The 57,671-nt window shown below is 33.0% G+C and carries 62 protein-coding genes (2 of these 62 cut by a window edge); 36 read left to right on the forward strand and 26 right to left on the reverse strand.

From position 1 onward, the window contains the following. Nucleotides 1–748, reverse strand: partial view of a 2,3,4,5-tetrahydropyridine-2,6-dicarboxylate N-succinyltransferase gene (locus RM519_RS11285; protein ID WP_311593918.1) — the 5' portion only. 68 nt of this gene lie to the left of the window's left edge; the window shows 748 of its 816 coding nt (coding positions 1–748); the start codon lies at nt 746–748; its stop codon lies off the left edge, out of view. Between the two features lie 105 nt (nt 749–853). Here RM519_RS11285 and ruvX point away from each other — a divergent pair, with 105 nt between their 5' ends. From ruvX to RM519_RS11320, 7 genes are all read left to right on the forward strand, one after another. Continuing rightward, nucleotides 854–1,264 carry a Holliday junction resolvase RuvX gene (gene ruvX, locus RM519_RS11290; RefSeq protein WP_311593919.1) on the forward strand — a complete coding sequence of 137 codons (411 nt, stop codon included), beginning with the start codon at nt 854–856 and terminating at the stop codon, nt 1,262–1,264. A 2-nt stretch (nt 1,265–1,266) separates the two neighbouring features. Further along, entirely contained in the window at nt 1,267–1,956 is a 690-nt protein-coding gene (locus tag RM519_RS11295) for a DUF1919 domain-containing protein (protein ID WP_311593920.1), read from the forward strand. A 73-nt stretch (nt 1,957–2,029) separates the two neighbouring features. Next, a complete protein-coding gene (gene def, locus RM519_RS11300) occupies nt 2,030–2,617 on the forward strand; it encodes a peptide deformylase (RefSeq protein WP_311593921.1) in 588 nt (195 codons plus the stop codon). Between the two features lie 5 nt (nt 2,618–2,622). Continuing rightward, nucleotides 2,623–3,042: a DUF5606 family protein gene (locus RM519_RS11305; RefSeq protein ID WP_311593922.1), complete on the forward strand. Its 420-nt coding sequence runs from the start codon at nt 2,623–2,625 to the stop codon at nt 3,040–3,042. Beyond that, a complete protein-coding gene (gene mazG / locus RM519_RS11310; protein ID WP_311593923.1) occupies nt 3,043–3,822 on the forward strand; it encodes a nucleoside triphosphate pyrophosphohydrolase in 780 nt (259 codons plus the stop codon). It abuts the gene before it with no gap. A 2-nt stretch (nt 3,823–3,824) separates the two neighbouring features. Continuing rightward, the gene (locus RM519_RS11315) at nt 3,825–4,352 is read left to right on the forward strand and encodes a GNAT family N-acetyltransferase (RefSeq protein ID WP_311593924.1); all 528 of its coding nucleotides are present in this window, start codon (nt 3,825–3,827) and stop codon (nt 4,350–4,352) included. A gap of 56 nt (nt 4,353–4,408) precedes the next feature. Beyond that, nucleotides 4,409–4,804 carry a Dabb family protein gene (locus RM519_RS11320; protein WP_311593925.1) on the forward strand — a complete coding sequence of 132 codons (396 nt, stop codon included), beginning with the start codon at nt 4,409–4,411 and terminating at the stop codon, nt 4,802–4,804. 50 nt (nt 4,805–4,854) lie between these two features. On the opposite strand, the gene lon is transcribed toward RM519_RS11320, so the two are convergent. Further along, nucleotides 4,855–7,308 carry an endopeptidase La gene (lon, locus tag RM519_RS11325; protein ID WP_311593926.1) on the reverse strand — a complete coding sequence of 818 codons (2,454 nt, stop codon included), beginning with the start codon at nt 7,306–7,308 and terminating at the stop codon, nt 4,855–4,857. A 227-nt stretch (nt 7,309–7,535) separates the two neighbouring features. Here lon and RM519_RS11330 point away from each other — a divergent pair, with 227 nt between their 5' ends. The 4 genes from RM519_RS11330 to RM519_RS11345 are packed head-to-tail and all read left to right on the forward strand — an operon-like array spanning nt 7,536 to nt 10,396. Further along, nucleotides 7,536–8,078 carry an RNA polymerase sigma factor gene (locus RM519_RS11330; RefSeq protein ID WP_311593927.1) on the forward strand — a complete coding sequence of 181 codons (543 nt, stop codon included), beginning with the start codon at nt 7,536–7,538 and terminating at the stop codon, nt 8,076–8,078. Beyond that, entirely contained in the window at nt 8,071–8,610 is a 540-nt protein-coding gene (locus tag RM519_RS11335) for a hypothetical protein (RefSeq protein ID WP_311593928.1), read from the forward strand. The genes RM519_RS11330 and RM519_RS11335 overlap by 8 nt, the downstream gene beginning before the upstream one ends. Beyond that, the gene (locus RM519_RS11340; protein ID WP_311593929.1) at nt 8,594–9,661 is read left to right on the forward strand and encodes a DUF4097 family beta strand repeat-containing protein; all 1,068 of its coding nucleotides are present in this window, start codon (nt 8,594–8,596) and stop codon (nt 9,659–9,661) included. Before RM519_RS11335 ends, RM519_RS11340 begins: the two co-directional genes overlap by 17 nt. A 15-nt stretch (nt 9,662–9,676) precedes the next feature. After that, nucleotides 9,677–10,396, forward strand: a complete 720-nt coding sequence (locus RM519_RS11345) for a head GIN domain-containing protein (protein WP_311593930.1) — start codon at nt 9,677–9,679, stop codon at nt 10,394–10,396. A gap of 58 nt (nt 10,397–10,454) precedes the next feature. On the opposite strand, the gene RM519_RS11350 is transcribed toward RM519_RS11345, so the two are convergent. Next, nucleotides 10,455–11,630, reverse strand: a complete 1,176-nt coding sequence (locus tag RM519_RS11350; RefSeq protein WP_311593931.1) for a GlmU family protein — start codon at nt 11,628–11,630, stop codon at nt 10,455–10,457. A gap of 167 nt (nt 11,631–11,797) precedes the next feature. On the opposite strand from RM519_RS11350, the gene RM519_RS11355 reads away from it, so the two are divergent. Beyond that, entirely contained in the window at nt 11,798–12,139 is a 342-nt protein-coding gene (locus RM519_RS11355) for a hypothetical protein (protein WP_311593932.1), read from the forward strand. An 11-nt stretch (nt 12,140–12,150) separates the two neighbouring features. Here RM519_RS11355 and RM519_RS11360 read toward each other — a convergent pair whose 3' ends face one another. Both RM519_RS11360 and RM519_RS11365 read right to left on the reverse strand, forming a co-directional pair. Further along, nucleotides 12,151–13,005, reverse strand: coding sequence for a DUF5777 family beta-barrel protein (locus RM519_RS11360; RefSeq protein WP_311593933.1), 855 nt, complete (start codon nt 13,003–13,005; stop codon nt 12,151–12,153). Nucleotides 13,006–13,016: 11 nt separating this feature from the next. Beyond that, nucleotides 13,017–13,394: an OB-fold protein gene (locus tag RM519_RS11365; protein WP_311593934.1), complete on the reverse strand. Its 378-nt coding sequence runs from the start codon at nt 13,392–13,394 to the stop codon at nt 13,017–13,019. Nucleotides 13,395–13,552: 158 nt separating this feature from the next. Between RM519_RS11365 and RM519_RS11370 the strand changes: the two genes are divergently transcribed. Together RM519_RS11370 and RM519_RS11375 are read left to right on the forward strand one after the other, a co-directional pair. Then, complete coding sequence (locus RM519_RS11370) at nt 13,553–13,912, forward strand: c-type cytochrome (protein WP_311593935.1); 360 nt, start codon at nt 13,553–13,555, stop codon at nt 13,910–13,912. 4 nt (nt 13,913–13,916) lie between these two features. After that, nucleotides 13,917–14,465 (forward strand): YceI family protein, encoded by a 549-nt coding sequence (locus tag RM519_RS11375; RefSeq protein WP_311593936.1) that lies wholly within the window; start codon nt 13,917–13,919, stop codon nt 14,463–14,465. 39 nt (nt 14,466–14,504) lie between these two features. Here RM519_RS11375 and carB read toward each other — a convergent pair whose 3' ends face one another. Further along, a complete protein-coding gene (carB, locus tag RM519_RS11380) occupies nt 14,505–17,354 on the reverse strand; it encodes a carbamoyl-phosphate synthase large subunit (RefSeq protein ID WP_311593937.1) in 2,850 nt (949 codons plus the stop codon). Nucleotides 17,355–17,497: 143 nt separating this feature from the next. Continuing rightward, nucleotides 17,498–17,659, reverse strand: coding sequence for a 50S ribosomal protein L34 (gene rpmH, locus RM519_RS11385; protein WP_070235330.1), 162 nt, complete (start codon nt 17,657–17,659; stop codon nt 17,498–17,500). 193 nt (nt 17,660–17,852) lie between these two features. On the opposite strand from rpmH, the gene RM519_RS11390 reads away from it, so the two are divergent. From RM519_RS11390 to yidC, 11 genes are all read left to right on the forward strand, one after another. After that, a complete protein-coding gene (locus RM519_RS11390; RefSeq protein ID WP_311593938.1) occupies nt 17,853–18,731 on the forward strand; it encodes an SDR family oxidoreductase in 879 nt (292 codons plus the stop codon). A gap of 15 nt (nt 18,732–18,746) precedes the next feature. Next, on the forward strand, nt 18,747–20,042 hold the full coding sequence (locus RM519_RS11395) for an APC family permease (RefSeq protein ID WP_311593939.1): 1,296 nt from the start codon (nt 18,747–18,749) through the stop codon (nt 20,040–20,042). Between the two features lie 85 nt (nt 20,043–20,127). Further along, nucleotides 20,128–23,373, forward strand: a complete 3,246-nt coding sequence (locus RM519_RS11400; RefSeq protein WP_311593940.1) for a S41 family peptidase — start codon at nt 20,128–20,130, stop codon at nt 23,371–23,373. 97 nt (nt 23,374–23,470) lie between these two features. Then, complete coding sequence (locus RM519_RS11405) at nt 23,471–23,950, forward strand: hypothetical protein (RefSeq protein ID WP_311593941.1); 480 nt, start codon at nt 23,471–23,473, stop codon at nt 23,948–23,950. A 95-nt stretch (nt 23,951–24,045) separates the two neighbouring features. After that, on the forward strand, nt 24,046–25,302 hold the full coding sequence (locus RM519_RS11410) for a DEAD/DEAH box helicase (protein ID WP_311593942.1): 1,257 nt from the start codon (nt 24,046–24,048) through the stop codon (nt 25,300–25,302). A gap of 49 nt (nt 25,303–25,351) precedes the next feature. Beyond that, nucleotides 25,352–27,103 carry an amidohydrolase gene (locus tag RM519_RS11415; RefSeq protein ID WP_311593943.1) on the forward strand — a complete coding sequence of 584 codons (1,752 nt, stop codon included), beginning with the start codon at nt 25,352–25,354 and terminating at the stop codon, nt 27,101–27,103. Nucleotides 27,104–27,109: 6 nt separating this feature from the next. Continuing rightward, entirely contained in the window at nt 27,110–27,889 is a 780-nt protein-coding gene (locus tag RM519_RS11420; protein ID WP_311593944.1) for a neuromedin U, read from the forward strand. 6 nt (nt 27,890–27,895) lie between these two features. Beyond that, nucleotides 27,896–28,570: a DUF4377 domain-containing protein gene (locus RM519_RS11425; protein WP_311593945.1), complete on the forward strand. Its 675-nt coding sequence runs from the start codon at nt 27,896–27,898 to the stop codon at nt 28,568–28,570. Between the two features lie 35 nt (nt 28,571–28,605). Continuing rightward, nucleotides 28,606–29,025: a DoxX family protein gene (locus tag RM519_RS11430; protein ID WP_311593946.1), complete on the forward strand. Its 420-nt coding sequence runs from the start codon at nt 28,606–28,608 to the stop codon at nt 29,023–29,025. A gap of 108 nt (nt 29,026–29,133) precedes the next feature. Continuing rightward, nucleotides 29,134–30,747, forward strand: coding sequence for a CTP synthase (pyrG, locus tag RM519_RS11435; protein WP_311593947.1), 1,614 nt, complete (start codon nt 29,134–29,136; stop codon nt 30,745–30,747). A gap of 176 nt (nt 30,748–30,923) precedes the next feature. Further along, the gene (yidC, locus tag RM519_RS11440) at nt 30,924–32,822 is read left to right on the forward strand and encodes a membrane protein insertase YidC (protein WP_311593948.1); all 1,899 of its coding nucleotides are present in this window, start codon (nt 30,924–30,926) and stop codon (nt 32,820–32,822) included. 73 nt (nt 32,823–32,895) lie between these two features. Here the strand turns inward: yidC and RM519_RS11445 are convergent, their stop codons facing one another. The 6 genes from RM519_RS11445 to hisS all read right to left on the reverse strand — a co-directional run bounded on the left by RM519_RS11445 (nt 32,896) and on the right by hisS (nt 37,997). After that, a complete protein-coding gene (locus RM519_RS11445) occupies nt 32,896–33,399 on the reverse strand; it encodes a cupin domain-containing protein (protein ID WP_311593949.1) in 504 nt (167 codons plus the stop codon). 76 nt (nt 33,400–33,475) lie between these two features. Further along, the gene (locus RM519_RS11450) at nt 33,476–34,084 is read right to left on the reverse strand and encodes a hypothetical protein (protein WP_311593950.1); all 609 of its coding nucleotides are present in this window, start codon (nt 34,082–34,084) and stop codon (nt 33,476–33,478) included. Nucleotides 34,085–34,096: 12 nt separating this feature from the next. Beyond that, nucleotides 34,097–34,768 carry a DUF4136 domain-containing protein gene (locus RM519_RS11455; RefSeq protein WP_311593951.1) on the reverse strand — a complete coding sequence of 224 codons (672 nt, stop codon included), beginning with the start codon at nt 34,766–34,768 and terminating at the stop codon, nt 34,097–34,099. A gap of 78 nt (nt 34,769–34,846) precedes the next feature. Then, nucleotides 34,847–35,800: a glycosyltransferase family 2 protein gene (locus RM519_RS11460; protein WP_311593952.1), complete on the reverse strand. Its 954-nt coding sequence runs from the start codon at nt 35,798–35,800 to the stop codon at nt 34,847–34,849. A 111-nt stretch (nt 35,801–35,911) separates the two neighbouring features. Next, nucleotides 35,912–36,601 (reverse strand): GTP cyclohydrolase I FolE, encoded by a 690-nt coding sequence (folE, locus tag RM519_RS11465; protein WP_311593953.1) that lies wholly within the window; start codon nt 36,599–36,601, stop codon nt 35,912–35,914. A 31-nt stretch (nt 36,602–36,632) separates the two neighbouring features. After that, a complete protein-coding gene (gene hisS, locus RM519_RS11470) occupies nt 36,633–37,997 on the reverse strand; it encodes a histidine--tRNA ligase (protein ID WP_311593954.1) in 1,365 nt (454 codons plus the stop codon). A gap of 122 nt (nt 37,998–38,119) precedes the next feature. Between hisS and RM519_RS11475 the strand changes: the two genes are divergently transcribed. Next, complete coding sequence (locus RM519_RS11475) at nt 38,120–39,514, forward strand: M20/M25/M40 family metallo-hydrolase (protein WP_311593955.1); 1,395 nt, start codon at nt 38,120–38,122, stop codon at nt 39,512–39,514. Here the strand turns inward: RM519_RS11475 and kdsB are convergent. The 3 genes from kdsB to nadC are packed head-to-tail and all read right to left on the reverse strand — an operon-like array spanning nt 39,511 to nt 42,045. Beyond that, the gene (gene kdsB, locus RM519_RS11480; protein ID WP_311593956.1) at nt 39,511–40,239 is read right to left on the reverse strand and encodes a 3-deoxy-manno-octulosonate cytidylyltransferase; all 729 of its coding nucleotides are present in this window, start codon (nt 40,237–40,239) and stop codon (nt 39,511–39,513) included. The genes RM519_RS11475 and kdsB overlap by 4 nt on opposite strands. Then, nucleotides 40,236–41,186: a YihY/virulence factor BrkB family protein gene (locus RM519_RS11485; RefSeq protein WP_311593957.1), complete on the reverse strand. Its 951-nt coding sequence runs from the start codon at nt 41,184–41,186 to the stop codon at nt 40,236–40,238. Before RM519_RS11485 ends, kdsB begins: the two co-directional genes overlap by 4 nt. A gap of 1 nt (nt 41,187) precedes the next feature. Beyond that, complete coding sequence (nadC, locus tag RM519_RS11490) at nt 41,188–42,045, reverse strand: carboxylating nicotinate-nucleotide diphosphorylase (protein ID WP_311593958.1); 858 nt, start codon at nt 42,043–42,045, stop codon at nt 41,188–41,190. A gap of 87 nt (nt 42,046–42,132) precedes the next feature. On the opposite strand from nadC, the gene RM519_RS11495 reads away from it, so the two are divergent. Further along, on the forward strand, nt 42,133–43,107 hold the full coding sequence (locus tag RM519_RS11495; protein WP_311593959.1) for a hypothetical protein: 975 nt from the start codon (nt 42,133–42,135) through the stop codon (nt 43,105–43,107). Next, nucleotides 43,107–43,580, forward strand: coding sequence for a 23S rRNA (pseudouridine(1915)-N(3))-methyltransferase RlmH (gene rlmH / locus RM519_RS11500; protein WP_311593960.1), 474 nt, complete (start codon nt 43,107–43,109; stop codon nt 43,578–43,580). Before RM519_RS11495 ends, rlmH begins: the two co-directional genes overlap by 1 nt. On the opposite strand, the gene RM519_RS11505 is transcribed toward rlmH, so the two are convergent. Then, nucleotides 43,571–44,851, reverse strand: coding sequence for a cystathionine gamma-synthase family protein (locus RM519_RS11505; protein ID WP_311593961.1), 1,281 nt, complete (start codon nt 44,849–44,851; stop codon nt 43,571–43,573). The genes rlmH and RM519_RS11505 overlap by 10 nt on opposite strands. A gap of 153 nt (nt 44,852–45,004) precedes the next feature. Between RM519_RS11505 and RM519_RS11510 the strand changes: the two genes are divergently transcribed. The 5 genes from RM519_RS11510 (at nt 45,005) to RM519_RS11530 (ending at nt 49,059) form a co-directional block, all read left to right on the forward strand. After that, complete coding sequence (locus RM519_RS11510; protein WP_311593962.1) at nt 45,005–45,463, forward strand: Lrp/AsnC family transcriptional regulator; 459 nt, start codon at nt 45,005–45,007, stop codon at nt 45,461–45,463. Between the two features lie 40 nt (nt 45,464–45,503). Then, nucleotides 45,504–46,082 (forward strand): non-canonical purine NTP diphosphatase, encoded by a 579-nt coding sequence (locus RM519_RS11515; RefSeq protein ID WP_311593963.1) that lies wholly within the window; start codon nt 45,504–45,506, stop codon nt 46,080–46,082. Next, complete coding sequence (locus RM519_RS11520) at nt 46,079–47,107, forward strand: FecCD family ABC transporter permease (protein ID WP_311593964.1); 1,029 nt, start codon at nt 46,079–46,081, stop codon at nt 47,105–47,107. The genes RM519_RS11515 and RM519_RS11520 overlap by 4 nt, the downstream gene beginning before the upstream one ends. Before the next feature lies 1 nt (nt 47,108). After that, nucleotides 47,109–47,903, forward strand: a complete 795-nt coding sequence (locus RM519_RS11525; RefSeq protein WP_311593965.1) for an ABC transporter ATP-binding protein — start codon at nt 47,109–47,111, stop codon at nt 47,901–47,903. A gap of 100 nt (nt 47,904–48,003) precedes the next feature. Then, nucleotides 48,004–49,059: a M28 family metallopeptidase gene (locus RM519_RS11530; RefSeq protein WP_311593966.1), complete on the forward strand. Its 1,056-nt coding sequence runs from the start codon at nt 48,004–48,006 to the stop codon at nt 49,057–49,059. Here the strand turns inward: RM519_RS11530 and holA are convergent. Beyond that, on the reverse strand, nt 49,036–50,040 hold the full coding sequence (gene holA, locus RM519_RS11535; RefSeq protein ID WP_311593967.1) for a DNA polymerase III subunit delta: 1,005 nt from the start codon (nt 50,038–50,040) through the stop codon (nt 49,036–49,038). The genes RM519_RS11530 and holA overlap by 24 nt on opposite strands. Before the next feature lie 29 nt (nt 50,041–50,069). Here holA and RM519_RS11540 point away from each other — a divergent pair, with 29 nt between their 5' ends. The 3 genes from RM519_RS11540 to RM519_RS11550 all read left to right on the forward strand — a co-directional run bounded on the left by RM519_RS11540 (nt 50,070) and on the right by RM519_RS11550 (nt 51,979). Further along, entirely contained in the window at nt 50,070–50,519 is a 450-nt protein-coding gene (locus RM519_RS11540; protein WP_311593968.1) for a type I restriction enzyme HsdR N-terminal domain-containing protein, read from the forward strand. Between the two features lie 142 nt (nt 50,520–50,661). Further along, nucleotides 50,662–50,853 carry a cold-shock protein gene (locus RM519_RS11545; protein ID WP_311593969.1) on the forward strand — a complete coding sequence of 64 codons (192 nt, stop codon included), beginning with the start codon at nt 50,662–50,664 and terminating at the stop codon, nt 50,851–50,853. A gap of 121 nt (nt 50,854–50,974) precedes the next feature. Then, complete coding sequence (locus tag RM519_RS11550; RefSeq protein WP_311593970.1) at nt 50,975–51,979, forward strand: glycosyltransferase family 2 protein; 1,005 nt, start codon at nt 50,975–50,977, stop codon at nt 51,977–51,979. On the opposite strand, the gene RM519_RS11555 is transcribed toward RM519_RS11550, so the two are convergent. The 8 genes from RM519_RS11555 to nusB all read right to left on the reverse strand — a co-directional run. Then, entirely contained in the window at nt 51,972–52,592 is a 621-nt protein-coding gene (locus RM519_RS11555; protein ID WP_311593971.1) for an L-threonylcarbamoyladenylate synthase, read from the reverse strand. The two genes, RM519_RS11550 and RM519_RS11555, sit on opposite strands and share 8 nt — an antisense overlap. Nucleotides 52,593–52,779: 187 nt before the next feature. Beyond that, nucleotides 52,780–53,475, reverse strand: coding sequence for a response regulator transcription factor (locus RM519_RS11560; RefSeq protein WP_311593972.1), 696 nt, complete (start codon nt 53,473–53,475; stop codon nt 52,780–52,782). Nucleotides 53,476–53,486: 11 nt separating this feature from the next. Continuing rightward, nucleotides 53,487–55,055 (reverse strand): sensor histidine kinase, encoded by a 1,569-nt coding sequence (locus RM519_RS11565; protein ID WP_311593973.1) that lies wholly within the window; start codon nt 55,053–55,055, stop codon nt 53,487–53,489. A gap of 112 nt (nt 55,056–55,167) precedes the next feature. Further along, nucleotides 55,168–55,749 carry a dephospho-CoA kinase gene (gene coaE, locus RM519_RS11570; protein ID WP_311593974.1) on the reverse strand — a complete coding sequence of 194 codons (582 nt, stop codon included), beginning with the start codon at nt 55,747–55,749 and terminating at the stop codon, nt 55,168–55,170. Then, nucleotides 55,749–56,705 (reverse strand): YbbR-like domain-containing protein, encoded by a 957-nt coding sequence (locus RM519_RS11575; RefSeq protein ID WP_311593975.1) that lies wholly within the window; start codon nt 56,703–56,705, stop codon nt 55,749–55,751. Before RM519_RS11575 ends, coaE begins: the two co-directional genes overlap by 1 nt. A 77-nt stretch (nt 56,706–56,782) precedes the next feature. After that, nucleotides 56,783–57,094: a preprotein translocase subunit YajC gene (gene yajC, locus RM519_RS11580; RefSeq protein WP_311593976.1), complete on the reverse strand. Its 312-nt coding sequence runs from the start codon at nt 57,092–57,094 to the stop codon at nt 56,783–56,785. Nucleotide 57,095: 1 nt separating this feature from the next. Continuing rightward, complete coding sequence (locus RM519_RS11585) at nt 57,096–57,560, reverse strand: DUF1573 domain-containing protein (protein WP_311593977.1); 465 nt, start codon at nt 57,558–57,560, stop codon at nt 57,096–57,098. A 47-nt stretch (nt 57,561–57,607) separates the two neighbouring features. Next, a protein-coding gene (nusB, locus tag RM519_RS11590) for a transcription antitermination factor NusB (protein ID WP_311593978.1) crosses the window boundary here: on the reverse strand, nt 57,608–57,671 show its 3' end. Its footprint extends 875 nt past the window's final position; 64 of the gene's 939 nt are visible here — the last part of the coding sequence; its start codon lies off the right edge, out of view; the stop codon is at nt 57,608–57,610.

Below are 57,671 nucleotides of genomic sequence, written 5' to 3' on the forward strand. Positions count from 1 at the left end.
TTTTTCCAATAATTAAGGCACAAGGTACATTAAATGTTCCAGATTTAAACTTCTTTGGATATGATCCCGGAATAACAACAGATCTCGCTGGGACCCTTCCTTTCATTTCTATAGGCTCATCACCTGTTACATCAATAATTTTCGTGCTCATTGTCAAAACAACATTTGCTCCAAGGACTGCTTCCTTTTCTACTCGCACTCCTTCAACAACAATACAACGAGATCCTACAAAAACATCATCTTCTATAATTACTGGTGCTGCTTGTAATGGCTCTAATACACCTCCAATACCAACACCACCACTTAAATGTACATTTTTCCCAATTTGAGCGCAACTACCTACAGTTGCCCAAGTATCTACCATAGTTCCTTCGTCTACATAAGCACCTATATTTACATAACTTGGCATTAATATAGTACCTGAAGAAATATAGGATCCATGTCTCGCTACTGCATGTGGTACTACTCTAATTCCTCGTTCAGCATAATTCTTTTTTAATGGAATTTTATCATGATATTCGAAGATACCAACTTCTAAAGTTTCCATTTTCTGAATAGGAAAATACATTACAACAGCTTTTTTTACCCATTCATTAACTTGCCATCCTCCTTCAATTGGTTCAGCAACTCTTAAACTTCCTTTATCTAATAAATCAACTACCTCTCTTATCGTATTTTGAGTTGACACTTCTTTTAATAATTCACGGTTTTCCCATGCATTTTCAATAATCTGTTGAATTCCTTTCATTCCATTAAAAAATTAGAAATACAAAGATAATTATCCCTAATAAATTATTCTTCATAAAAGCACTTTTATTTATTAGTAGTATTTTTGTATCAAAATAATGGTAAAATGGGAAGATTACTCGCAATAGATTACGGAAAAATAAGAACGGGTATTGCCATTACGGACGAATTAAAACTGATTGCCTCTGGGCTTACTACGGTAAATACCAAAGAGTTATTTTCGTTTTTAAATTCCTATTTATCAAAAGAAAAAGTTGACGCAATTATTGTTGGAGAACCCAAGCAAATGAACAATACTCCGAGTGAAAGTGAAGCGTTGATTATTCCATTTTTAAAAAAGCTAAATTTAACGTTTCCAAAAACTCCTGTAAAAAGGGTCGATGAAAGATTTACATCAAAAATAGCTTTTCAAAGTATGATTGATAGCGGGCTTGGAAAAAAACAGCGAAAAAATAAGGCGTTAATTGATGAAATTAGTGCTACAATTATTTTACAAACATATTTAGATCAAAAGTAATTATGAACTTATTTAGAAGCATATATGTTTATATAAAACGTAAAAACAGGGTTTATTCAAAAAATAAGATTGTTGTAGTTGAAAAGGAACAATTGAAAAACACTGAATTTGTAATAGTTGCCGACGATTGTTGGGGTGCTGCCGTATATCAATGGTATGGACGTTCTTACAACAGTCCCTTTGCTGGCGTTGGAATTTATGGCGATTGCTTCATTAAATTGCTATCGGATTTTGACGAATACATGAAGAAGGAGTTGAAATTTGTTACCGAAACTAAATACCCTCAAAGACCCCTTAACTACCCTATGGCGCTTTTAGGTGATGTAGAGTTACATTTTACGCATTACAAAACCAAAGAAGATGCTGGCACCAAATGGGAAAGACGCACACAAAGAATGTTAGAGGTAACTGATAAGGACAACTACTTTTTTAAAATGAGCGATGTTTGGGGAGCCTCTGAAGAGAACTATGAAGCCTTTCACAAACTCCCATTTAAAAACAAGGTTTCATATATTCCTAAAAACAAAAAAGACCATAAACTAGAAAATCAAGTAGGTATTGTAGAGCCTCATAAGGTTTATAAAACTACCGTGCCAAATGGTGTAAAACTTTTCAAAATTTCCTTCTTGTATTTCGATTTAACAGAATGGTTGTTAAACAAAAAAGTAGTTAGAACCCGATTTAAATCTTAATCTAAATCTAGATATAAAACTTCTTATTGTTTCTATCTAAAATCGTACTTTTGCAACCGATAAAAATTAAAAAATGATATTACCTATAATTGCATACGGAGATCCTGTTTTAAGAAAAGTTGGAGCAGATATTGATGCATCTTATCCAAATTTGTCAGAGTTAATTGAAAATATGTGGCAAACAATGGAGAACGCTCATGGAGTTGGATTAGCAGCGCCTCAAATTGGAAAAGCAATTCGTATCTTTTTAGTTGATACTACTCCGTTTGCAGATGATGAAGATTTAAGTGAAGAAGAACGAACATTTTTAGGTGAATTTAAAAAAGTATTTATCAATGCCAAAATTACCAGCGAAACCGGTGATGAATGGGTTTTTAATGAAGGATGTCTTAGTATTCCTGATGTTAGAGAAGATGTTTTTAGACATGAAAATTTAACAATTGAGTATTTGAATGAGAACTTTGAACCTCAAAAAGATGAATTGAAAGGGTTGGCAGCAAGAGTTGTTCAGCACGAATATGATCATATTGAAGGTATCTTATTCACCGACAAACTATCGTCTTTAAAAAAGCGACTGATAAAGAAGAAATTAGAGAATATATCAAAAGGAAAAATAAAATCGGATTATAGAATGCGTTTCTACAATCCTAAGAAAAGATAACACATATGAGTTTAGAAAAAGTAATTTCAGTTACAGGAAAACCAGGGTTGTATGAAATCATTGCACAATCTAAAGGAGGTATTATTGTAGAATCAATGTTGGACAAGAAACGTTTTCCAATAAATGCAATGCACAATGTAAGCGTATTAGATAATATTGCAATCTATACTTACGAAGAAGAAATTCCTTTAAAATTTGTTTTAAAATCAATTTTTGACAAAGAGGAAGGAAAGGAAAGTATCAGCCCTAAAGACAGTAGTGCAAAATTAACGGCATACTTTTCAGAAGTCTTACCAAATTATGATGATGAGCGAGTATATCCATCAAACATCAAGAAAGTATTACAATGGTATAACTTATTGGTAAAAAACAATTTCGATTTCAGCACAATAACTGAAGACGAAGAGACTGAAACCGAAGCATAGATGAATTCAAGATCGCAACAACTAAAGGCCATAGATAGATTATTAACTATAATGGACGAGTTGCGTGAAAAATGTCCATGGGACAAAAAACAGACACTGCAATCATTGCGTCATTTAACCATAGAAGAAACCTATGAGTTGGGTGACGCAATTTTAGATAATGACCTTAACGAGGTAAAAAAAGAGTTAGGCGATTTATTACTTCATATTATTTTTTATGCCAAGATAGGTTCTGAAACCGATGATTTTGACATTGCAGATGTAGCTCACGAAATTTCAGAAAAATTGATCCACCGTCATCCTCATATATATGGAGATGTAGATGTAAAAGACGAAGAAGAAGTTAAGCGAAATTGGGAAAAATTAAAACTTAAAGAGGGTAAAACTTCAGTTTTAGAAGGCGTTCCTCGTTCTTTACCTGCGATGGTAAAAGCAAATAGAATTCAAGATAAAGTTGCCGGTGTAGGATTTGATTGGGAACATCCAGAACAAGTATGGGAAAAAGTTCAAGAAGAACTTTCTGAATTGAATGAAGAAGTTAAAAATGACCATCAAAATAATATTGAAGCAGAATTTGGTGATGTGTTATTTTCCATGATTAATTATGCTCGATTTATAAACGTAAATCCTGAAAATGCTCTAGAACGCACCAATAAAAAGTTTATTAAACGTTTTCAATTTTTAGAAGAAGCCGCTAAAAAAGAAGGAAAAGAACTTTCAGATATGACATTGGCCGAAATGGATGTTTACTGGAATGCTTCTAAAAAAATCCATAAATAATTATGGACTTCTTTATTAGACAAGAAGTACAACAAGATTACCCATTCGTTTTTGATCTTATTAAAAAAGCATTCGAAAACGACCCTCATTCGGATAACAAAGAACAACATATTGTAGATAGATTAAGAAGATCTTCATCTTTTATCCCTGAATTATCTTTAGTTGCAGTCTCTAGCAATAAAATAGTTGGTAATATTTTAATGACTCCAATAAAGATAAAAAATAAAACTTCAGATTTTAAATCTTTGGCACTTGCACCAGTTTCGGTAACTCCCGATTTTCAAAACCAAGGTATTGGTAGCAAACTAATATTAGTCGCACATGAAATTGCCTTAAATTTAGGATTTGAATCAGTTGTGGTTATAGGTCATGAGAACTATTATCCAAAATTTGGATATAAAAAAGCAAGAGATTTCAATATTTCAGTTCCCTTTGAAGTTCCAGATGAAAACTGTATGGCCATTGAATTACATAAAGATTCCTTAAAAAACGTCTATGGAATGGTGGTTTACCCTTCTGAGTTTATATAGTAAAAAACCATTACAAAGAAATAAATTCTTATTTTTCAAGTCTAATTGAAAAATAAATGAAAAAATCAACAATAATTGGGACGCTTCTTTTAGTTTGCCTCTTAATAGTTCCAGGATGTACTTCTGGTGCGGGAAAAAACATAAATGATACTAAATTAAGACACGTCGTCCTTTTCAAGTTTAAAGATTCCGCAACAAAAGAAGAGGTTAAGGTGGCGAATGATGCGTTTTTGGCGTTACCTGATAGAATTGCTGAAATCAAAGAATTTGAATGGGGATTGAATAATAGCCCTGAAAATCATCATCAAGGCCTGACTCACTGCTATATCCTAACTTTTGAATCTGAGGAAGACCTTGCCGTTTATTTGCCACATCCAGACCACAAAGCATTTGGCGAAATTTTAGGACCTATTCTAGACAAAGTAGTAGTTGTAGATTATTGGACTAAATAAAAAAGATTAAATAAAAGAACCAATTAGTAAACTAATTGGTTCTTTTATTATTATAACTTTTTTGCTCCTTTAACTTTTTGCTTTGTTAAGGCTATTTCTATTACTTCACTCATTTCTTTAACATAATGAAAAGTAACACCTTTTAAATAACGCTGATTAATTTCATCGACATCTTTCTTATTATCGGCACATAAAATTATCTCTTTAATATTTGCGCGTTTTGCAGCCAAAATTTTCTCTTTTATACCTCCTACTGGTAATACCTTTCCTCTTAAAGTAATCTCTCCAGACATAGCAATTCTAGATTTTACTTTTCGCTGTGTAAATACTGACACCAAAGACGTTAACATAGTAATTCCAGCACTTGGACCATCTTTAGGCGTTGCACCTTCAGGAACATGTATATGGACTTTATTTTCGTCAATAATTTTTGAATCGATACCAAAACTATCCGCTTTAGCACGAATATACTCCATTGCAATAGTGGCAGACTCTTTCATAACTGTTCCAAGGTTTCCAGTAATCGTCAATCCTTTTCCTTTAGAGATTATGGACTCTATAAATAAAATATCTCCACCTACCCTTGTCCATGCCAGACCAGTTACAACACCAGCAACATTATTATTTTCATATTTATCACGTTCTAAATGAGAAACGCCTAATATTTTTTCAACATCTTCAGAAGAAATAGCAGTCTTATACTCCTCCTCCATTGCAATGGATTTTGCGGCATACCTTACAACTTTCGCTATTTGTTTATCTAATCCTCTAACACCAGACTCACGCGTATAGCCCTCAACAATCTTCTCTAATTCTGCTTTTTTAATTTGAATATCTTTAGCTTCTAATCCATGCTCTTTGATCTGCTTAGGTAGCAAATGTCTTTTCGCTATTTCAACTTTTTCTTCAATTGTATAGCCACTTACATTTATAATTTCCATCCTATCCTTTAGCGCCCATGGAATTGTAGATAAACTATTAGCAGTTGCCACAAATAAAATCTTTGACAAATCATATCCAACTTCTAAATAATTGTCATAGAATTCAGAATTTTGTTCTGGATCTAACACCTCTAACATCGCGGCCGATGGGTCTCCATTATGAGAACTTGCTGTTAACTTGTCAATTTCATCTAAAACAAATACAGGATTTGACGTACCCGCCTTCTTCAAACTTTGTAACAATCTACCAGGCATTGCTCCGATGTACGTTTTTCTGTGCCCGCGAATCTCTGCTTCATCTCTCAATCCACCTAAAGACATACGCACATATTCTCTACCTAAAGACTCTGCAATAGACTTACCAAGTGAAGTTTTCCCAACTCCTGGAGGTCCGTATAAACAAATGATTGGTGATTTCATATCACCTTTCAACTTTAACACAGCCAAGTGTTCGATAATTCTATCTTTTACTTTTTCCAGACCAAAATGATCTCGATCCAAAATCTTTTGAGCACGCTTTAAATCGAATAAATCCGTTGAATATTCAGACCACGGTAATTCTAACATTAAATCCAAATAGTTACGTTGAACAGAATACTCTGCTACTTGAGGATTCATACGTTGCAATCTTCCAATTTCTTTATCAAACTTCTCTCCTATTTCTTGAGGCCATTTTTTCTTAAGTGCCTTTTCCTTCATCTCGGCAATTTCCTCTTCATAAGAAACTCCTCCTAATTCTTCCTGAATTGTTTTTAATTGCTGATTTAAATAATACTCGCGTTGCTGCTGATCCATATCAGAGCGCGTTTTAGATTGAATATCTTGACGCAACTCTAACTTCTGCATTTCCTTAGACATCAACTTTAATGTGCGTAGTGCTCGCTCTTGTAAATTGTTGATGTTTACTAATTCCTGTTTCTCCGCCACCGACAAGTTCATATTAGATGAAACGAAATTCACTAAAAATGGACTGCTTTCAATGTTTTTAATGGCAAATGACGCTTCCGACGGTAAACTTGGATTTATTTTAATAATCTTCAAGGCCATCGATTTAATCGATTCTATGATCGCATCAAATTCTGGATCTTTAATTTGAGACCTATCCTCTTCTATTTTTTTAGTGGTTGCCTTTAAATAAGGTTCCTCTTGAGTAACAGCAGCTACCTCAAATCGTTTTGTACCTTGTATAATAACAGTTGTATTTCCATCAGGCATTTTTAACATTTTCAGAATACGCGCTACCGTTCCCACCTTATGAATATCATCAATAGATGGGTTTTCAACGGTTTCATTCTTTTGTGCTACAACGCCAATAATTTTATTTCCTTTATTGGCATCTTTTATTAATTGAATAGATTTATCTCTACCTGCGGTAATAGGGATTACAACACCTGGAAAAAGCACTGTATTTCTCAAAGGCAAAATTGGTAATTCATCTGGAATATCCTCTTTATTTATCTTCTCTTCATCCTCAGGGGTCATTAAAGGAATTAATTCTGCTTCATCATCAAACATTCTCTGAAATGACAGATTGTCTATTTTTAAAAATTTAGAATCGCTCATATGTATATTATAGTCATTTTGTCATTTCTTAAATTAATAAAATTAAATAACAAAATTGATTTACTTATTATTAAATTGTAACTCAACAAGTTAACTGTCCTCAATCAACCTGTTTAGTATAGTAAGGACAATAGTTATGCCATTAAATAAATTAATAACGTAAATTTATTTTCACGAAAGTGTAACAGTTTAACTTCTAATTTGTCTTTTTAACAGAAACGATTCAATTGCAACATACTAACCAACATACGAGTGAACTTTTACTTCGTTGTAAAAATGGAGAACAAAGTGCCCAATTCGAGATTTATAAGCTGTATTATAAAGCAATGTATAATACTGCCCTTAGAATTTTGAACAACAGTTTTGAAGCTGAAGATATGATGCAAGAATCGTTTTTAATTGCATTCACAAAATTGGGCACTTTTAAAGGAGAAGTTGCCTTTGGGGCTTGGTTAAAGCGAATTGTAATAAACAAATGTTTAACGCAATTGAAAAAGAACAATCGTTTTGAAGAAGTAAAATTAGAAGTAAAAAGAAATGAATCTGTTGAAGAAGTTATTGAAACAGAATCTTTAGAACCAAAATTAATTTTGAATGCTATTAATGGATTAAAAGATAATTATAGAATTGCATTGAATTTACACCTCATTGAAGGTTATGATTATGAAGAAATTTCAGAAATAATGGATATCTCTTATGAAAATAGTAGAACCACAATTTCTAGAGCAAAAAGCAAATTACGAACAACATTAACAACACAATATGCATAGTCCAGAATCTAAATTTGACAAGTTATTCGAGCAAGATTTTGATTTTTCAGAACCAACAATTGGTCATTTCAATAGGTTTGAAAAACGATTACAAGAACAGAACAATTCTAAATCGAACACAAACTCTAGTTGGAAATGGATTTCGATTGCTGCATCTATTGCATTAATTTTCGGAATTTGGTTTGGACAGTCGACAACTAGTAATGGTTTAGAATTGGCTGATGTCTCACCTAAAATGGAAGAAACACAAACTTACTTTACTTCATTAATTAGATCGGAAATTGAAAAGGTAAACTCAGAAAAAAATGCAGACAATCAAACAATGATTAATGATGCATTTGTTCAACTAGACAAACTAGAAAGACACTATGAAGATTTAACCATAGAATTGAAAAATAGCAATGCTGATAAACGAATCATTTTTGCAATGATCTCAAATTTTCAGCAACGTGCAGAAGTATTACAAAATTTATTAGAACAAATAGAAAACAACAAACAATTAAAAACAACAACATATGAAAACTTTAGTTAAAATTACTTTACTATTATTATTTGTCCCAAGTGTTGTATTGGCAAACAATTTAAAAGGAAAATACACCAAAACTAAAACCATTAATAAAGAGTTTACAGTAAATGCTGATGCGTTAGTTTCATTAAGCAATAAGTATGGGAGTATCGATATTAAACCATCTAACCAAAACAAGGTTACTTTAGAAATTATCATTACAACTAGCAGTAATAGTGAATCTAAGGCCTTAGATAGGTTAAATTCTATCTCCGTAAACATTTCTGGAAGCAATAGTTCTGTATCTGCTCAAACTAAATTTGAAAAGAAGAGCAACTGGAATTTATTTGGAAACAACAATTCTTCGAGCATGGACATTAAATACATTGTAAAAATGCCTATTAGCAACAAACTCGATGTTAGTATGGATTACGGAAATGTTATGATTGAAAAACTTGAAGGCAGAGCAAATATTAATATTGATTATGGCAAACTAATAGCTGGTGAATTGTTAAGTAATAATACAGACATTAACTTAGACTATTCAAGAGGCTCTTCAGTTGAAACAATGGGTGATGGAACCATAAATATTGATTATTCATCTATTGACATACAAAATGCTGGTAATATTGATTTAAATACTGATTACAGTGATACATCATTCGAAAACGTAGGAGATTTGGTTTACAATACAGATTACGGAAGTATTAAAGCTGAAAATGCCAATTCAATAAGTGGTGATAGTGACTATGCAAGCTTAAAATTTGGAAAAATTGCAAACTCATTAGAGGTTTCTGCAGATTATGGAAGTCTAAAAGTAGAAGAAATGGGACAAAATTTTTCTAAAATAGTAATTGACACGGACTATATCGGTGTTAAAATAGGCGTACATGCTAATGCTTCATTTAGTTACAATATAAGCAGTAAATATGGAGGGATTTCTTTACCAGATAATGTTACAAATACTAGGGAAATCATTAAAAATACGAGTAAGCATTATGAAGGTTCGTATAACGGTACAAAAGGAAATGTGTCCATTACAACATCTTATGGAAGTGTAAAAATTTATAAAAACTAATAAATAAAACTAGATATGAAAACCATTAAAATTATTGCAATCTGTTTAACAACATTACTAACTATTAACGCTAACGCCAAGGAAAAAATTAGAGGTAATGGAAAAGTTATTACCGAAAACAGAACGACTGGAGAATATGACAAGATTTCTATTGGAGGATCTTTTGAAGTCGAATTAGTTTCTGGAAAAGAAGGAAACATTACCATAAAAGTTGAAGAAAATTTAGCACCTTACTTAATTACCAAAGTTGAAAAAGGAGAATTAAAGATAAAATGGAAAAAAGGGAAAAATATTTCTCATAAAAAAACCATTTATATAACAATTCCATTTAAAGACATTAATGCGGTTGCATTTGGCGGATCTGGAAATGTGGTAGGCAAAGATCCTATTAAGTCCGACAATCTTGCTCTAAGTCTTGCTGGATCAGGAGACATGGACTTAATGGTAGATGCAAATACAATGGGAGCAAGTTTAGCAGGTTCGGGTTCAATTGATCTTCAAGGAACTACAGACTCCATTAAATATGCTATTGCAGGGTCTGGAAATATAAGAGGGTATGAATTAGAGGTAGGTGATGCGAACGTAGCTATCTCGGGGTCAGGTAATGTTTCAGCAACCATTAATGGTAAATTAAATGCTAAAATTTCTGGTTCTGGAAACGTACGTTACAAAGGAAACCCTTCTACAGAAAGTGTTAAAGTTTCAGGTTCGGGAAGTGTTTCAAAAAAGAATTAAATTGCTTTTGAACTAACCAAAACTAAAAAAGCCAAGTTTAAACTTGGCTTTTTTTTATTTAAAAATTTCTATACTTCGTAGTGTCATCAAAGACTTGCTGCAAAATAGTTTCTTCTTTTTCGTCAAAATCGAGTTGCTTACGCTCCATTACCGCGGTTGCAACCTCCTTTACCTTATTCATTTGATATACCGAAAAACCTTTTGTTCCACCCCAAGCAAATGAAGGAATAAAATTTCGTTGAAAGCCTGCTCCGAAAATATTAGTACTTACTCCAACAACAGTTCCCGTATTAAACATCGTGTTAATTCCACATTTAGAATGATCCCCCATCATTAAACCGCAAAACTGTAAACCAGTTTTAGCAAAACGTTCAGTTTCATAACTCCAAAGTTTCACCTCTGCATAATTGTTCTTTAAATTAGAATTGTTTGTATCTGCACCTAAATTACACCATTCACCAATTACTGAGTTTCCTAAATACCCTTCATGTCCTTTGTTTGAATACCCAAAAATCACAGAATTCTTAACTTCTCCTCCAACGGTACAATTGGGTCCAATTGTAGTCGCCTGATAAATTTTAGCACCCATTTTTAAGGCTGAATTCTCTCCAAGTGAAAACGGACCTCTCACATTACACCCTTCCATAACTACAGCATTTTTACCAATATAAATTGGGCCATCTATTGCGTTTAAAGACCCTACGGTTAATTCTACACCCTCCTCTATGAAGATATTCTCTTTATTAAAACAGTGTATAGAATCTGGGATAGTTTCAGAGTCACGGCCTTCCGTTATTAAATCAAAATCTAATTGAATAGCCTCTGCATTCTTAGAAAAAATATCCCAAGTGTTTTTTATCTGCAATACTTCTTGTTCAAATTCAATCTGGTTATAGGTGTCAAAATTCTCAACCTCTTGTGAGTCTGTAGCAAAGAAAGCGATAATCGCATTGTTTTGAACAACAGCTTCATTCTCTTTTAAACCTTTAACAACCTCAACCAACGCATCTGTAGGCAAATACGAAGCGTTAATCATAATGTTCTGCTCCATTTCCACCATAGGAAATTTCAATTCTAAATACTCCTCTGTCAAAGTACTAGTAGAATACCCTAGGTAACGCTCCCATTTTTCTCGAATTGTAAGGATTCCAATTCTAATATCTGCAACCGGTCTTGTATATGTAAACGGTAGTAAAGTTTCACGAACTTCACCATCAAAAAGAATATAATTCATTTTCAATTTTAATTTTGAGCAAATATAAAACAATGAATTATATCAAATGAGTTTTTTTGAGTATTCAATAAAGACTTAAAGGTCATCTTTTATACAAATAAAAATCCAGTATATGTAATTTATGAACCATAGTTACGTCTTATTAAAAAACTTAAACAAACTTTACTATGAAATCTAATCTATTTATTTCTGTTCTTTTTATTTTAAGTTTAACAATTTCATGCTCATCAGATGATGATGATGTCATGAACCCTTCAAATCCAAACACTTCTGTAACATATGCCAATAGTATAAAATCTATAATGGATAGTAATTGTAATAGTTGTCATGGAAATCCCCCAACAAATAACGCCCCTATGTCGTTAACCTCATCGGCATTAGTGCAAAGTGCAATCAATTCGCGCGATTTGATAGGAAGAGTTGAAGATGGTTCTATGCCTCCTTCCGGAAACCTCAGTTCAAGTCAAATTAGTGCCATTAAAAATTGGCAAGCCGGTGGTTTTAAATAAAATTCACGTTTCTAAAACACCCTTGATAAATTAAACCCGAAATAAATATCCCCTTCAGACCAATCACCTGCAGCATTTGTTAAAAAACCTGCGTCGTACATAGGCTGAGCATTAGTAAGATGTAATTGAAATACATGCCCACCTGTCTCAATATCGACTCCAATAGATAATGGGTTTCTAAAAATACTATTCGATGCTCTATTGAAGTGATATGCGTAATCAATATTAAATGTAACAAATTTCGAAAGTTTATATCTTCCTCCTCCACCTAGTGCATATTGCGTGTTATCTTGCATATCATTCTCCACAAAATTTTCATGAAATAAAATTGGCACAATCTGTAACGATAATTTCTCAGTAATTTTTCTTGATATCATTAATTGAGTTAAGTATGTTAATCTATGCTTAAACTCAAAATTCATATAGTCGTCCTCATCAATACCTGTGTTAATTGCAATACTGCTAAATCCTACAACATTAAGTGGAAAACCATGCTCTTGTTGTTGTATAAACCGATATTTAGATGTAATATCATAAACTTTATTGTATGAACTTCTGGATACTCCGAAATTTAACCAATCCGTAAATCCATAAATTAGACTAAATCTTATCGATGAAGTATCTAACCCAAAAAACTCATCTATACCACCTTTAATTGATCCAAACCTGTGGGCAATAACAAAGTAAAAATCTTTTTGAGCCGCCAATTTGGTAGACTCTATATCAACAATTTTCAATCCTTTAAATGCTGATGTAACGGTACTATCTAAAACTACTTCTTCTTCTAATTCACTCAGCAATTCCTCTTGAGAAAATACAACACCTGAAATAAGAATACTTAATAACATTAAACTAAAATTTCTCATAACTAAAATTTCTATTGTTTTATAATTATACACTGATCTAACTTCAGTTCTTCCAAAAGTTCATCATATCCAATAAAACGTCCCTTTATCTTAACAGTTGTATTTAGATTTAAACTCTTTGAATCCAAATTATAACAAACAATTCTATCATCTAACATGACAAAATCTCTTTCCAAATTTGTAACTTCACCTTCAATAATAATTATTTTATTAAGATACTTATTTGTGCTTTCATCCAAATTCAATTGAAACTCATCTAGAATATCATTTGAAAATAATGTATAGTCAGGTCGCTCTAGTTGAATATTTCTGTGAGATTTATAGATGTAATTATACCCGACAATTCCTAAAACAATTAAAATTAAAAATCCAATCTTCATTTTATTCATTTCAAAAAGTATTAATTCATTTCTTAAATATAGTGGTAATTTTTAATGTTTTTAATCATTAAGCAATTGAATTTCAATTCTCCAAGCCCGAAATAAAAAAATAAATCCTATTTATTTTTCTATATTTGTTTAAATTCATCATTGAAATAATGTAGCTCATGAAGAAAATTAACCTAGCTTTAGTAGTATTTATTTCAATTGTTTATTTTTCTTGTTCTAATGACAGTACAGAAGATTTAAATCCTCCAATACCTGTCGATATTAATTACACAAACGATATTAAACCAATTATGGAAAGCCATTGTAATAATTGTCATGGAGCCCCTCCTACTAATGGAGCTCCAGTTTCTTTAACAACCTATGATGAAGTTAAAAATGAAACACAGAATGGTGAACTAATTGATCGCATTGAGAGACCGCAAGGAACTGCTGGAGTAATGCCTCCCGGAGGAAGCACCTTGACAAGTGCGCAAATTCAAACAATTAAAGATTGGATGACAGAAGGATTTAAAGAATAAAATCATGAGAGTCATATTTATTTTAACTTGCTTAATTCTAATTTCTAAAACTGCTAACTCGCAAAAATATTTTACAAAAAGTGGGGCTATAGAATTTGAAGCCTCAGTTCCTTCATTTGAAGAAGTAAATGCGAAAAATAAAACGGTGACGGCAATAATGAATGTTGAAACTGGTGAATTAGCGGCATTGGCATTGGTCAAAGCTTTCAGATTTAAAATTGCACTAATGGAAGAACACTTTAATGAAAATTATGCTGAATCTTCTAAATTTCCAAAAACAACTTTAAAAGGTGTTATTCAAAATTTTAAATTGAACGAATTAACAAAAAATAGAAAACAATTTTACATTGAAGGAGAAATTAGTTTTCATGGTAAAACTAAAAAAGTTCTTATCGAATCTTATATTTCGCTAGACAATAGTCAAATTATTATTTCCTCAGAATTTATATTGAATCCTGAAGACTTTGATATAGAATTAGCAAAGGTGGTTAGAAATAAAGTTGCCGATGAAGTAATTGTATCTACCAATTTTATTATGGCACTTAAAAAATAAGTTATTAATAATTAAAAGCCCTTTTTCAAGGGCTTTTAATTATTTACTCAAATACATTTTTCTTCGAGAATATAGTTCGTAGAATTGATCGTCTTTTAAACTATCTATAAACAAAATACTTTCTCCAGTCGATTTCATTTCAGGACCCAAATTCTTATTTACATTCGGAAATTTATTAAACGAGAATACAGGCTGCTTAATTGCATATCCATCCAATCTTGGGTTGAAATTGAAATCTGTAACCTTCTTGTCTCCTAACATCACCTTAGTTGCATAATTAACATATGGTTCTTGGTATGCTTTCGCAATAAATGGCACAGTTCTAGAGGCTCTAGGGTTCGCTTCAATAATATAAACCATATCATCTTTTACTGCAAATTGAATATTAATCAATCCGACAGTTTTAAGTGCTCTTGCAATTTTCTTAGTATGGTCTTTAATTTGTTGCATTACAAACTCACCTAAGTTAAATGGAGGCAACGTTGCATTTGAATCTCCAGAGTGCACTCCACAAGGCTCAATATGCTCCATAATTCCGATGATATACACATTACCATCTGCATCACAAATCGCATCTGCTTCTGCCTCGATGGCTCCATCTAAATAGTGGTCCAATAACAATACGTTACCAGGCATTTTTCGATGCAAATCAACTACATGTTTTTCAAGATCATCTTTATTAATTACAATCTTCATTCCTTGTCCTCCTAATACATAAGATGGTCTTACCAAAATTGGAAAATCTAACTCATCTGCAATGGTGAGCGCTTCATCGGCGTTAGTTGCGGTACCAAATTGTGGAAAAGGAATATTTAACTCTGTTAACAATTCAGAGAAACGACCTCTATCTTCAGCTAAATCTAAAGCCTCAAAGCTAGTTCCAATAATTTTGATTCCGTATTTTTCTAGTTTTTCTGCTAGTTTTAATGCAGTTTGTCCTCCCAACTGAACAATTACACCTTCAGGTTTTTCATGCTGAATAATGTCATAAATATGCTCCCAGAAAATTGGTTCGAAGTATAATTTATCAGAAATATCAAAATCTGTAGAAACTGTTTCTGGGTTACAGTTAATCATAATAGTTTCATATCCCGCTTCACGTGCAGCTAGTACACCATGCACACAACAATAGTCAAATTCAATTCCCTGCCCAATCCTATTAGGGCCAGAACCTAGAACAACCACTTTCTTTTTATCAGAAACTACACTTTCATTGTCAGCAAATGATTTTCCATTAATAATACTGTTGTTTTCAAAGGTTGAATAATAATATGGCGTTTCCGCATTAAACTCTGCGGCACACGTATCTACTAATTTGTATACCCTGTTTATATCTAACTCCTGACGTTTTTTATAAACTTGACTTTCTAGACACTCCATCATATGTGCAATTTGTCTATCGCCATATCCCTTTTGCTTTGCCTCTAATAACAAACCTTTTGGTAATGTCTCAATCGTATATTTAGAGATTTCCTTTTCTAATAAATACAATTCTTCATATTGCTTCAAGAACCACATATCTATCTTTGTGATTTCATGAATTTTACTTAGAGATATCCCCATTTGAATAGCATCGTAAATTACGAATACTCGATCCCAACTCGCATGTGTTAGTTTGCTAATAATTTTATCGTATTCTTTGTATCCTTTTCCATCCGCACCAATTCCGTTTCTCTTAATCTCTAAGGATTGTGTTGCCTTGTGCAATGCTTCTTGGAACGAACGTCCAATTCCCATCACCTCCCCAACAGCTTTCATCTGAAGTCCTAAAGTTCTATCTGACCCTTCAAACTTATCAAAGTTCCAACGCGGAATTTTTACAATAACATAATCCAAAGTAGGCTCAAATAAAGCTGAAGTTGTTTTAGTAATTTGATTATCTAATTCATCTAAGTGATATCCTATGGCCAGTTTTGATGCAATTTTTGCAATTGGATATCCTGTCGCTTTTGATGCCAATGCAGACGACCTAGATACACGTGGGTTAATTTCAATAGCAATGATATCTTCTTTCTCATCTGGAGAAACGGCGAATTGTACATTACATCCTCCCGCAAAATCACCGATAGAACGCATCATTTTAATGGCCATATCACGCATTCTTTGGAAAGTTGTATCACTCAAGGTCATTGCAGGTGCGACTGTAATTGAATCACCCGTATGGATCCCCATAGGGTCAAAATTCTCAATAGAACAAATAATTACAACGTTGTCATTTTTGTCTCTTAAAAGTTCTAACTCAAACTCTTTCCATCCCATCATGGCCTTATCAATCATCACCTCATGAATCGGTGAAATTTCTAAACCTCTTCTCAGTAACTCATCATAATCCTCTTCTTTGTGTACTATTGCTGCACCAGCTCCACCTAAAGTAAATGAAGAACGAATACATAAAGGAAAACCAAATTCTTGCGCAATTTCTTTACCTTTTAAGAAAGATGTTGCTGTTGCTTGAGGTGCCATTGGCACATCAATTTCGCTCATCAAATTTCTAAATTGCTCTCTATCTTCTGTAATATTAATAGCGTCAATATTTACACCAATTAATTCAACATTATAATCTTTCCATATTCCTTTATCATCCGCCTCAATACATAAATTCAACGCTGTTTGCCCTCCCATTGTAGGTAAAACTGCATCTACATTATGAATTTCTAAAATCTCAATAATCGACTTTGTTGTCAATGGTTTTAAATAAACATGATCCGCTGTTTCTGGATCTGTCATAATCGTTGCTGGATTCGAATTAATAAGAACAACTTCTATACCTTCTTCTCTTAACGAGCGAATGGCCTGTGTTCCAGAATAATCAAACTCACATGCTTGCCCAATTACAATTGGACCTGAACCTATAATTAAAACCGATTTTAACTTATTATTTTTTGGCATTTTAAAACTTTTATCTTGAGATGTTAAATATTATGGATTTGTTTCTTTTTTAAAAAAATAGTTATTAAAACTTATAAAAAGACTAAAAAAAAGGTGTTACTGAAAAACAGTAACACCTTGTATATAATTTTTTAATACAATCATTATTTCTTTGGTCTAGGATCTGAAGAAACACTTAATCTCTTTCTTCCTTTAGCTCTTCTTCTAGCTAAAACCTTTCTACCGTTAGCAGACGCCATTCTTTCTCTGAAACCGTGTTTGTTTCTTTTCTTTCTTTTCGATGGCTGATACGTTCTTTTTGGCATTACTTTATGTTTTAAATATCGTCTTTATTTTTATACTTAGCTTAAATTGCGAAATCCTCTGCTAAAAGTGGGGCAAATATACAATCATTTTTATATCTGACAAGTGCAAAATTACAAAAATTTAAAAAAATTTTATTCAGTCTTTTTAGGTTGAAAAAAGATATATTTGTTTAACTACAAAATAACGAAAACTATGTATCAAAAACCAATGTTAAAAGAAGGAAGTCTAGACGGAATGTCAATTGTTGTTACTGGCGGAGGAAGCGGTCTTGGAAAGGCAATGACAACGTATTTCCTCGAGTTAGGTGCAAAAGTTGCTATAACCTCTAGAAATCTCGAAAAATTAGAAACAGTAAAAATTGAATTAGAAGAAAAAACTGGAGGAACAGTATTACCAATTCAATGTGATGTGCGTCATTATGATCAAGTAGAGGCGATGTTACAAAAAACAGTGGATACTTTTGGAAAAGTAGACGGCTTACTAAATAATGCTGCAGGAAATTTTATTTCACCAACCGAGAGACTCTCAGCAAATGCTTTTGATACTATAATAGATATTGTACTAAAAGGGAGTAAAAACTGCACATTGGCTTTTGGAAAACATTGGATTAAAGAAAAGCAAGAGAAAGCAACAGTTTTAAACATTGTTACGACATATGCCTGGACGGGTTCTGCCTATGTAGTTCCTTCTGCTACGGCAAAGGCAGGTGTACTAGCCATGACACGCTCATTAGCCGTAGAATGGGCTAAATATGGAATACGTTCAAACGCCATTGCCCCTGGCCCATTCCCTACAAAAGGCGCTTGGGATAGATTACTTCCTGGAAACTTAAAGGAAAAATTCGACATGGCTAAAAAGGTTCCTGTTGGAAGAGTTGGAGTGCATCAAGAATTGGCAAATATAGCCGCCTATCTAATGTCAGATTACTCAGCATACGTTAATGGGGAAGTAATTACAATTGATGGCGGTGAATGGTTAAAAGGAGCCGGTGAATTTAATATGCTAGAAGAAATTCCAGAAGAAATGTGGGACATGTTAGAAATGATGATTCGAAGTAAGAAAAAGAAATAGCCATTAATTGTATGAATGAATAAAAAAATTGGTCTTAAGGAAGCCATATCTATTGGTATTGGCGGTATGGTGGGTGGAGGAATATTTGCTGTATTAGGATTAGCCGTATCGCTAGCAAAAGGTGGAACCCCTATTGCCTTTTTAATAGCTGGTGTTTTGGCACTAATTACCTCTTACAGTTACGTTAAACTATCACTTTCATTTCCAGATAGAGGAGGAACAGTTAAGTTCATAAACCAGGGATTTGGAAAATCAATTTTTAGTGGAGGTATTAATAACTTGCTTTGGATAAGTTATATAATTATGCTAGCCTTATATGCTTCTGCATTTGGATCTTACGCCCCTAACCTATTCCAACTAACCGGAGATAAGATATTCGACACCCATATATATGCTAGCTCCATAATTATTTTAGCTACAGCAATCAATTATTATAGCATTTCAGTGGTTGGTAAAATAGAGTCCTATGCTGTTATAATAAAACTTGTCATTCTTCTATCATTCGTTGCCATTGGATTGTATGGTTTAATTGGGAATCCAAATTTAAACCAATTAGTAGTGAGTAATTGGGAAACTCCCATTCATTTAATTGCTGGAGGTATGGTCATTTTTGTGTCATACGAAGGGTTTGAGTTAATTGCGAATGCCGCACCAGATATTATCAATCCGAAGAAGAACATTCCCAAAGCCTATTTCTACTCCGTAATTTTTGTAATTCTTTTATACATTATTATAGCGATAGTAACCCTAGGCTCACTTCCTTTTGATGAAATTGCGACGGCTGAAGATTATGTGTTAGCCGAGGCCGCAAAGCCCATGCTCGGAGAAGTTGGATTTACTATTATAACCATCGCTGCTTTAATTTCAACTTTTTCAGCAATAAATGCATCACTGTATGGTGGTAGTAGAGTAAGCTATGAAATTGCGGAAGACGACGAACTACCGCATGAGTTAACCAACGAACTATGGAATCAACCTATTGGATTACTAATAACCGCAATCGCTACATTAATAATTACAAACACCCTAAACCTAGAAAGTATTTCTACTGCAGGTAGTGTTGGGTTTCTGCTAATATTCGCAATTGTAAATTATGTTGGCTTTAAACTTTCTAAAGAAATAAAGGCAAACAAAATAATTACGTTATTAGGTTTTATAAGTTGTTCTAGTGCCCTAATAATTTTAATTTCTCAACAGTATAATTCTAACAAAGTTGGAGTTGTCATTGCTCTTTCGTTAATTTTAATTTGCTTTATTATTGAATATTTTTATAAAAAAACAGCATCAATAAAGAACGTCAATTCAAACTAAAGGGCTAATTTATTCTTAAGTTTTATATTATATTTGAAAATACTAACCCTTCTCTTTTATTAACCAAACTAAATAATAAATCACTATGATTTCACACATTAGTAATTCAGCACCCTTGAAAGGGATTGTACTTTTATTTCTAATTGCCTTTCAGTTAAATAGTTTATCTCAAGGCTTCGACGGCTATTACAGGTTTCCAGCGGTTCATGAAAACACAGTTGTTTTCACTGCCGAAGGCGATTTATGGACTGTCTCTCTAGATGGAGGGTTAGCCCAAAGATTAACAACACATCAAGAAGAAGAACGGTATCCAATCATTTCACCAGACGGAAAGACAGTTGCTTATTCCGCTAGTTATGAAGGGCCAACGGAATTATACACAATCCCAATTAATGGAGGACTACCTACAAGATGGACCTATGAAAGTTCAAGTGTTATTCCGAACAACTGGACTGAAAATGGAGAAATTGCCTATGCAACTAGAAATTATTCTACATTGCCAGATTGGCAAACAGTTAAATTAAATACTCAAACCAAACAAAAAAAGAGAATTCCTTTAAGTCAAGCTAGTGAAGCGTCTTTTGATACTACTGGAAAGACAATTTTCTTTGTTCGCCCTGCATATCATGGTAATGTAACCAAAAGATATCAAGGAGGAACCGCCCGCCAAATCTGGAAATTTACCGAAGGTATGGACGAAGCTGTAAAATTAACAACAGATCATCCAGGTGAAAGTCATCATCCTATGTGGATTAACAATAGAGTCTATTTTATAACGGATAGGGATGGTACAATGAACCTATGGTCTATGGATACGAATGGAGGTGATAAGAAACAGCATACAAAACACGAAGGTTTTGATGTTAGATATGCTAAAAACTCTAAAAACACCATTGTTTACCAACTGGGAGCAGACATTTGGAAATATGACGTAAATTCTAACTCATCTAATAAAATTGATATCAGGTTAGCAACTGATTTGGATCAATTAAGAGAAAAATGGGATGAAAACCCATCACAATATATCACAGCTGTTAATCCAAATAAGGATGGAAGTAAAATTGTAATTACTGCAAGAGGACGTGCCTTTGTAGCTCCAGTAAAATCAGGTAGGTTTATTGAATTTACACATCAAAAAAATGTTCGCTATAGAGATGCCACTTTCTCATCTGACGGAAAAAATATTTATACACTATCTGATGAAAGCGGTGAATTTGAATTTGTAAGCATGCCTTCTAACGGAATTGGTTCATCTAATTCAATTACTTCTAACGGATCTGTTTTAAGACTTGCCGGAGTTCCGTCACCCGATGGAAAATGGATTGCATATGATGATTTGGAAAACAACATGTTTATATTAAATATTGCTAGCGGAGAGAGTAAGAAAATTTCTAATAATGAAGAAGGCATAGGCTCTTTTTCGTGGTCACCAGATAGTAAATGGATTTCATTTGTTCAGTACGCTAACAATACAATGGCACAAATTCATATTTATAACCTAGATTCAAGTAAATCATTTGAATTAACATCTGATAGGGCAAATAGTTTATCTCCACAATGGAGTCCAGATGGGAAATTTATCTATTTTTTATCAGATCGAAGTTTTACCACTCTTGTTGGTGGTCCATGGGGTCCTAGACAACCGGAGCCTTATTTTGACGCAAGTGAGAAGTTATATCATGTAGCCCTGAATAAAGGAGTCCGTTCACCATTTAGACCAAATGATGAAATGGTTAAAAAGGAAGAAAAACAAGAAAAGAAATCAGAAGACAAAAAGATTTCAGTGACTATTGATATTGAGGGGATTGCATCTAGAATTATCGAAGTTCCAATTAAAGCAGGTAACTATAACGGATTAGCTATAAATAAAAAAGCAATTTACCTTGCATCAAGTTCGACGGGAATAAACAGTAAATCAAGTTTAAGCGCAGTTAAGATCGACAATAAAGATGTTAAACTAAAAACGATGATCGAAGGTATCCAAGGATTTAATTTGACTTCAGATGGTAGTAAAATTCTTGTAAGAAAAGGAAATAGTTTTTTTATGGTTCCAGCGGGCACAAGTAAAATAAGTGATTTAACTCAGTCCAAAATTGATCTAAGCGGTTGGAAATTTTCCATTACACCGCGTGAAGACTGGAAACAACTATTTACAGATGCTTGGAGAATGGAGCGCGATTATTTCTATGACAAAAACATGCACGGTGTAAATTGGAAAGGCATGTATGATAAATATTTTCCATTGGTTGATAGGGTAACAACAAGAGTTGAACTATCTGATTTAATTGGTCGTTTTGTTGGAGAATTATCGGCGCTACATACGAGCGTTCGTGGTGGAGATACTAGAGGAGATCAAAAAAATATTTCAGTAGCAAGTTTAGGTGCTAGATTCAGCAGAGACGAAAATGCTGGCGGCTATAGAATTGAATACATCTATAAAGCAGACCCAGATTATCCTGATGAAAAATCACCTTTAGACGACCCATATTTAGATATAAATGAAGGAGATATCATAACAAGTATAAATGGAGTTCCTACACTGTCATCTGTAGATATTGGAGCATTGATTAGAAATAAATCTGGAAAACAAGTTCGTTTATCTATTTCTAGTGGAAGTGTTAGCAAGGATGTTATTGTAGTTCCTTTTAATAATGAATACAATTTGCGCTATCGAGATTGGGAATACACAAGAAGACTCGAAGTTGAAGAAAAAACCAACAAAGATGTTGGTTATGTACACTTAAGAGCTATGGGAAGTAGCGACCTTAACCAGTGGTATAGGGAGTTTTACCCTGTTTTTGACAGACCAGGATTAATTATAGATGTTAGGCATAACAGAGGAGGTAATATTGAAAGTATCATTTTAGAAAAACTACTGCGCAAAGCATGGATGTATTGGAAATCTAGATCGGGTAAACCTTACTGGAATATGCAGTATGCTTTTAGAGGCCATATCGTTATTCTTGTTGACGGAAATACAGCCTCAGATGGAGAAGCTTTTGCAGATGGATTTAAAAAATTAAATTTAGGAATGGCTATAGGAACAAGAACATGGGGTGGCGAAATTTGGCTACACAGTGGAAATAGATTAAGTGATGGTGGTTTGGCCAGAGCTCCAATGATGGGAGTTTATGGCCCAGATGGAGAATGGCTTATCGAGGGTCATGGCTTTGAACCAGATATTGAAGTAGACAATTTACCTCATGCAACTTTTAATGGAAAAGATGCCCAATTAGAAGCGGCAATAGAACATCTTAAAAAACTAATAAAAGAGGATCCAAGAGAGGTTCCTCCTGTTCCTGCGTACCCAGACAAATCGTTTAAAAACTAACGACAACAAAATAATTGATAAAGTGATTTGAATCATTATTCAAATCACTTTATTATTATAATTAGATTTACAAATGCAATAATTGCTGTATTCTTATATGAAATCATCTACACTCAAAGAAATTAAAACAGAATTACAACATTGCTCTCAAAGCGAATTATTAGAGTTATGTCTTCGGTTAGGGCGCTTTAAAAAGGAAAATAAAGAACTCCTCACCTATTTATTGTTTGAGGCCAATGATGAAAATGGTTACATTGAAAGTGTAAAGGAATATATAGACGAACAATTTGAAGAGGTAAATACTAAGAGTTACTACTTTATCAGGAAAAGCGTTCGAAAGATTTTAACGAATACTAAAAAGTTCATTCGCTATTCTAAGAATAAAGAAACTGAAGTAGAATTGCTGCTCTATTTTTGTAAAAAACTGAAGGATTTTAGGCCTTCCATAAAAAGAAGCGTTCGTTTAATGAATGTTTATACTCGGCAATTGGCTATGATTGAAAAAACAGTAAGTGGATTGCATGAAGATTTACAATATGACTACCAATTGGAAATTGAGAGATTGGGTAATAGTTAATCGTTTCAACTTAATCATTCTTTTTCTAACTAGTCAATCATAATTCAATACTCATAACTTCTATCTTACTACCTTTGCATTAAATAAAACGAAGTATGCACTTTAGCGAATTACCTTTAGATAAATCAATTTTAAAAGCCATCAAAGAAACTGGGTACGACGCTCCTACCCCTATTCAAGAAAAATGTATCCCATTAGTTTTAGAGAATAAGGACATTATTGCATCTGCTCAAACGGGAACTGGAAAGACTGCTGCCTTTGCGTTACCAATTATTGAAAAATTGATTTGGCATCAAAATTCAAAAAAGAAAGGAAAGAAGATTCGTGCATTAATTGTAAGTCCAACCAGAGAATTGGCAGTTCAAATTCAAGATGATTTTAAAACCTATGCTAAATATACCAATTTAAGAACGACCGTAGTTTTTGGTGGCACGTCTATAGAACCACAAAAAGACGTTCTAAAAAAAGGTGTTGATGTTTTAATTGCAACGCCGGGCAGATTGTTAGATTTAAGAAAGCAGGATATTTTAAGTTTGAGCCATATTCAAACACTAGTGCTAGACGAAGCCGACTTAATGTTAGATATGGGCTTTTATGATGATGTGAACAAGATTGTAAAAGTATGCCCCAAGAATAGGCAGGTACTCTTATTCTCGGCAACCATGCCAAAAAAAGTATTACAACTGGCGAACGTGATTCTTAACAATCCTGAAAAGGTTGAGGTTGCTGCAAACTCTTCTGCTGCTAAAAATGTAAACCAGTTATTATATTATGTTCCTCGAAAAAAGAAATTAGAACTTTGTTTACACCTATTACGAAATACAGTAAAAGGAAGTATTCTTATTTTTAGACGTACTAAGTTTGGTGTTGACAAACTTGAATCTTCACTTAAAAAAAACGGCTACAATGTTACTTCTTTGCATGGTGATAAATCTCAAAGTGCGCGACAAGAAGCCTTGAACAAGTTCAAGAATAATGACGTTAATATTTTAATAGCAACTGATGTTGCTGCAAGAGGTATTGACATTAATAGTTTAGATGCTGTTATTAACTTTGACTTACCTAATATTCCGGAAACCTACGTTCATAGAATTGGAAGAACAGGTAGAGCAGGTGAATCTGGCAATGCATATTCTTTTTGCGGAGCAGACGAAATGAATTACATCAAAACAATTCAACAATTAATTCAAAAGAAAATTGAATTGGTTGAAGATCATCCATATCCAATGGATAAAAACACCAAAGCAATAAATCATAAAGGTTCGGGAAGTAAAAGTACCAATACCAAACCTGGTAAAAAGAAAGGGCGTAAATCAGCCAATTCGAAAAAGAACAAGAAACGCTGGTATTAACTTTGAATTAATATTAGTTTCCTATTTTTGTTTAACAAAAAAAGAAACTATGAAAAATGCACTTTTAACTTTACTGTGCATTACAACTCTATTTGCTTGTAATTCTGAAAAATCAAATTCTAATTCGGATGCTAACGCTGAAACAATTATCTATTATAATGGTGAAATTGTTACCATGGAAGGGAAACAAGGTAGCACAGTAGAATCCGTTGTAACCAAAAACAATAAAGTTGTTTTTACTGGGAGTCAAAAAGAGGCTCGATCTAATTACCCAAATTCGAATCAATTTGATTTAAAAGGAAATACAATGTTTCCTGGGTTTATTGAACAACATATGCACCCTTTTCTAGGGGCCTTAACATTAGTTATGAATGTAATTGCTCCAGAATCATGGGAATTACCTTCAAAGACATGGAAAGGCGTAGACAATGAAAAAGACTACTTCGCTACCTTGACTGATGTTGAAAACTCGATGGAAAATCCTGATGAAATCCTCCTAAGTTGGGGCTATCACCATAATTTTCACGGAGATCTAAATAGAGAAAAATTAGATAAAATAAGTGCAACTAGACCTATCTTGATATGGCACAGATCGGTTCATGAGTTCTTTTTGAATTCTGTTTTAATGGAGCAATTGGGAATGACTGATGCATGGGCAAAAACTTTTTCTGAAGAAATTCAAGGACAAATTAATATTGAGAAAGGCCACTTCTTTGAAGCGGGAGCAATGATAGCTTTACTTCCAAAAATATTTGAAATCATTGGTCCAGAAGAGAATATTAGAGAAGGATTGTATCAAATGGTAGAAATGTTACACAATAATGGAATTACTGCCTATAACGAGCCTGGTGCATTTATTATGCCAACTCATGTTAAAATCTATAAGGAGATATTAGGTGATGTTAAAACTCCAATGTATTCCTTTTTTACACCAGAAACCAAAACTCCTTTTTATCAAAATAAAGAGAAAGGCGATGAAGCTGTTGTTAAGGCTGTTGAAGATATTACCACTATGTTTCCTGAAACTGGAAAAATTAGATTTTTCAAAAAAACGGTTAAACTCTTAATAGATGGTGCCATTATTTCTCAATTAATGATGATGAAGGGTGGTTATACCGATGGACATCATGGTGAATGGATACAACCACCTCAAGAAATATCAGACGTGTTTGATATTTTTTGGGAGCGAGATTATCAAATACTAGTTCATGTAAACGGAGACAAAGGATTGGAGGAATTGCTTAAGGTAATTGAACGTAAAATGAAGGAGTCTCCACGTGAAGACCATAGAACAACCATAATTCATTTTGCCAATTCTACCGAAGCGCAAGTAAAGAAAATTTCGGAATTGGGATGTATTGTTAGTGCAAACCCGTACTATGTTACAGCATTTTCTGATAAATATGCTGAAGTTGGATTAGGTCCAGAACGTGCGAATGCCATGGTAAGGTCAGCTTCTGTGGAAAAATTGGGCATCCCATATTCATTACATTCAGATTTACCTATGGCACCTGCCAACCCTTTATATTTGGCATGGTGTGCAATTACTAGAGAAACATTGAACGGTAATCATCCTAGACCAGATTTGCGATTATCATTGCATCAAGCACTAAGAGGAATTACCATTGATGCAGCGCAATCTTGGAGAATGGAAAATGAATTAGGTTCAATTAAAAATGGAAAAATTGCAAACTTTACTATATTAAAAAACAATCCCTACAAAGTTGAAGCAGAAAAATTAAAAGATATTGAAGTACTGGGAACTGTATTTGAAGGTAACCATTTTCCAATAATTAAATAAAAAATTATGATAAAGAAAATTCTATTAGGTACATTCATCGCACTTGGCTTAACCTGTTATTCTCAAGAGGAACAAAAAGAATCAGAAGATTTAGCATCTAAAATTCAAAACCCTATTGCCAGTTTAATTAGTATCCCATTTCAAAATAATTACGATTTTGGTGAAGATATTAGACCTACAAACACTTTAAATTTCCAACCAGTTTATCCATTTAAGTTATCGGATAAAGTAAATTTAATTACCAGAACAATAATTCCAATTGTAAGTGGCCCAATTTATCCTGAAGGGCGTAGAGACGGGATTGGGAACATTAATGTTTCAATGTTTTTTACTCCAGCAAAAGCTAGTAAATTTATTTGGGGTGTAGGTCCAACTTTTATGTTTCCAACGATAGAACAAGGCTTGGGGTTTGATAAATTCGGAATTGCACCATCGGTAATTGGATTATACCAAAACAATGGTTGGACTGTTGGAGCAATCTTTGAAAACTTTTTTGGTGTTGCTGGAAATAGCAATAACGACCTAAATTTTTTCTATTCTCAGGTTTTTGCAGTTAAAAACATCAAAAATGGCTGGTATGTGAACTCTGCTCCTATTATTACGGCAAATTGGGACGCACCAGATAGTAACAAGTGGACAGTACCTATGGGTGCTGGATTTGGAAAACTATCTAAAGTCGGTAAATTACCTGTAAACTGGCAAATTGGATTCTATAAATATTTAGAAAGTGCCACGAATGCGGATTATCAAATAAGAGCGCAATTAGTTTTATTATTTCCTAAATAAATAATTATGAAGTTACTAGTTTCTGTTATATCGCTTATTATATTACAATCCTGTCAACCAAAAATTGAAAAGGATGAACTTATTGTGTGGATAAATAGTGCTAAAGTTGAATGCTCAGGAGTAGGTAAAATGACTTGTTTGCAAATTCAGAAAAATGTAGAACTAGACTTAACTCAAGACTGGGAATTTTTCTATTCTAATATCGAAGGATTTGAATATCAACCTGGATATTTTTATAAATTAAAAGTCAAAACAGAGAAAATTGAGAACCCTCCTGCCGATGGCTCCTCTATTAAATATACATTGGTTAAAGCTCTAGAAAAGAAAGAAGATTTACGTTATACCATTCATGATATCTACGCGCTCACGAACATAAATGGCAAAAATGTTTCTTCAGAAAATGTAGAACAAACACCTACATTGGAAATTAATGTTTCAAAAATGGAAATCTTAGGCACGAATGGATGTAATAATTTTGGAGGTAGCATATCTAAACTAGAAGGAGATAAAATTGAGTTTGGTCAACTAAGAGAAACATTAAAAATGTGTGAACACATGGATGTTTCGAGTTTGTATTCTAAAGAATTAGGAAATGTTAGATCCTTTAAAAAAGAACATGGCGCTCTTGTTTTTTATAATTCAGAAAACAAAATCATTCTCAGTTTTAAAAAGGTTGATTAAAATTTATATTTTAGAGCCTTTAAAAACTCCAACTTATGAACTTATTTAAATTCAATTACATTCCTCTTAACAAAGATCTAGGACTTCTATTATTACGTATTGCATTTGGCTTTGAAATGATTTATGGCCATGGCTGGAAAAAGTTAATTAATTATGATACCCGATTCCATTCTTTTCCTGATGTAATTGGTATTGGTAGTGAAGCTAGTTACATCCTAGTTACTTACTTTGAATGCTTTGGTGCATTGGCGGTAATATTAGGATTATACGCTCGTTTTCATGCCTTAGGGCTCGCCATTGTGATGCTTGTAGCATTTGTTGTTTCTCATGATATGCTACTTATTGGAAGTGGTAATGGTGAAAAACCATTTCTTTATTTCTTTGGATTTTTACTAATATTCTTGAATGGTGCTGGAAAATATTCAATCGACAGAAAAACTGGAGTTCGTTCTTAGATTCTGATTATTACAACATTATAAGCCCCTTAAAATTTTATCAGTTTTAAGGGGTTCTTTTTTTGCCAACTAAACAAGAGTTAGTACTTTTGCCCAAACCTATACACAATGAAAAAAACCAAATACGTTTTTGTTACAGGAGGCGTAACTTCATCACTTGGAAAAGGAATAATTGCAGCATCTTTGGCTAAACTCTTACAAAAAAGAGGCTATTCCGTAACCATTCAAAAATTAGACCCATACATTAATATAGATCCAGGAACACTGAATCCTTATGAGCATGGAGAATGTTTTGTTACTGATGATGGTGCTGAAACGGATTTGGATTTAGGGCATTATGAACGTTTTTTAAATATTCCTACATCACAAGCTAATAATGTAACTACAGGTCGTATTTATCAATCTGTAATTAATAAAGAACGTAAAGGTGAATTCTTAGGGAAAACTGTTCAGATTATCCCTCATATTACAGATGAGATTAAAAATAGAATTCAAATTTTAGGGAATACCGGAGAATTTGATATCGTAATAACAGAAATTGGTGGAACAGTTGGTGATATTGAATCATTGCCTTATGTTGAATCTGTTCGTCAATTATTATGGGAATTGGGTGATGAAAATGCAGTTTCTATTCATTTAACATTAGTACCTTATCTAGCAGCCGCAGGCGAGTTAAAAACAAAGCCAACGCAACATTCGGTTAAGATGTTGATGCAAAGTGGTGTGAGTCCAGATATATTGGTTTGTAGAAGTGAACATAAATTAAACGATGGTATCAAACGTAAATTGGCTTTATTCTGTAATGTAGAAAAAGAAGCAATTATAGAATCTTTAGATGCTGAAACCATTTATGATGTTCCGGATTTAATGTTAGAACAAAAATTAGATGAGGTTGTTCTTAAAAAACTAAACCTAGAATTCGACGGGACTCCAGAACTTGATGAATGGCATCGATTTTTAGATGGACATAAAAATCCAAAAAACACGGTTCATATTGGATTAATAGGAAAATATGTTGAACTTAAAGATGCGTACAAATCAATTTCTGAAGCCTTTATTCATGCTGGCGCCCATAATCAAGTAAAAGTAAAATTACACTGGATTCATTCTGAAGATTTAACTTCAGAAAACGTTCCTTCAAAATTAGAAGGATTAAACGGTGTATTGGTTGCACCTGGATTTGGAGATAGAGGTATTGAAGGTAAGATTGATGCGGTTCGTTATGCTCGTGAAAACAAGATTCCATTCTTTGGAATATGTTTAGGAATGCAAATGGCAGTGATAGAGTTTGCCAGGAATGTACTCGGATTAACTGGTGCATATTCTACTGAAATGGATGAAAACACAAAGCATCCTGTTATCAACCTAATGGAAGAACAGAAATCTATTGTTGATATGGGAGGAACGATGCGTTTAGGCTCTTGGAAATGTGAACTAAAAGAAGGTACTAAAATTAAAGAAATTTACAACGAAGATATAATTGATGAGCGTCATAGACATCGTTATGAATTCAACAACAATTATTTAGAGCAAGTTGAAAAGGCCGGAATGATTGCTACAGGTAAAAACCCAGACACCAATTTAGTTGAAGTAATTGAGATTCCTGAGCATCCATGGTTCATTGGTGCACAATATCATCCCGAATACAAGAGTACGGTTTTAAATCCACACCCATTGTTTGTCTCGTTTGTAAACGCTGCTTTGGAACACTCTTTGACTTAATACAAAATAGTTGACATTCCTATAAACACAAGTAAGCACTCGTAAAGCCTACAACAACTGGCTTCACCAACAATTACGATAAAATAACGAGGGATAAACTAAATAGAAATCACTACTTTTGTCGCGCTTTTTATGACACTCATTAAAAGGTAAATGACAAGATGACATTTTAAAATATGGAACAAAAGAAAACAGACTTTAATTCGATTATCGGATTTGTATTATTAGGAGCCATCGCCTTATGGTGGATGTACTCTAATCAACCGACTCCAGAAGAGTTAGAGCAACAAAAAACAGAACGCATTCAAGATTCTATCAATGCGATTCAAAAAGCCACTCCTGTTACAATAACCAACAAAGCTCCTGTTGAAGTGGTTTCTGATTCAATTGCAAAAGTTCAAGCACAGAATGAATTAGGAGCATTTGCGCAATCGGCAAATGTTGATGCTACAGCGACTACTGTTATTGAAAATGACTTGGTAAAATTAACCATCGCTAATAAGGGTGGGCAAATTGTTGAAGCGCATTTGAAAGAGTTTAACGAATATCACGGTGATCCAGTAAAGCTTATAAAAGAAAATAACGCTTCTTTCAATATAAACTTCGGAACTACAGATAACAGAATTTTAAACACAATAGATTTAAACTTTGAACCAACATTAACTCAAAATGGAGACAATCAAATATTGTCTATGAAGTTAAAGGTTGATAGCAATCGTTATTTAGAGTATCGCTATGAGTTAAAGCCAGACGATTACATGATTGATTTTGCAGTTCGCTCGAACGGATTAGGCAATGTAATCAATTCTTCTAATGATATAAACTTAGAATGGGATTTAACTGCTTTTAGAAACGAAAAAAGTATGCGTTCTGAAAGCATGTATTCTTGGTTTTACTATAAAGAAAAAGGCAATAAAGTTGATTATTTAAGTCAAGACGATACCGATGTTAATAACGAATTGAATTGGGTAGCCTACAAGCAACACTTCTTCACTTCTATTTTAATGACGGATACGCCATTTACTAAGGCGAACATTGTTTCAGAGAAATTGTATGAAGATGCGGATATAGATACTGTTTATACACATAAATACTCTTTAAACACTCCTTTAGAATTAAAAAGCGGTGAGTTAAATTATGCTATGAACTGGTATTATGGGCCGGTTGATTACCAATTATTAAAAACGTATGAAGGTACTCAATTAGACGAAGTTGCCGATATGGGTTGGGGTATCTTTGGTTGGATCAACAAATATGTATTTGTTTACATTTTTTCTTTCTTAGCATCCTTCAGCTTAAACTATGGATTGGTTATTATTTTAATGACAATAGCTGTGCGTATTTTAATGTCGCCACTGGTTTATAAATCTTATGTATCTAGTGCCAAAATGAAAGTTATTCGTCCAGAAATGGAGGAAATCAACAAGAAGTATCCAGGTAAAGAAAATGCAATGAAGCGCCAGCAAGAGACAATGGCCGTGCAACGTAAGGCTGGAGTTAGTATGATGTCTGGTTGTATACCTGCATTGTTACAAATGCCTGTGTTCTTTGCATTATTTAGATTCTTCCCCTCTAATCTAGAATTAAGAGGAAAGAGTTTCTTGTGGGCGGATGATTTATCTTCTTATGATAATATTTTCAATTTAGGGTTTAGCATTCCATTTTATGGAAGTCACGTTAGTTTATTCCCAATTCTCGCATCTGTTGCAATTTTCTTTTATATGAAAATGAATCAGAGTCAGCAAATGAATATGCAAGCACCTGCACAAGAAGGTATGCCAGATATGCAAAAGATGATGAAGATGATGATTTACTTCTCTCCTATTATGATGTTGTTCTTCTTCAACCAATATGCAAGTAGTTTAAGTTTGTACTATTTTGTATCTAACTTGTTAACCATTGCAATTATGTTAGTGATCAAGAACTTTGTTATTGACGAAGCAAAAATTCATGCGCAGATTGAAGAAAACAAGAAGAAACCAGAAAAGAAAAAGAGTGGTTTCCGTCAACGTTTAGATAACGCTATGAAACAAGCACAAGCACAACAAGAAGCTCAGAAAAAGGGTAAGAAATAAACCTTTAACTTTATATCAAATAAAAAATCTCAATGTTTTCACATTGAGATTTTTTTATTCTATTATTTACTTTTTAAGAATGGGTTAACTTAGTTATTACTTCTTCCAAACTAGGAAATAATTGAACTAAATCCTTCCGTTTTGGTAATTCAAAATCTTCAAAACTAAAGCCTGGTGCAACGGTACATCCTGTTAATGCAAAACTATTATCCAATACTACCTCAGCGGCAAACCAATATCGAGCAGGCACAACAAATTGAGGCACTTCATCATTAGAAATATTACGACCAATTAAACAATTTGAATATTTTCCTTCAGGTGATATCATATGCAGTCTAATTGCAGTTCCATCATAAAAATGCCAAATTTCATCCTGTTTAATTCGGTGAAACGCTGAAAAATTTTCAGATGTTAACAAGAAATAGATACATGTTGAATAATTTCTTTTCCCTTTTATACTTGCATCTAAAGAATCCTTATTAATTTCACCATTACTTCTATAAGTCTCTTTAAAATAACCACCTTCTGGGTGTTGTTTTAAATCTAATTTCTCTATTAATTTTTCTATTGAGTTCATTCTTATTTTTTGAAAAAATAAAAGTCCCTACAGAGGTATTTACTGTAAGGACTTTATAAATAATTATTTTGTAGGATTAATTTAAGAAACCAAATCCAACAGATAGGGTCAAGGTAGACAAATTATCTAAATCACCTGCAGATGTTCCATAAAGATATTTTACAGCAATGTTAAGACCAGAACCAGCATAACCAATAGGAATCATAGTTCCTATTTCTGGTTGAAATGCAAATCCAAAACTATCGTTATAAATAGATCGTAGACCAATATCATTACGACTTTCGGCATAAACGCCTCCAATTCCAGCACCTAAGAAAATCTTTCCTTTTCCAAATCCTTCCATGTAGTAATGTGAAGTAAACAAAACTGGAACTGTATTTAAATAATGTAATTGCGTTCCTGACAAATGACCGTCATAGCCTTCTACCTCAATTTCGATAGGAGGCAAATTATCTTGTTTTTCGTATAAGGTATTCCATCCCAAAGAACCTCCGATGGTCATATCTTTTTTAATAAAGTAACGTCCTTCTACAGAAACACCTCTAAAATTTACCCCACCAACAAAATCGCCCGTGTCACCCATAGCGGAAGTAATATCCCAATTAATTGCCCAATAAGATTCCTGAGCATTGCTAAAACTAAATGCCCCTATTACGAAAAGCATCACTATATATATTTTTTTCATAAATTTTTTTTATTAATTTAAGTAAGGAGATTGAGCGAATGCATCGTCAATACTTTCAATTGTTCTAGTACTGTTTGTGTTTTCATTTGAAGACAATAATCCTCTCATAAATGCTCTCCAAGACGGATCTCCATCAGTGCCATTGGCAATTTCTTTCATATCTAATATCACAGTACCAACATCATAAGAACTAACACTAACAATTGGAGGATAACACCACCAATACCACCATCCTGGTAAACAAGGAGGGTAAACTACACTCGCAGAAGTTTTGTTTCTTAGAACAATAGACGGAACTATTGTTGCTTCTACACCTGGAATTGGATCATTTGCTGTAATAACTTCTACTGCTCCATTACTTGGCGTAGGAACTGGTTGCGCAGTATTACTATAGATATAAACATTATCTACGCCATAAATTGCAACCAAATTATGTAAGGTAGTGTTTAAAATTTCATCGTCAATTTGACCACCATACGGGATGTCATCTCCATCACCAGCGGTAATTTGCCCTACTTTCCAATAAATCATTGCTGAATTTGGAGGAGTCTCGAAGTCACTTGCAGTATACAGTGTTGTAACCGTATCTAGATCTTTAATACTTACATCGTCACCAGGATAGCACGCCTTTAAGAAAGTTAGCATACTCAATACGAGTATACTATTTAATATTATTTTTTTCATAAAACATTTAATTAATTCATATCAAATGTAATATCAAAAAAAAGGAATAACAACGAAATTAACATTTAAAATCCCTCCTTATTTTGAGAAAAATTGAGATTTTAAAAAGCCTAAACCATAGCCCAAAAATTGCGTGTAAGTAGTAATTACACTATAAACTGCCACCTTTATTCTTTTATTGTAGATAAAAGAATCTAAAAAGATTAAAAAGAAATAGCAACATACAGGAATGACAAAATCTACGTGAACAAATATTGCTAATAAAATTGCAATATCCACCCCAATAATAAAAAGACTAGGAAACCAATATGTAATTTTGGATGTTCCAGGATACTTCTTATTTAAAATTGGTCTTGCCGTTCCAAAATTAAATGTTTGTTGGTAAAACTGCTTAATTGTGCTTCGTCTTTTATGATACACAAAGGCATCTTCAATCAATTGTGTTTCGAATCCATTATTCCAAAGTCTAAAAGACAAATCTATATCCTCTCCATATTTCATTTCGGAATAACCTTTAGTTATTTCGAACGCTTTCCTAGAAAGCCCCATATTAAAACTACGTGGCTGAAATTTTCCAACCCCTTTCTTTTTGCCCCTAATACCACCAGTTGTTATAACCGAAGTCATAGAATAGTTTATGGCTTTTTGCAATGGCGTAAACGAATGATGTGCAGCATCTGGACCACCATAAGCATCTGTAAAATTAGAATAGAGTTGCTCAGAGACAACGCTTAAATAATCTTCAGGCAATAAGACATCTGAATCTAAAATGATAAAATAATTTCCAGAAGCTTTTTGCATACCAAAATTTCGACTTTGCCCTGCTCCAGAATTCTCTTTGAAATAATAATGAAGATTCATACTGTCTTTAAATCTTTCACAAACAGAATCGCATTTATTCTTTGATCCATCTTCAACAACAATCACTTCAAAATTCTCTTTGCAAGACTGCAATGAAATACTCTGCAATAACTCTTCAATTTCTTGAGGGCGATTAAATACGGGAATGATTATTGAGAAGTTCAGATTCATTTGAAGCAAATATAATCAAGTTACAACTTAATTGAAATTACGAAAAAAAATAAAGGGACAAAAAAACGCCTAGATTTCTCTAGACGTATTCTTTTAATACTTTTTATTATGCTATTCAAACTTTGTATCTAAATTTATATAATCTAAAAACTCGGCTTTCACATCTTTGTTCTTAAACTTACCTCCAAACTCTGAAGTTACTGTACTACTGTCAATATCTCTAACACCTCTAGAATTTACGCATAAATGCTTTGCATCGATAACACATGCAACATCTTCGGTACCCAGCGCTTCTTGCAGAGCTTGCACAACTTGCATTGTTAAACGCTCTTGCACTTGAGGCCTTTTTGCATAATGATCTACAATTCTATTCATTTTTGAAAGACCAATTACGTTTCCACTAGAAATATACGCAACATGCGCTCTTCCAATAATAGGCAATAAATGATGTTCACATGTAGAATAGACTACAATGTTTTTTTCAACCAACATTTCACCATACTTATAGTTGTTATCGAATGTCGATAAATGTGGTTTGTTTTTAGGATCTAACCCTGAAAAAAGTTCATTTACAAAAGCTTTGGCAACTCTTTTTGGTGTTCCTTTTAGACTATCGTCTTCAAGGTCCATACCAAGCGTAGTTAAAATTTCACGCACATTCTCTTGAATTTTCTCAATTTTCTCAGCATCAGAAATGTCGAATGCATCGACTCTTAATGGAGTCGTTGCAGAAGAACCAACGTGGTCGTCGCCTCTATCTTCAATATTTTCTTTACTCATTCCGTTCTTAAGTTCAAACATGGTCTCGTTTATTAGGCGGCAAATTTACAAATTATTTAAGCGTTTCAATCATTTCGCTTAAATTACATGAAACCTGATCACCAGTATTCATATTTTTAAGGGTAAATAACTCATTTTCAATGTCAGTAACCGTAAATTCGATTCCTCTAGTTGTAGCGTATTTCCACTGTTTCTTTTGTTGCTTGTTACTACTCGCAACATCTGGATATACCTCGCATTTTATATTACTGCTTCTCAATGCCTTTAGCGCTTTTAAAACAGTGATTTGTTGTTCGTTATTATAATTTAAAAACAATACTTTCGGCTGTGGTAAATCCACTGTTTCAAACAAATTCAACTCTTCTAAAACCAAATAAATTCTATCCAATCCAAAAGAGATTCCAACACCACTAACATCTTTCAAACCAAAAATCCCAGTTAAATCATCATAGCGGCCTCCGCCACCTATTGAACCCATTTTTACACCTTTTGGCGCTGATACTTCAAAAATGGCTCCTGTGTAATAATTCAATCCTCTAGCCAAGGTTACGTCAATCTCCAATTCTGCCGATTCCAAGCCTAATTCTTCAATAGAATCAACTACAAATTCGAGGTCTGAAACACCGTTCAAGCCTTCGTCGGAAGCAGCCAACATTCCTTTCAATTCCGCTAATTTTTCTTTATTAGAACCATTAAAACTGAACAAAGGTTTCACTTTTTCAATTGCCTTCTCGGTTATTCCTTTTTCCAACATTTCTTTAACAACGCCTTCCTCTCCAATCTTATCAAGTTTATCTAAAGCAACGGTAAAATTGATTAATTTATCTGATGCTCCTATAATCTCTGCAATACCAGAAAGTATCTTTCGATTGTTCATTTTAATCATAGTTCCGGTTAATTTCAATTTTGAAAATACCGCATCGTATAACTGAACAAATTCTACTTCTTGCAATAAGCTTTTACTTCCAACCACATCTGCATCACACTGATAAAACTCTCTAAATCTTCCTTTTTGAGGTCTATCTGCACGCCATACCGGCTGCATTTGGTAACGCTTAAACGGAAATGAAATTTCGTTTTGGTGCTGCACTACATAACGTGCAAACGGCACTGTTAAATCGTAACGCAATGCTTTCTCAGAAATTTGTGATGTCAATTTTTGACTCTCTTTATTCCCCAATAAATTTGCATCCGCCTTTCTAAGGTAATCACCTGAATTTAAAATTTTAAAGATCAGCCGATCTCCTTCTTCACCATATTTACCCATTAAAGTAGAGGAATTCTCAAAACTTGGAGTTTCTATAGGTTGAAATCCGAAGTTCTCGAATACCTTCTGAATCGTACTAAAAATGTACTTTCTTTTGGCAACTTCATTTGGAGAAAAATCTCTGGTTCCTTTTGGGATGCTTGGCTTCATTTTAAAATGCGTTTATTCGACTGCAAATATCCGAAAAAATTACATGCCAATAAACAGGAATTTCTTCTTCATTTCTACATGTCAGTAATTAATGGCTATATTGCCAACCGTTATCTAATTACATGCGTACCATAACCCTAATTTTCTTATTATTTGTTCACTGGTGTTTTTCTCAATCTATTGAGACCATTGATCATCACGGTGCAAAGATATCTATGGAACATCTTTTACAACAATACATCCAGATAAATTCTGTAAGTGGTGAAGAAAAAGAAGCTGGAGATTTTTTAAAAAAAATATGTAAAGAGAATGGCTTGCACATTTCGGATTTTGGTAATACCAATGGTAATTACAATTTTGCTGCATCCGTTTACCCCTTAAATTCAAACAAACCAAACATCGTTTTTCTACATCATTTAGACGTTGTCCCTGAAACAGGATCTAATAATTCTGTTTACCCAGGCCAAATTAAAGATGATAAAATATTTGGCCGCGGAGCAATTGATAACAAAGGGGTGGGATTAATGCAATTATTTAGCATCATTCATTCGGCAAAATCACATTTTGATAATGAACAAAATTATAACGTAACTTTTTTAGCCGTTTCTTGTGAAGAAACGCAATGTGAAGGGGGTGTCTCTTATGTAATTGACAATCATCTAAACGAATTAAATCCTGCAGTAATTATTGGTGAAGGCCCTTCTGAATTAACAGCCATAATTGGGGGTGAGTTTAAAAATCCAATTTTTGGGATTTCGGTTGCGCATAAACGTCCGTTCTGGTTAAAATTAGAATTGGAAGTGGAAACAATAGGTCATGGATCAATCACTCCAATTTCATATGCAAATAAAGATATGGTAGAAGCGCTGGATAAACTTACCAAAAAAAAGTCTAAAATTTATTTTACAGATTTAAATACAGGGATCTTAAAAGCCTTAGGTTATCACAAAAAAGGCTTTGAAAAACTAGCATTGACTAATCCTAATTTATTTAAATCTCTTTTATTTCCGAAATTAAGAAAACAACCAGAGTTACTCGCTTTGTTTACAAATACTATTACCCTTACTAATATTTCATCTAACAACGAGATTCACAATATAATTCCAACAAAAACCATCGCTTTTTTAGATTGTAGATTGTTACCTGAAACAGATGAAAAAGAGTTCTTAAAAATGATAAAAAAACTATTAGACAATGACGATATCAAAATTACGGTTGTAAAAAACATGCCAAGAATAATACCATCAGATCCTGATTCTCAGTATTTCAAAAAATACAAAGAAGCTATTAAGCATTACAATCCAACATCAGAGATTATTCCCATATTAGTTCCAAACGTAAACGACTTAGGTGCTTTCCGAGCCAAAGGGATTTCTTCTTATGGCAGTATACCTGTTCATCTAACCAGACATGAATTAGAGAGCATACATAACTTAAATGAACACATTTCAATTCCGTTGTTGTACGATGGTGCGAAGACTTATCTAAACTTTATTGAAAAAATGCAAGGAAATTAATTCAACAATAACTCTCGTGCATTGTGTAAATCTTCTGGCGTATCTATTCCAATGGGTTGCTTATCGGTTAGGACCATTTTAATGGTGTATCCGTTTGCTAAAAAACGTAACTGTTCTAATTTCTCCGTTTGTTCTAAAACATGCATTGGCAACTGTGTACAATCTAATAAAGCCTGTTTTCTAAACGCATAAATTCCGATATGCTTGAAATAAGATGCATGTGAATTGTCTCTTGGAAATGGAATCGGAGCTCTACTAAAATAGAGAGCTACCTCATTAAGACCAGTAACTACTTTAACATTATTTGGGTTGTTAACTTCTTGTTCAGACGAAATCCGAAACATTAAAGACGCAATGTCAATCTCTTTTTCAGAATCCGTTTTAAAAACAGTTAATAAATTTTCTAAAGAGGTTTTATCAATAAATGGTTCATCTCCTTGGACATTTACAACAATATCTGCATCAATCAATTCAATGGCTTCTGCAATTCTATCGCTACCAGATTCGTGTTCCTTTTTACTCAAAATAGCTTTACCCCCATTCGATACTATTTCATCGAATATTATTTCGCTATCGGTTACCACATAAACCTCATTAAACAAATCCGTATTTACAGCGGCCCTATAGGTTCTTACAATAACAGACATTCCTCCCAAATCCTGCATTAGTTTTTTAGGAAACCTAGTTGCTTCCAATCTTGCAGGAATCATTGCTACTATTTTCATTTGATATCTCTTTTCGTTTTCTGCTTAAGTCTATTCATAGAGGCATTTAACTCGAATCCAAGCAATAAAATGACTGAATTTAGCCAAACAAATAACATTAATATTAATAGCGTTCCTATGGAACCATATAGTTTGTTGTATTGTGCAAAACTCTCAACATAAATTCCGAATAGATAAAACATCAAAAGTGTTAATAATGTTGTGAGCACTGCTCCAGTTGAAAAGTAAGATCGCTTCTTCAATCCTTTAGTTCCAAAATTATACAAAATGGTAACTGAAGTATAAATCATAGATGTAAGAAATAGAATGCGTCCTACCCTTATCCAGATATCATCATTCTGCACCCATCCATGTTCTTCCATATCCCCCATTCCAAGTTCAAAATAAATCATAGCGGCAATGGTTAACAAAAACAAAAAAGAAAGGACTATAGACACGCCTAGTGCCACTAAATATTGCCTCCAAATATTTCTAGTTATTCTAACGTGATAGGAATACTCAAACCCTCCAAAAATAGCATTAACTCCATTTGTCATTAAGAAAATAGACGCTAAAAATCCAAATGACAACAATCCACTGTATTGATTACTGGTAATATCTACTGCAATATCATTTATCACCATTTCTACAGATTCTGAGGTTGTTGGTGGTAATAATTCTTGTAAAACAAGCAAGAATCCCTCTTCAAAACCTTCTATTCTACCAGCAAAAATTGGCAACAAGGTCAAAATAAATAGTAAAAAGGGAAATAAGGCCATAAAAAAACTGAAGGCAATTGCACCCGCTCTAGAAGTTAAGGCTCCTTTTACAATGCCAATTATGTACATTTCTAACAAATCATACAAAGACATACCAAGCAGACCAGGAATTTTAACCTTTTTACCCAGCTTAACCAACACATCAAGTATCGGTACTTTTAATAATTTATCTTCAATTTGTTTGGTCATTTTAAAATGCCTTTAGACTCAAATCCATATTATGGACTGAATGCGTTATTGCACCGGTTGATATATAATCAACACCACATTCGGCATACTTCCGAATTGTTTGTTCGTTTATACCTCCACTTGATTCTGTTTGGCAAAAATCTCCAATTAAGTCAACCGCCTTTTTGGTATCATCAAAATTAAAGTTGTCAATTAATATTCTATGCACCCCTCTATTTATAATTATTTCTTTAATCTCTTCTATATTTCTAGCTTCAACAATAATTTTTAAATCGAGATGATTCTCACTTAAGTACGCGTTGGTCTTTTCAATAGCCTTTGAAATACCACCTGCAAAATCTATATGATTGTCTTTTAACATAATCATATCGTACAAAGCAAATCTATGGTTTACTCCTCCCCCGATCTTAACAGCCCACTTCTCAATGGCTCTAATACCGGGTGTGGTTTTTCTAGTATCCAAAATTTTAGTACTAGTTCCGGTAACTAACCCTACAAAATAATTTGTCTTTGTAGCAATAGCACTCATACGTTGCATTGCATTCAGCACCAGTCGTTCTGCTTTTAAAATAGATTGAGAATTTCCAGAAACATGCAAAACTATATCGCCAACCTTCACTTTTTCTCCATCTTCTATAAAAATTTCAACTTGAAGCGTTGTATCCACAAATTTGAAAATCATTTTTGCAAATTCTACACCTGCAATAATTCCATCTTCTTTAACCAACAATTTGGCCCTACCCTGTTCTAATTCTGGTATACAAGATAAAGAACTATGATCCCCTGCTCCAACATCTTCACGAATTCCGTTGGCTATAATTAGGTTTAACTCCTTATTAAATTTTGCTTTACTAATCATGGTACATTTTTTGCTTAAACAAAAATATCAAATTAATCTTCATCAAAAGAATGTTTGAAAATTATTTCTATATTTGAAAATATTGCCATGAAAACAAAACACACGCTTCTTGCACTTGCCTTTATTCTTATGGGTTCTATTCTTTCTTTCGGACAAACAACATCTAAAAAAGACAGCATTACTAAAGATAGTTCAGCAGTAAAGGTTAAAAAGGTTACCAAACCAAAAAAGAGAAGTTTTTATTTAGACGAAAAGTCTAAGGGCATCACAGAGAGAAATTTTAATACTAAATGTTCTGCTGCTGTTTTCTATTGCAAACGATTTGATAGAGAAGATATGATTATTTTTAAAGTATACGAGCGTATTTCTTTTGGAAAAATCACCCCTAAGCAATATAATCAACTTAGAATTTACTTAAATAGAAAATCGATTAAACAGACACCTGAAAATCATAAAATTTTAATTCATTACGAAAATCAATTGGTTGGCTTTAAAGAAAGTGTTGAGAGCTGCAACCTATACAATGGAAAAAGTTTAAAGGAAAATTTCGACTCTTTTAACAAACAGGCAAAAGCAAATGGAGAATATCCATTTGAGTCTATTAAAGAATTTCAACGATATGTAAGGAATCATCGATTAGAGTTTCATGATGAAGAAAAGTACAACCAAGAAGTTGCAACATATGCAAAACAACAAAACAATTGTATTAAAAGAATAGAAACTAAATTTGAGACACCTGTTTATTATATGGTAGGTGACAATTTTAATTACCCCATAAAAAACGAATATTTTACTTGGGTTGTCGATCAAAATGTTGTTAAAAATACATTTATGAAAGCCAATCCTGATGCCGATTTAATTGTTATAAAGCCTAACGGAGAATATTTTATTAAAAGTGATTTTTTACCTGATTTTGTACTAAATAAATTATTAAAAAAAGAGAACTGGAAACAATATAAAAGCGATTGGGTAAGTTCTAAATTAACGCAACACCCATTCGGAGTAGGAATTGTTGAAGACATTGTAAGACCTTATGAATTTTACACTTCTAATTGCTACTAATGAAAATAAAACTTTTAGCCATTGGAAAAACAGATGATGCACAATTACAAAAGTTAATTGAGACCTATCAAAATAGGTTAAAGCACTATGTTAAATTTGAATTACAAATAATTCCAGATATAAAAAACGTAAAGAATCTTTCTGAAAAACAGCAAAAAGAAAAGGAAGGAGAATTGCTATTAAAACAATTGGCGTCCACCGATCAATTAATACTTTTAGACGAAAAAGGAAAAGATTTTAGATCTAAAGAATTCGCACAATACTTACAAAAGAAAATGAATTCCGGTATTAAGCAACTTGTTTTTGTAATTGGTGGCCCCTACGGATTTTCTGAAACTGTTTACAAAAAAGCACAAGGAAAAGTTTCCATTTCTAAAATGACATTTTCACATCAAATGATTCGATTATTTGTAGTTGAACAAATCTATAGAGGGTTTACTATTTTAAAAAACGAACCATATCATCATGAATAGGCCAGTTCTTTTTTTGGTTCATTTACAAGTACTAATGCCTGTTGTAAATCCCAAATAATATCTTGAGCATCTTCAACACCAATAGAGATACGCACAGTATTTTCTGAAATTTCCATTTTTGCCTTTTCCTCAGGACTAATTCCGGCATGTGTCATCGTTCCCGGATGCTGAGCTAAACTTTCTGTCCCTCCTAAACTAACCGCAAGTTTCACCAATTTTAGTCCATTCAAAAATTCAAATGCTTGCTGTTCTCCACCTTTCACATTTACCGTAATCATAGCACCTGGTGCACTACATTGCTTTTTATAAATTTTGTATTGCGAAGTTCCTTCTTCTAACAAGCCTAAATAATTTACACGCTCTATCTTATCATGTTCATTTAAAAATGAGGCAACTTTTTGAGCATTATTTGTTTGCTGTGTCATTCTAACTTTTAACGTTTCTAGGCTCCTTAATAACAACCATGCCGTATTTGGGCTAATCATATTTCCTAAAAAAGTTCGCAATACTTTAATTCTACTCATTACTTCTTTACTTCCTAACACAGCGCCAGCAATTAAATCACTATGCCCTCCAATGTATTTAGTTGCAGAATACAAAACCAAATCTGCTCCAAACTCCAATGGATGTTGCCATATTGGCCCCATATAAGTATTGTCTACTGCCGTTAACACCTTTCTATCAGAAGCACTAAAATATTCAGACAACTCAGCAACTCCTTCTATATCAACCAGAGCATTGGTCGGATTTGCAGGCGTTTCTAAATAAATCATTGCCAATTTATCAGCTTTACCAGATTCTGCAATAGCAGTTTTAATATCATTGATTGTTTGATTGGGCTCAATACCTAATACATCAACTCCGATACTTGGTAAAAAATGATTGATAAAATGGTCGGTACCACCATATAGTGGACTTGTAAACACTAATAAATCTCCTGGTTTTAAAAACTCCAATAAAACAGTAGATATCGCAGACATTCCACTTTCAAACACTGCACAATCCTCTGCCTTGTCCCAAAGACATAACCTATTCTCTAAAATTTCTAAATTCGGATTGTTAATTCGACTATAGATCAGTCCTAATTCTTCTTTTGGCTTTTTATCTCTTAAACCATAAGCAATTTCAAAAAAGGCCTTTCCTTCTTCTGCTGTTTTAAACACAAAGGTTGAAGTTTGAAATATTGGACATTTAATAGCTCCTTCGGATAATTCAGGTTTATATCCGTGTGTCATCATTAAACTTTCCGGCTGAAATTCGTGTGGCTTCATAAGAGTTGTTTTATTTAACAAAGTTAACTTAAATAGATATATACTCTACGTTGATAAACTTTTTTGGATTATTAATCTTTTAAATGTAATTTTACAGAATTAAAGTCTAATTATTGACTCAAATCACCTTTAAATAAGAATAATAATCTACCTATGTTAGACAACACAGACAAATCGCTTTTGGTTTTACTTCAAAAAAATGCAAAATATACCATTAAAGAATTGGCCGCAAAACTAAACCTTACCGCTACCCCAATATTTGAACGCATAAAAAGATTAGAAAATGAAGGTTATATTCAAAACTACAAGGCCGTTGTAGATCGCAAAAAAATTGGTTTATCTTTAATTACTTTTTGCAACGTTTCTTTAAAAAATCATGAAACTACGATGATTGCTAAATTTGAGAAAGACATCGTTCAATTTAGTGAAGTTATAGAATGCTATCATATTGCTGGTATGTACGATTATTTAATTAAAGTAATGGTTAAAGACATGGACGAATACCAAGAGTTCGTGGCAAAAAAACTAGCCTCTTTAGAAAATTTAGGCCAAGTGCAAAGTTCCTTCGTTATGACAGAGGTCAAAACAAACGCAAGTCTTCCGGTTGAATAAAATAAATAGTACTTTTGTTTTGTAAAACAACTCGGAATAAATGAAAATTGTATTTGCTACAAACAACTTAAATAAATTACAAGAAGTTCAGGATTTACTGCCATTTTTTAATGTAGTAGGTTTAAAGGATATCGGGTGTGAAGAAGATATCCCGGAAACTGGTGACACTCTTGAAGAAAATGCAAAAATAAAAGCCAATTTCGTAAAAGAAAAGTTTGGTTTTAATTGTATTTCTGATGATACAGGATTGGAAGTAGAAGCGCTTAATGGTGAACCGGGAGTGCATACTGCTCGCTACTCAGGTGACTCAAGAGACCCGAATAAAAACATGGACAAACTTCTTAATGAATTAGAAGGAGAATCGAACAGAAAGGCACAATTTAGAACTGCAATTGCATTGGTTTTAGATGACGAGCAATTTGTTTTTGAAGGCGTTTGTAAAGGAGAAATTACAAAGGAGAAACAAGGTGAGAAAGGTTTTGGCTACGACCCGATTTTTAAACCAGAAGGCTCTTATGAGACTTTTGCAGAAATGGATATTGATGAAAAAGGCCGTATATCACATAGAGGAATTGCCATTCAAAAACTTATTATATTTTTAGAAACCATTCGATATTGAAATTGCAGAAATCATATCTGCTTTTCATTAGTTTACTTTTTGTACTCTTAGTTTTAGTTTGGTTTTTAAACATCAATTTAGGCTCTGTTTCCATACCTTTTAGTGACGTTATTTCTTCGATTTTTGAAGGTAAAGCTTCAAAAGAATCTTGGCATACAATTATTGTAAATTTTAGAATTCCAAAAGCCATAACTGCAGTGCTAGTTGGCTCAGGATTATCGATTAGCGGATTATTAATGCAAACTTTATTTAGGAACCCTCTAGCCGGTCCCTTTGTACTGGGAATTAGTTCAGGAGCAAGTTTGGGAGTAGCACTTCTAATTTTAGGAAGTTCATTATTAGGAGGGATTGCTGTAGGTTATTTATCCACATTCGGATTAGCTATTGCAGCAAGTTTAGGCTCTTTTATTGTGATGTCAGCAGTCCTTATTGTAGCCAATCGAGTACGAAACACGATGTCAATTCTTATCATCGGATTAATGTTTGGAAGTATAACTGCTGCTATTATTAGCGTACTCTCTTATTTTAGCAACCCTGAAAAATTACAGCAATTTATCTTTTGGGGCTTTGGTAGTTTAGGTAATTTAAGTTGGAATGAACTTGGGGTGTTTTCAACTTTATTTTTTATCAGTTTAAGCCTCATCGTTTTTATTCTAAAGCCGCTAAATAGTTTGTTACTCGGTGAAAATTATGCTAATAGTATTGGTGTAAACATTAAAAGAACCCGAAATTTAATTTTGATCATAACTTGTTTACTGACTGGAGTAATTACAGCTTTTTCTGGACCAATTGCATTTGTAGGTCTAGCGGTTCCTCATATTGCACGTTTACTATTTAACACCTCTAATCATAAAATTTTGATACCTGCTTCTGCCATATTAGGGGCTGTTTTAATGCTGTTTGCTGATATATTTGCGCAATTACCTTCAAGCGAATACACGCTTCCAATAAACGCAATTACATCAATTTTTGGTGCCCCAATTGTTATATGGCTTTTAGTACGAAAAAAGAATATATATTTATAAATTGACTGAAATAAACCAACATATTGCATTAGAAACAACCAATCTTTCAATTGGATACCCCTCAAAGAAAAATGTGCAAACAATTCTTCAAAATTTAAATTTAACTTTTGAAAAAGGAAGTTTCACTTGTATTTTGGGTAAAAATGGGGCTGGTAAATCCACTTTGCTTAGAACAATAGCGAAAATTCAACCTCCCTTAAACGGTACTATAATTTTAGACAATAAGAATTTAGAAAATTATTCTACAACAGAATTTTCAAAAAAAATTAGTTTGGTATTGACTGAAAAGTTACCAGAAAGTAATTTAACCGTATTCGAGTTGATTGCCTTAGGAAGACAGCCATATACTAATTGGGTGGACAAATTAAGAATAGAGGATGAGAACCAGATTAAAAAAGCAATGGAACTTACTCAAATCTCACAATTGTCATCTAAAAAATCCTATGAATTAAGCGATGGACAATTTCAACGTGTTTTAATTGCTAGAGCTCTTGCACAAGATACCGATATTATAATTTTTGATGAACCAACTGCGCATTTAGATATTCATCATACCCTCGAAACATTCAAACTTCTTCAAAGCCTGTCTGAAAATGAAGGGAAAACAATCATCGTTACTACTCACCAAATTCAATTGGCAATTCAATCTGCAAAACAATTATTTCTGATTTCTAATGAAGAGATTATTCATGGAACACCAAAGGAATTAATCGCTACTAAGAGTATTGAAAAATTATTCGAAACCGATGCCGTGCAATTCGATTACATTAAAGAACAATTTATTTTAAAAAGATAATTTAAGGGGTTCTTGTGTTCGCTTTAAAATGTTAAAATTGGTTAATCTATTGAAACATAAGGTTTTATTTTATATTTTTGCCGTCGATTAAATATACTACATGAATAAATATACACTCCTGGTCGCTGGAATTATGATGTTGGCGGCGTGTAAAACAAGTAAAGAAATAACTTCATCAGAATTAAATTCTGACTCAATAATCATCAAGCAATATGCAAATACTATCAATACTACAGACGTAAAGAAGCATGTATTTACTTTAGCTTCAGATGAATTTGAAGGAAGAAAAACCGGAGAGAAAGGTCAAAAACTAGCTGCAAAATATTTAGCAGATCAATACCAAGAATTTGGTTTAACTGGTAATCCTACAACCAATGATTACTATCAAGTTGTTCCAGTTGAAGCACTTAATAATAAATCGGCCTTTGCCTCGGAAAACGTAATTGGCTTTATAGAAGGAACTGAAAGACCCGAAGAAATTGTTGTAATTACTTCTCATTACGATCATGAAGGCATAAAAAATGGCTACATTTATAATGGTGCTGATGACAATGCATCTGGTACTTCTGCGGTATTAGAAATTGCTGAAGCTTTTGCTGAAGCCAAAAAGAATGGACATGGACCTAAACGTTCACTCCTATTTATCAATTTTACCGGTGAAGAGAAGGGGCTTCTTGGATCTAAATATTTCGCTGAAAGTTCGTTATTTCCACTAGAAAACATGGTTGCTGGTCTAAATATTGATATGATTGGAAGAGTTAGCACAGAGAAAGAAGGTAAATCTGATTATATTTATGTTATAGGCGCAGATAGATTAAGTTCAGAACTTCATACTATTAATGAAGAAGCCAATAAAGCATATGCCAATCTAGATCTAGATTACACTTATAATGCTGAAGACGATAAGAATAGATATTATTACAGATCTGATCATTATAACTTTGCAAAAAATAACATTCCTGTAATATTTTATTTTAATGGTGTCCATGAAGATTATCACCAGCCAACAGATACCGCTGAAAAAATAGACTTAAAACTCCTTACAAAGAGAGCACAACTCATCTTTTATACGGCTTGGGAATTGGCAAACAGAGATAACAGGATTATTGTTGATAAAGGAATTGAAGAAGATTTAGTGCAAAATACGGAAGACTAATTCTTTTAAAATATCACCATCTGATAAAGAATTAGCACCCACTCCTTTGCTTTTAACATCTGCCTCGCGTAAAAAACCTATTATTTGAGATACTTTTCTCATTGGGTAATGACGACTTGCAGTAATGTAGTCTTGAACAAAATAAGGATTGACCTTTAACGACTTTGCCGCACTCATCTTCGTTTTATCCTTTAAACCATGAAATGAAAGCAACTTGGTAAAAAAACTATTTAAAATTGCAATGGACATTATTAATGGATGACTCTTTTGATTGTGGGCAAAATAAGTGATTATCTGATTTGCCTTAACAACCTGCTTCTCTCCGATTGCTTTTTGCAGTTCAAAATTATTAAAATCCTTACTGATTCCAATATTTTCTTCAATTAGCTGCGGTGTAATCTCCTTTCCTTTTGGAATAACAACCGTTAGTTTATCTAATTCATTGCTGATTTTACTTAAATCATTTCCTAAAAACTCAACTAACATTTGAGCGCCTTTAGGCTGAATATCATAATTCCGTCCAGACAACACTCTTCGTATCCAGTCACCAACTTGATTGTCATATAATTTTTTACTTTCAAAAAGTTCTCCCTTTTTAGAAAGTGCCTTTGCTAATTTTTTACGCTTATCCAATGTTTTGTATTTATAACAAAATACCAATACGGTTGTTGGTTGTGGATTTTCTACATAACTCACCAAATTCTCGATAGACCTAGACAAATCTTGCGCCTCTTTAACAATAATGACTTGTCGCTCTGCCATCATAGGATAGCGCTTGGCATTTGAGATGATTTCGTCTATAGATACATCTCTACCGTACAAAAGCATTTGGTTAAACCCTCTCTCCTCTTCTTTCAACACATTATCTTCAATATAAGCCGCAATCTTATCAATATAATAAGGCTCATCTCCTTGTAAAAAATATAATGGCTTAATAGCACCCGATTTAATATCGGCAACTATTCTGGTAACATCCTCCATAAATGAATTAAATTTATCATTTTTGCCTTATGCAACAATTGAATTTTCCTTCGTATCAGTTCAAACTCAAAAGTAGCGAAAATAAGCAACTAATATTTGATAAAATTCGAAAAAAATATGTGGTTTTAACTCCAGAAGAATGGGTGCGACAGCATCTTGTTAACTACCTTATTACGGAAAAAAAATATCCTATTCAATTAATTGCAGTCGAGAAACAACTCGTTTTAAATGGTAGAAAAAAAAGATTTGACGTCTTAATTTACAATTCACTTGGTTTACCTTGTGTGATTATTGAATGCAAGGCTCCTTCCGTTAAAATTACACAAAAGACTTTTGATCAAATTGTAAGTTATAATATGCACTTCGATGCCCAATATTTAATTCTATCCAATGGAATAAACCATTATTCTTGCACATTGAATAATGAGAATAAATCTTATGATTTTTTAAAGGAAATCCCATCTTATTCACTTAGATGAAGAAAATGCAACCCTTGCAAAAATTGAACTATATTCATCTTTTTTATTGATTTTGAGCACAAAACAAAAATATTTTCCTAAAAAACCCGGAAAATAATATTTATGCATTACTTTTGTTAACTAATATTATTATTATTTTTCAATGAAAAACGGTACAGTAAAATTCTTCAATGAATCTAAAGGATTTGGATTCATCATCGAAGACGGTTCAAAAGACGAATACTTCGTACACATCTCAGGTCTAGTGGATAGAGTTGCAGAAGGTGACGCAGTGGAGTTTGAACTAAAAGAAGGAAGAAAAGGTTTAAACGCGGTAAACGTTAAAGCAATTTAATATTTATACCGAACTTTTTTATGAAAAGCTTGTAGTCTATACAGGCTTTTTTTTGTACCCAAAAGATTCTGACAGATTGGTAAAAGCCAAATAAAACTTTTAAATTAGCAATTACTAAACAGTGAACTTAGCTATAGTCATATTAAACTGGAATGGTGCAAAATTGTTGCAACAATTTCTGCCATCAATTATTAAACACAGCCCTAAAGGTATTGCTGATATCTATGTAGTTGATAATAATTCTTCTGACAATTCAATTTCAATTTTAAAAGAAAACTTCCCTCAAGTTCACATTGTTCAAAATGAAATAAACGGGGGTTTTGCTAAGGGGTATAACGACGGACTAAAACAAATTGATGCCGATTACTATGCTCTCGTAAATTCTGACATTGAAGTTTCAAAAAATTGGCTACAACCAATTTTAGCACATTTCAAGACACACCCAAATACAGCGATAATTCAACCAAAAATACTAGATTTTAAAAACAAATCAAAATTTGAATATGCAGGAGCAGCAGGTGGTCTACTAGACAAATTTGGATATCCGTATTGCCGAGGACGCATTTTTGACACTATTGAAGAAGACTATAATCAATACCATGATGCAACAATATTCTGGGCATCAGGCGCTTGTTTCTTTGTAAAGGCTGAGATTTATAAGGAGTTAAACGGTTTTGACGAAAATTACTTTGCTCATTATGAAGAAATTGATTTATGCTGGAGAATTCAAAATTTAAATTTCAATATAGATTTTGTTTCCAAATCAACGGTTTACCATGTTGGTGGAGCAACACTGAACAAATTAAGCCCAAAGAAGACTTACTTAAATTTTAGAAATAGTTTGCTAACGCTTGTGAAAAACGCTCCTAAAAAGGGTCTCTTTTTAATCACAATTACACGTATGGTTTTAGACGGAATTGCAGGTCTGAAATTTCTATTTAACCTAAAACCAAGACATACTTTTGCTATTTTAAAAGCGCATGTTAGTTTTTATTTGCATCTAAATGAATATCTAAAACTTAGGAAGGATATAGCATCAAAAAAGAGAGGGTATTTCCATACGAAAAGTATTGTATGGTCTTATTACATTAAGGGAAAGAAAACGTTTTCTAAGTTGACTAAATAATATCTAAGGATCCTTTACCTTCTCTAATTACTTCTGGCCCACCATCTGTTAAATCTATAACCGTAGATGCGACATTGTCTCCATAACCACTATCTATAACAGCGTCAACAGTTCCTTCCCATTTTTCATAAATTAACTCTGGATCTGTAGTGTATTCTAATAATTCATCTTCATCATGAATAGAAGTAGATACGATAGGATTCCCCAATTTTTCAACAATTGCTCTAGCAATATTATGATCAGGTACACGAATACCAACTGTTTTTTTCTTTTTAAATACTTTTGGGAGATTATTATTACCAGGTAAAATAAAGGTATAGGGTCCAGGCAAAGCGCGTTTTAAAATTTTAAACGTTCGTGAATCTATTTGTCTAACATAATCTGATAAATGACTTAAGTCATTACATAAAAAAGAAAAGTTGGCTTTCTCGAGTTTTACTCCTTTTATTCGAGCAATTTTCTCCAAAGCCTTATTATTTGTAATATCACATCCCAAACCATAAACTGTATCGGTTGGATAAATTACCAATCCTCCTTTTTTTAAGATACTAACTACCTTATCAATTTCTTTTGCGTTTGGATTTTCTTCGTAAATTTTAATTAACTCTGCCATACAAATATTTTTCACCCATATTAAAAGATGTAACCTCTAAGCCCAAATTTAACAAAATTACACCTTGTTGTAAAGAATTATATCAAGTAAATGAAGCCAAATAGACAATCAGAATAATTAATTTCCAAAACAAGCCATAAAAAAACCGGCTAAACATTTAGCCGGTTTTTTTCAAGATTTTTTTCTTCTAATTTTCAATTAGTCTAAATCCTTCTCCATGAATGTTCAATATTTCAACATTCTCGTCACCTTTTAAATATTTACGCAATTTGGCAATATATACATCCATACTTCTTGATGTAAAATAATTATCATCTCTCCAAATTTTTGTTAGTGCCAATTCACGTGGCATTAAATCATTTTTATGCACAGCAAGCATTTTCAATAATTTATTTTCTTTAGGAGACAATTTCACAGGTTCAGCACCATCTAATGTTAAGTGTCTTAACTTCGAATTCAAATGAAATTTCCCAATTGTGAACTCAAATGTTTCTTCTTCAGTAGATTTTTCATTCTCATTCCGTTGTAAGATGGCCTTCATTTTATACAACAACACCTCAGAATCAAACGGCTTATTTAAGTAGTCATCTGCACCAGCCTGATACCCTTTTAAAACGTCTTCTTTCATTGTTTTGGCCGTTAAAAATATAATCGGCACTTCAGAATTTGTAGATCTAATATCCTTTGCTAATGAAAACCCATCTTTTCTTGGCATCATAACATCTAAGATACACATATCAAACTCATTATTCTTAAACATAATTAAACCTTCTAACCCATCTTTAGCGTGCGTTACATCATAATCATTTAATGTTAAGTAATCTTTTAAGACCGTTCCAAAATTCGGATCATCTTCTACTAATAATACTCTTGTGTTTCCCATAATTCAGTGTTTTATATCAACGGTAAATTCAAAATAAAAGTGCTTCCTTTTCCTTTTTCACTTTCAACTTGAACCGTACCCTGATGGTGTTCAACTATTCTCTTTACATAGGCCAATCCTAATCCATGACCTTTTACATTGTGTACATTTCCTCGTTCTTCTCTATAGAACTTCTTAAAAATATTTTTCTGCACATTCTTGTTCATCCCCATTCCATGATCCTTAATTCGAAGCACAAAATTCTTTGCAGTATTCTCTGTTGTTATTTCAATTATTGGAGCATCTGGAGAATATTTTATGGCATTATCTAACATATTAACAACTACATTTGTCATATGCGTCTGATCTGCTAAAACCTCCATTAAACTCGCATTTAATTCAACTTTTATAGACCCACCTCTACTCTGAACTAACAATTCAACATGCGTCACTGCCTCTTCTATCAATTCTTGCATGTTCTGCTTTACCTTATTAAGGTCTAGTTGGTTTTTCTCTAACCTAGAAATTCGCAAAACGTTTTCTACTTGAGCATGCATTCTCTTATTTTCATCACGAATCATTTTACTATATCGCAGTACTTTTTCACTATCATCAATAATTTTTGGGTTCTTAATAGCATCCAAAGCAAGATTTATTGTTGCTATTGGTGTTTTAAACTCATGCGTCATATTATTGATAAAGTCAGTTTTTATTTCAGAAATCTGCTTTTGCTTTATCATTTGATATAAAGAACCTATAAAAACAATAATAATGACCAAAATAAACAATGCCGACAAGCCCAGAACCTTACCTATAGAAGCAATTAGGTAGTTTTTCTTATCCGGAAAACTAACATATAATTGGTAGTTACTTGTACCGTCATCATTCACAAACAATGGAACTTGATAGGTTTTATCTTCGCCTTTTCTAAAATAACCCGACTTTAATTTAGTGGCCAAATCGTCATTATAAACTCCGTACTTGAATTTGGTATTAATACCTCTATGCTCAAACTCGTTTCGTAAATATAAATTTAACTCGTTGTTTCCTATTCTTTGATGAATTGGAATTCTACTTGCTAATTTTTTAATATCATCTTTAATTACAGCCTCTTCAATTCTTGTCAATTCTCCAGATTCCTTGAACTTCTCGATTGGCATAAAATCGTTCATATCACCATCTTCAGAAACCTGATTTCTTATAATCGTCATTTCTTGTTTGCTATAAATTTTAGTAAAATTTAAAGAGTCATTTTCAAAAAAATCAGATGGCACCCTGTAATTCTCTTCTAATATGGTTTGCGCATATTCAAAAGTTTCATTTCTAACAGTATCTATTTGTTCGTATAAAAATGTTTTTAATTCCGATACTTTTATATCCTTACGACTCAACGCAAACTGCCCAATTCTTCTAAAGTTTTCATCGAGCTCATTTTCACTAATGTTATTAGATACTTGTCTCAACGCCGATTTCACCTCACTGGTAAATTGGTTGTCGCTCATTTCAATTGTGTTCTTAATCCAATAAAACTGAACTGAAATAATTCCTATTAAAGAAACGCTCATTAGCAAAATAATAAGCACAAATATCTTTTTACTCATAGAGCAAAGTTATATTTTAAATGTTAATAAATTAGAAAATACAATATTAATTAACTAAAAAAATGTATTTTTAACAATTAATTAAGAAGAATAGCATTATTTATTCGAGCATCTATTGATTCCCCAAAATGAAGGAATAAATATTTTTAACAGATAATCTGGTGGAATTTATGGCTACGTTTTCTATAATAAAATCAGCCTGTTCTAGTTCGTTTACCGTTATTTTTTGGTGTGCCAACCTTTTTTCAATTGCCTCTTTGTTCGAATTATCTCTTTTCATAATCCTTAAAATTCTTTCTTCTACTGGAGCAGTAACTACAACAATAAAATCAAATAAAGACTTTAATGAACTTTGGAATAGAAGTGCACTTTCATAAACAACACAATCGGCTTTAGAATTGGCAACGAAATTTTCAAAATGGATTTTTACCGCGGGATGCACAATGGAATTCAACTGTTTAAGTTTAACGGGATCATCAAAAACAACTTTCGAAATATACTTCCTGTTTAATTTTTCATCTACATATGCAATCTTACCAAATAACAATTCTATCTCTTGTCTCAACGCAGGACTATGCATCAATAGTTTGGCTTCAGTATCTGCATTGTAAACTGCCGCCCCAAACTCTTTAAACATCAAAAGCACGGTAGATTTACCGCTACCCATCAACCCTGTTAAGCCAACTAAAATCATTACTTTTTTATTAAATATTCTATTTTATTCGGAACAAACCTAACCGCCGACACTAAGGATAACTCATTTTGTAATTGTGGAATTAGATATTCTAAAGCATTCTCTTTAGATTGCCTAAAATCACAAATAATATTAAAATTCTCTTGAGAAATTCTATTGTAATTCTTCAAACCAACCTTGTAGTAAATTGTTATTTCCTTTGGAAAAGTGGTTAATTCCATACCTTCAGGAAGGTTAATAATTTTATAAGGCACTTTTACGGAACCTTCGGTAAACTTATCAACTTCAGCCTCAAGAAGAACACTAGAATTAGACATTGAGATATTCTTATCTTTAAAAGAAGTTAAAGAAACACGCTCACTAATCGCTGTATTCACTTCCGACAATTCAATCGCATTCGTCCAAATTCCGTTGATAGTATCTAGAACCTTATCTGGTCCAATTAATTCAATAGAATCTGGAGTAACCGTTAATTCATCAACAAAATCATATCCTAATTTAAAATCGATGTTCACATTTATTTTTACTGGAACTTTTTTAACCAAATTTTGTCCTAAATTAAAGAATATGCTATCCAACAAAACACGTTCTATATTAGCGTTGTCTTTTAATTGTGACTTTAATTCTGGCAAATGATTATTTGGTAAATAATAATATTCTCTACCATTTTTATACCTTAGGTTATTTAGGTCAATACGCAGCGTTTTGGTGTTAAATTTATACTTTAACAACTCAAAGCCTGTTGCATTAAGTGCAACATTTACCGATTGCAATGGAATATTTTGAAACACGCGTTCAGCAGGTAAGTTCTCATACACCAAACTGAATTCTGCATTGCTAGAATAAGATTTAGATAATTTGGTCAGTATCCAAAAAACCGAGGTCAAAACCAAAAAAATCAGAAACATTCTTAGTTTTAAATTAGATTTTAATCCACTATTATTTCTTGCTACCATTTATATGCGTTCAAAAAATAAATATACAAAAAAAGTGAGCCGTTAGGCTCACTTTTAATTTTATGTTTTCGGATAAATTATTTTTTAACCGGGTTCAATTTTTTAGACATTTCCATTGAAATTGCTGAACGCTCAAATTTAATTTTCCCTGCGCTTGTTTCGATAACAACTGTTGCGTCATTTTCATTAATTTCAACAATTTTACCATGGATTCCACTAGTGGTAATCACTTTTGCTCCGCGCGCTATTTCACTTTGAAACTTCTTTTCATTTTTTTGACGTTTCATTTGTGGACGAATCATAAACAAATAAATGACTAAGAACATCGCCAAAAATGGCAACATAGACATGATTCCTCCTCCTTCTTGTAAAGCTATAATTAAACTCATCCTATTGTGCTGCTTCTTTTGGTTGAACAAAGGCTTTGATTCTTACAATCTCGTTACCTTTTTCAGTGTTTGTTGTTAATGTAACTGTATTAGTAGTTTTGTTTTTCTTTCCAGTTGAATTAAATGCAACTTTAATCTCTGCTGTTTCTCCAGGCTTAACAGCCTCCTTTGGCCAAACTGGCACAGTACAACCACAACTACCTCTAGCTCCGGTAATAACCAAATCTCCTTCTCCAGTATTTGTTAAAGTAAACGTAGTTTCTACTTTTTCTCCTTGTTTTAAATTCCCAAAATCATGTTCTGTTTTATTCCATTCTATAACAGGTACACCTTTGCTGATTTCAGCATCTCTAGCGGCAGCCGCTTCAACGTTCTCAGATTTAACTTTTGCGCTTGCGTTTTCATTCTTACATGATGTAAATGATACCATCGCAACTGCAACAAGTACTAATACAAATTTTCTCATGGTTTTTAACTTATTAAATTAAACTTATTCTGCGTAAAAATAGAAAATTATAACAATCCCCTACCTATTTTCTTTATTCTTTTCTCCTCTGTATACTCCTTCAAAATTTTG

The sequence above is a fragment of the Urechidicola vernalis genome, assembly GCF_031846385.1.
GTDB classification, from domain to species: domain Bacteria; phylum Bacteroidota; class Bacteroidia; order Flavobacteriales; family Flavobacteriaceae; genus Urechidicola; species Urechidicola vernalis.

Bases quoted from the DNA above. Each gene is read 5' to 3' on its own strand.
- coaE (WP_311593974.1), bottom strand. From the start codon at position 55,749: ATGATTTTAGTTGGCTTAACAGGGTTGATGGGTAGCGGTAAATCTACC.
- RM519_RS11455 (WP_311593951.1), bottom strand. From the start codon at position 34,768: ATGAAAAAAATAATATTAAATAGTATACTCGTATTGAGTATGCTAACT.
- RM519_RS11460 (WP_311593952.1), bottom strand. From the start codon at position 35,800: ATGAATCTGAACTTCTCAATAATCATTCCCGTATTTAATCGCCCTCAA.
- RM519_RS11295 (WP_311593920.1), top strand. From the start codon at position 1,267: ATGAACTTATTTAGAAGCATATATGTTTATATAAAACGTAAAAACAGG.
- yajC (WP_311593976.1), bottom strand. From the start codon at position 57,094: ATGAGTTTAATTATAGCTTTACAAGAAGGAGGAGGAATCATGTCTATG.
- RM519_RS11585 (WP_311593977.1), bottom strand. From the start codon at position 57,560: ATGAGAAAATTTGTATTAGTACTTGTTGCAGTTGCGATGGTATCATTT.
- RM519_RS11340 (WP_311593929.1), top strand. From the start codon at position 8,594: ATGAAAACTTTAGTTAAAATTACTTTACTATTATTATTTGTCCCAAGT.
- RM519_RS11355 (WP_311593932.1), top strand. From the start codon at position 11,798: ATGAAATCTAATCTATTTATTTCTGTTCTTTTTATTTTAAGTTTAACA.
- folE (WP_311593953.1), bottom strand. From the start codon at position 36,601: ATGTTTGAACTTAAGAACGGAATGAGTAAAGAAAATATTGAAGATAGA.
- kdsB (WP_311593956.1), bottom strand. From the start codon at position 40,239: ATGAAAATAGTAGCAATGATTCCTGCAAGATTGGAAGCAACTAGGTTT.
- RM519_RS11515 (WP_311593963.1), top strand. From the start codon at position 45,504: ATGAAAATTGTATTTGCTACAAACAACTTAAATAAATTACAAGAAGTT.
- RM519_RS11320 (WP_311593925.1), top strand. From the start codon at position 4,409: ATGAAAAAATCAACAATAATTGGGACGCTTCTTTTAGTTTGCCTCTTA.
- nadC (WP_311593958.1), bottom strand. From the start codon at position 42,045: ATGATTAGTAAAGCAAAATTTAATAAGGAGTTAAACCTAATTATAGCC.
- yidC (WP_311593948.1), top strand. From the start codon at position 30,924: ATGGAACAAAAGAAAACAGACTTTAATTCGATTATCGGATTTGTATTA.
- holA (WP_311593967.1), bottom strand. From the start codon at position 50,040: ATGGAGGATGTTACCAGAATAGTTGCCGATATTAAATCGGGTGCTATT.
- RM519_RS11370 (WP_311593935.1), top strand. From the start codon at position 13,553: ATGAAGAAAATTAACCTAGCTTTAGTAGTATTTATTTCAATTGTTTAT.
- RM519_RS11450 (WP_311593950.1), bottom strand. From the start codon at position 34,084: ATGAAAAAAATATATATAGTGATGCTTTTCGTAATAGGGGCATTTAGT.
- RM519_RS11375 (WP_311593936.1), top strand. From the start codon at position 13,917: ATGAGAGTCATATTTATTTTAACTTGCTTAATTCTAATTTCTAAAACT.
- lon (WP_311593926.1), bottom strand. From the start codon at position 7,308: ATGAGCGATTCTAAATTTTTAAAAATAGACAATCTGTCATTTCAGAGA.
- RM519_RS11485 (WP_311593957.1), bottom strand. From the start codon at position 41,186: ATGACCAAACAAATTGAAGATAAATTATTAAAAGTACCGATACTTGAT.
- RM519_RS11415 (WP_311593943.1), top strand. From the start codon at position 25,352: ATGAAAAATGCACTTTTAACTTTACTGTGCATTACAACTCTATTTGCT.
- RM519_RS11495 (WP_311593959.1), top strand. From the start codon at position 42,133: ATGAAAACAAAACACACGCTTCTTGCACTTGCCTTTATTCTTATGGGT.
- RM519_RS11555 (WP_311593971.1), bottom strand. From the start codon at position 52,592: ATGGCAGAGTTAATTAAAATTTACGAAGAAAATCCAAACGCAAAAGAA.
- hisS (WP_311593954.1), bottom strand. From the start codon at position 37,997: ATGAAGCCAAGCATCCCAAAAGGAACCAGAGATTTTTCTCCAAATGAA.
- RM519_RS11560 (WP_311593972.1), bottom strand. From the start codon at position 53,475: ATGGGAAACACAAGAGTATTATTAGTAGAAGATGATCCGAATTTTGGA.
- ruvX (WP_311593919.1), top strand. From the start codon at position 854: ATGGGAAGATTACTCGCAATAGATTACGGAAAAATAAGAACGGGTATT.
- RM519_RS11365 (WP_311593934.1), bottom strand. From the start codon at position 13,394: ATGAATAAAATGAAGATTGGATTTTTAATTTTAATTGTTTTAGGAATT.
- RM519_RS11545 (WP_311593969.1), top strand. From the start codon at position 50,662: ATGAAAAACGGTACAGTAAAATTCTTCAATGAATCTAAAGGATTTGGA.
- RM519_RS11575 (WP_311593975.1), bottom strand. From the start codon at position 56,705: ATGGTAGCAAGAAATAATAGTGGATTAAAATCTAATTTAAAACTAAGA.
- RM519_RS11510 (WP_311593962.1), top strand. From the start codon at position 45,005: ATGTTAGACAACACAGACAAATCGCTTTTGGTTTTACTTCAAAAAAAT.
- pyrG (WP_311593947.1), top strand. From the start codon at position 29,134: ATGAAAAAAACCAAATACGTTTTTGTTACAGGAGGCGTAACTTCATCA.
- RM519_RS11505 (WP_311593961.1), bottom strand. From the start codon at position 44,851: ATGAAGCCACACGAATTTCAGCCGGAAAGTTTAATGATGACACACGGA.
- RM519_RS11410 (WP_311593942.1), top strand. From the start codon at position 24,046: ATGCACTTTAGCGAATTACCTTTAGATAAATCAATTTTAAAAGCCATC.
- rpmH (WP_070235330.1), bottom strand. From the start codon at position 17,659: ATGCCAAAAAGAACGTATCAGCCATCGAAAAGAAAGAAAAGAAACAAA.
- RM519_RS11350 (WP_311593931.1), bottom strand. From the start codon at position 11,630: ATGAATTATATTCTTTTTGATGGTGAAGTTCGTGAAACTTTACTACCG.
- RM519_RS11425 (WP_311593945.1), top strand. From the start codon at position 27,896: ATGAAGTTACTAGTTTCTGTTATATCGCTTATTATATTACAATCCTGT.
- RM519_RS11475 (WP_311593955.1), top strand. From the start codon at position 38,120: ATGCGTACCATAACCCTAATTTTCTTATTATTTGTTCACTGGTGTTTT.
- RM519_RS11345 (WP_311593930.1), top strand. From the start codon at position 9,677: ATGAAAACCATTAAAATTATTGCAATCTGTTTAACAACATTACTAACT.
- RM519_RS11315 (WP_311593924.1), top strand. From the start codon at position 3,825: ATGGACTTCTTTATTAGACAAGAAGTACAACAAGATTACCCATTCGTT.
- carB (WP_311593937.1), bottom strand. From the start codon at position 17,354: ATGCCAAAAAATAATAAGTTAAAATCGGTTTTAATTATAGGTTCAGGT.
- RM519_RS11395 (WP_311593939.1), top strand. From the start codon at position 18,747: ATGAATAAAAAAATTGGTCTTAAGGAAGCCATATCTATTGGTATTGGC.
- RM519_RS11420 (WP_311593944.1), top strand. From the start codon at position 27,110: ATGATAAAGAAAATTCTATTAGGTACATTCATCGCACTTGGCTTAACC.
- RM519_RS11305 (WP_311593922.1), top strand. From the start codon at position 2,623: ATGAGTTTAGAAAAAGTAATTTCAGTTACAGGAAAACCAGGGTTGTAT.
- RM519_RS11540 (WP_311593968.1), top strand. From the start codon at position 50,070: ATGCAACAATTGAATTTTCCTTCGTATCAGTTCAAACTCAAAAGTAGC.
- def (WP_311593921.1), top strand. From the start codon at position 2,030: ATGATATTACCTATAATTGCATACGGAGATCCTGTTTTAAGAAAAGTT.
- RM519_RS11445 (WP_311593949.1), bottom strand. From the start codon at position 33,399: ATGAACTCAATAGAAAAATTAATAGAGAAATTAGATTTAAAACAACAC.
- RM519_RS11405 (WP_311593941.1), top strand. From the start codon at position 23,471: ATGAAATCATCTACACTCAAAGAAATTAAAACAGAATTACAACATTGC.
- RM519_RS11360 (WP_311593933.1), bottom strand. From the start codon at position 13,005: ATGAGAAATTTTAGTTTAATGTTATTAAGTATTCTTATTTCAGGTGTT.
- mazG (WP_311593923.1), top strand. From the start codon at position 3,043: ATGAATTCAAGATCGCAACAACTAAAGGCCATAGATAGATTATTAACT.
- rlmH (WP_311593960.1), top strand. From the start codon at position 43,107: ATGAAAATAAAACTTTTAGCCATTGGAAAAACAGATGATGCACAATTA.
- RM519_RS11430 (WP_311593946.1), top strand. From the start codon at position 28,606: ATGAACTTATTTAAATTCAATTACATTCCTCTTAACAAAGATCTAGGA.
- RM519_RS11565 (WP_311593973.1), bottom strand. From the start codon at position 55,055: ATGAGTAAAAAGATATTTGTGCTTATTATTTTGCTAATGAGCGTTTCT.
- RM519_RS11390 (WP_311593938.1), top strand. From the start codon at position 17,853: ATGTATCAAAAACCAATGTTAAAAGAAGGAAGTCTAGACGGAATGTCA.
- RM519_RS11400 (WP_311593940.1), top strand. From the start codon at position 20,128: ATGATTTCACACATTAGTAATTCAGCACCCTTGAAAGGGATTGTACTT.
- RM519_RS11530 (WP_311593966.1), top strand. From the start codon at position 48,004: ATGAATAAATATACACTCCTGGTCGCTGGAATTATGATGTTGGCGGCG.
- RM519_RS11335 (WP_311593928.1), top strand. From the start codon at position 8,071: ATGCATAGTCCAGAATCTAAATTTGACAAGTTATTCGAGCAAGATTTT.